Here is a 57,671-nt window from a genome sequence, read left to right as displayed (position 1 = left end):
GTTCCTCTCTTTAACAAACAAAGTCCTTTAGAAGATGGAAAACTTAAACTTGCTATAGAGGCTTATGCCAAAAAAGTAGGTTTTACGCTAAACAATATTTTTGTTATTGACGGTTCTAAACGCTCTACAAAAGCAAATGCCTATTTTTCTGGTTTTGGTAATCAAAAAAGAATTACGTTATATGATACCTTAATAAATGATTTAGAAACTGACGAAATTGTTGCCGTTTTAGCTCATGAAGTTGGACACTATAAAAAAAAGCATATTATTTTTAACCTAATCAGTTCTATCTTATTAACTGGTTTTACTCTTTTTATTTTGTCTCTATTTGTAAATTCTCCTTTACTATCACAAGCTTTAGGGGTATCTACACAAAGTTTTCATATTGGTTTAATTGCTTTTGGTATTTTATACTCACCCATATCAGAAGTTACAGGGTTGTTTATGAATTATATGTCTAGAAAGTTTGAATATGAAGCAGATGATTATGCAAAAAACACCTTTAAGAGTGCCGCATTAATAACATCATTAAAAAAATTATCTAAAAATAGTTTAAGTAACCTAACGCCACATCCTGCTTATGTTTTTGTAAACTATTCACACCCAACACTACTCAAAAGAATTAAGAATTTAGAATCTTAATTCTTTGTTTCTTCAAATACTTATGCTTACTTTCACTTTATAATTAAGATAATTTTCTTAGTATTTTATGAAGTACACTGCAACTGTAGAAGAGGAAAATAAAGAAATCGCAAATCGATACAAAGATTTATTAAAAGGAACCTATGAGGTATTGTCTAAAGAAGACAAAGAACTCATTAGAAAAGCTTTTGATATAGCTGTAGATGCGCATTCTACACAGAGAAGAAAAACGGGTGAACCTTATATTTTTCATCCAATTGCAGTTGCCAAAATCGTAGCCTATGAAATTGGTTTAGATGCAATCTCTATTGCTTCTGCCCTATTACATGATGTAGTTGAAGATACAGAGTACACCATAGAAGATATGGAACGTCTTTTTGGCGAAACCATTGCTAAAATTGTAAACGGATTAACTAAAATTTCTCGTTTAAACAAAGAACAAGACGCTTCTATACAAGCAGAGAATTTTAGAAAAATGTTGCTTACCCTACATGATGATGTTCGGGTAATACTCATAAAAATTGCAGACAGGTTGCACAACATGCAAACTATGGATGCAATGCCTGCACACAAACAATTAAAAATTGCTTCTGAAACCCTGTATATTTATGCACCATTGGCACATAGATTAGGACTGTATAATATAAAAACAGAATTAGAAGATTTAGGTTTAAAATATACGGAACCTGAAGCCTACAATGGTATTTTAAGTAAAATAAAAGAAAGTAAAGAAGAACAACAGAATTATTTAGAAGAATTTACAGCTACGTTAAAAGAAGGGCTTGATAAAGAAAATTTCGAATATTCTATAAAAGGACGATTCAAATCTATTTATTCTATTCGAAGAAAGATGATTAATCAAAATGTCACTTTCGAAGAGGTATATGATAAATATGCTATTAGAATTATTTACAAACCCAATTCTAAAGACGATAAGTTTGATGCTTGGAAAATATACACTATTGTTACAGATTATTTTAAGCCTAACCCTACACGATTAAGAGATTGGATTTCTCAGCCAAAATCTACAGGTTATGAGGCTCTTCACATTACCGTAGTTGGTCCTGATGCAAAATGGGTAGAGGTTCAAATACGTTCTGATAGAATGAATGAAATTGCAGAAAAAGGATATGCAGCTCATTTTAAATACAAACAAGGTGAAGATGGAGATTCTGGCTTAGAAAATTGGTTAAATAAATTAAAAGAAAGTTTAGAAACTCAAAACTTAAATGCTGTTGATTTTGTTGAGAATTTTAAGCTTAATCTATACGCCAAAGAAATTTATGTGTTTACCCCTAAAGGAGATTTAAAGTCTTTACCAAAAGATGCTTCTGCCCTAGACTTTGCTTTTTCTATTCATACAGATGTTGGCTTAAAATGTAGAGGAGCAAAAGTTAACGGAAAATTAGTTCCGTTAAGTTATCAATTAAAAAGTGGTGATCAAATAGAAGTTATTACCAGTGCAACAAACAAACCCAATTCTAGATGGTTAGATTTTGTAATAACTGCTAGAGCTAAAGCAAAAATTAGAGCAGCCTTAAAAGAAGAAGAAAAACTAATTGCAGAAGAAGGAAAAGCCATTTTAATGCGTAAAATGCGTCATTTAAAAATACCTTTTAATGAAAAAACAGTAAATGAACTTGTTAATTATTTTAAACTCAGAACAAGTTTTGATCTTTTTTATAGAATAGGAAACGGAGCAATAGACAACACCCAACTTAAAGCTTTTGTTGCACAAAGAAACAGTAAAATATTAAATTTCTTTAAAAATAGACTTCGAAAAAATCAAACAAGTAAACAAACAGCAGAAATAGAAGATGAAATTACTAGTAAATTTGATGCACTTGTTTTTGGTAAAGAAGAAGAAAAATTAGATTATAAATTATCTAAATGTTGTAACCCTATTCCTGGGGACAAAGTCTTTGGTTTTATAACGATTAATGACGGTATTAAAGTGCATAAAATGAATTGTCCTAACGCAATTTCATTACAATCTAACTATGCATATAGAATCATGCAAGCAAAATGGATAGATTCTACAAAACAAGATTTTAAAGCTATTTTAAATATTGGTGGTGTTGATAACCAAGGTTTAGCAAACGAGGTAACACGAATTATTTCTAACAACATGGGGGTATTTATCAACAGTATTAACATCAAAGGAGATAACGGTGTTTTTGAAGGAAAACTCTCTATCACCGTAAAAAATAGCTCTCAATTAGATAAACTTATTAAAAAACTATTAAAAGTAGAAGGTATTAAAAACGTAGATCGTGTTAATAGTTTGTAAATAACAAGTCATTAAAATGCTATTTAATTCAGAAATAACTGTAAATTTGCCTTTTAGTAAAATTATCAATAAATGAGTAATTCTCTTGAAAATCAAGAAATCGTAAAAAAAGTCTTTACCTCATATTTAGAAGACAATAAGCATAGAAAAACTCCAGAACGCTATGCTATACTTCAAGAAATTTATGATGCAGACGAACATTTTGATATAGAATCGCTCTACATAAAAATGAAGAATAAAAACTATAGAGTTAGTAGAGCTACACTGTACAACACTATTGATTTACTTTTAGATTGTGGTTTGGTTAGAAAGCATCAGTTTGATGGACAATCTATGGCTCGTTATGAAAAGAGCTATTTTGATAAAAATCATGATCACGTTATTTTTACAGATTCTGGTGATGTTAAAGAATTCTGTGATCCAAGAATACAAATCATCAAAAAAACCATAGAAGAAGTTTTTGATATAGACATTCACAATCATTCGCTTTATTTTTACGGAACAAAAAAGAACAAATCTTAACTTTAATACAAACAAAACAAACAACTAATTACACACTAATGGCTGTAGATTTATTACTGGGATTGCAATGGGGAGATGAAGGAAAAGGTAAAATCGTAGACGTTTTAACAAGAAACTACGATATCATTGCAAGATTTCAAGGAGGTCCTAATGCAGGACATACTCTAATTTTTGATGGAAAAAAGCACGTTTTACATACTATTCCTTCAGGTATATTTCATAAATCTGCATTAAATGTTGTGGGTAATGGTGTTGTTATAGATCCTGTTATTTTTAAAAAGGAGTTAGAAAATTTAGATAAACATGACATAGATTATACTTCTAAGTTGTTAATTTCTAGAAAAGCACACTTAATTTTACCTACACATAGATTGCTAGATGCTGCTTCAGAAACCTCTAAAGGAAAAGCAAAAATTGGTTCTACTTTAAAAGGGATTGGCCCTACTTATATGGACAAAACCGGTAGAAACGGTATGCGTGTTGGAGATTTAGAATTGGAAAACTGGAAAGAAAAATACGATGCTTTAACAGAAAAGCATATTAAAATGCTAGAATTCTTTGATGTTCAAATAGAATATGATTTAAAAGAACTAGAAGCAGAATTTTGTAAAGGTATAGATAAATTAAAATCTTTACAGTTTATAGATAGCGAAGAATTTTTAAATCAAGCCATTAAAGACAAAAAAACTATTTTAGCAGAAGGGGCTCAAGGCTCTCTTTTAGATATAGATTTTGGGACCTACCCTTTTGTAACATCATCAAACACAACAGCTGCTGGTGCTTGTACAGGTTTAGGAGTTGCTCCAAACAGGATTGGTGAAGTTTTCGGAATTTTTAAAGCCTATACAACTAGAGTTGGTTCTGGTCCTTTTCCTACAGAATTATTTGATGAAGACGGAGCAAATATGGCAAGAGTTGGTCATGAATTTGGAGCTACAACAGGACGTCCAAGACGCTGTGGTTGGTTAGATTTGGTGGCGCTAAAATATGCTGTAGATGTTAACGGTGTTACACAATTAATGATGATGAAAGGTGATGTACTATCTGGTTTTGATACCTTAAAAGTATGTACTTCTTACAATTATAAAGGAGAAGAAATTGCTCATTTACCTTATAATATTGAACCTGAAAATGTTTCTGTAAACTACACGGAATTTTCTGGTTGGGAAGATGATCTGACAAAAATGACTTCAGAAGAACAATTGCCAAAAAATTTAATGGACTATGTTGCTTTTATTGAAAAAGAAACTGGTGTACCTGTTAAAATTGTTTCTGTAGGTCCTGATAGAAAACAAACTATTTTAAGATAGAAAACAATATATATAATACACAAAAGCACTATTTTTTAATAGTGCTTTTTTTATTTTAAACAACGTGATTTCGGTATAAAAAACATTGTTTATCAGGTAATTACTATTTTTATTATTAAAAACGAATGTCATTTATACTAAAATGGAGAAATCTTACTATAAATATGAGGTTTCTCAACTACACTTTTACTTCGTAAGCTACTTTCAATTTAAATACATTTAAATTTCAGCAATGTTCGAAATGGCAATCATTTAATTTTCAGTTAAATAACATTTGTATAATAGAAAATTTATATAGAACTTACGTTAAATACTAAAGTTAATTATGAATATACCACATAAAAAAATAATCTTTGTATAATTTCACTTTTCTTTAATAGCTAGACTTATAGTTTTGATTATTTTTGCTTAAAATCATTCATCTTGAAAAGAATATTTTATTTTGTTTTTCTCATACAATCTATTTTTGTTTTTTCACAAACTAAAAAAATAGTTATTGAAAATTCTGAAATTCAATTTGTAAATGAAGAAAAATATCCAGGAGCAACTATACTCCTTGGGGATGTGCAAATTTCTCATGATGGTATTCGTTTAAAATGTAAAAAAGCATTTTTTTTTAAAGAGAAGAATTTTTTTAAAGCTATTGGCAATGTATTGATAAAACAAGGAGATACTATAACTCAGACTAGTGATTATGCAGATTATGATGCCAATACAAAACAAGCACTTTCTTTTGGCAATGTGGTTTTAAAAGATCCAACAATGACGTTAACTACAGATACACTTCATTTTGATCGCTTAAATCAAAAATTGTATTACACAAGTTTTGCTAGTATAAAAGATCAAACCAACACACTTAAAAGTAAAAACGGAAAATACTATTTAGAAAGTAATAAATTTACGGCAACCACAAAAGTTACTGTTGTTAATCCTGAACATAATTTAGAATCTAATCATTTAGATTACTATACAGACTCTGGATTAACATATTTGTATGGTCCATCAACTATAACCAACACAGAAAATAAAAATAGAATTTATTGTGAAAAAGGTTTTTACAATACAAAAACTGACGTCTCTCACTTTGTAAAAAATGCAAAACTTTATCTAAAAGAACGGACTATAGAAGGAGATAGTTTGTATTATGATAAAAATAACGGATTTGCTTCTGCAACAAATAACATTCAAGTAATAGACACTGTACAAAACTTTGTAACTAGAGGAAATTATGCTGAAATTTTTGAGCTTAAAGATTCTTTATTTGTTGTAAAAAGAGCAGTTGCTATTTCTATTATAGATAAAGATTCTATGTTTGTTCATGGTGATACGTTGTTGGTAACTGGTAAATCAGAAAAGAGAATTGTTAGAACATATAATAATGTAAAAATTTTTAAATCTGACTTACAAGGAAAATGTGATTCTATACATACAAATCAAGAAAATGGTTTAACAAGAATGTTTAGAAAACCTGTGCTTTGGTCTGATGGAAATCAAATTACAGGAGATACAATTCATTTGTTATCTAACGTACAAACTGAAAAATTAGATTCATTAAAAGTTTTAAATAATGCGTTTATTGTTTCTCAAGACACTGTTTCTTTAGAAGACTTTAACCAAATAAAAGGTAGAAACATGTTTGGTAAGTTTGAGAATAATAAAATTAGATTATTATTGGTAAAAGGTAATGCAGAATCAGTTTATTTTAACAGAAATGAAGATACTCAAGAACTAGAAACTATAACTAAAGAAATTTCTAGTAATATAGAGTTTACCATGTTAAACGGTCAAATAGAAACTATAAAATATCTAAAGAAATCTGATGGAAAATCATATCCGCCTTCATTACTACCTGATGAAGTAAAACGTTTAAAAGGTTTTATTTGGCGGGAAAATGAACAACCAAAAACTAAAGAAGATATTTTTAAAAAAGGAAACTCTAAGGATACTCCTGGAGAAGACACTCTAGAAAATAAAAAAAATGTTGCTATTCTAGATAAAAAGAAATTGTCTCAAAAGAAATTATAATCTTGAAAAAAGATTTTTTTAAATATCAAGCTCAAACCTCTCCTCACCCACTTGCATTAGAAATATCTCATGCAAAAGGTTCTTATATTTTTGACATTGATGGTAAAGAGTATTTAGATTTTGTTGCAGGGGTTTCTGCAAATAGTGTGGGTCATACACATCCAAAAGTAAATAAAGCTATACAAATTCAGTTAGAAAAATATACACATGTAATGGTTTATGGTGAGTTTGTTCAGCAATCTCAGGTAGATTTATGCAAACTATTAGTACAGCATTCTCCTCAAAACTTAAATTCTGTTTACATAACCAATTCAGGTACTGAAGCTACAGAAGGGGCTTTAAAGTTAGCTAAAAGAGTAACCAATAGGTTCCAAATTATTGCCGCTAAAAATTCTTATCATGGCAATACCATGGGAGCCATGAGTGTTTCTGGTGTAGAAAGACAAAATTCTGCTTTTCGTCCTTTAATTCCTGGAACAAAATTTATCACTTTTAATTGTGAATATTGCTTACAAAAAATTACTACTAAAACAGCTGCTGTTATTTTAGAAACCATACAAGGTGGTGCCGGTTTTATAGAGCCCAAGAATGATTACCTAAAAAAAGTAAAAAAAAGATGCGATGAAGTTGGGGCACTCTTAATTTTAGATGAAATTCAAACAGGAATTGGAAGAACAGGTACTTTTTGGGGTTTTGAAAATTACAACATATCTCCAGATATAGTAATTACAGGAAAAGGATTAGCAGGAGGCATGCCTATAGGAGCATTTATTGCAGAATCTAAAATAATGAGTTTGTTAAAAGAGAATCCAAAATTAGGGCATATTTCTACTTTTGCTGGACATCCTATTATGGCAGCTGCTGCAATTGCAACAGTAGATATTATTACAAATAGCAATTTACTTTATGAAAGTATAAGAAAAGAACAATTGATTAGAAAACACTTACATCACCCAAAAATTAAAGAAATTAGAGGCAAAGGGTTAATGTTGGCCGCTATTGTTGAAACACCTGAAATAGCTGCTAAAATTGTTCATGATTGTTTAAATAATGGATTGATTTTGTTTTTTTTGTTGTTTGAAGGAAGAGCTTTAAGAATTACACCTCCACTTACTATTTCTGATGAAGAGATCAAAAAAGGATGTGATATCATTTTACAATCTTTAGAACGTACAACTTAATTATTAATTCTTACCAACCTTTTTTTCGTTAATTATTTATTAAATAGTTAAACCACTTGTAACTATTACCAGAAAATGGTGTCTTTAAGATATAGTAACAACTGGTTGGTTAGTTGGTTGCCCAATATTTGTATTTAATTACTGTATTGGGCATTTTATATAAACAGAAAAGGATAATCTAAATAAATAGATTACCCTTTGGTTTAATCAACCATTAACATAAATAGTAGATTTTTTATTTTCTGTTATCTTGTTACTGTTCCTGTTGGAAGTGTAGATAAGTTAAGTCCTAAATCATGCGTTGCTGGAGCAGTTTCTTGACCAATAGCTCCTAACAATGGTTTAATTGCAAATGGTGCTGGAGAATCGTCTGGAGAAGGCTCTATACTTATAACTGCTGTACGACCTCTAACATCTAGAGGAAATGTAAATCCTGTTGGTGCATTTAAGAAAAAATCTTCTCCTGGAATTGGAGGTCCTGCGTTAAACTCTGCTCCACTAAAAATATTAGAATCATCTCTACCTGCAGCAGTTGTAAATGTACCTGTAGATATTGGCCCAGAACCTTCTACAACTACCCAACCTTCATAAACCCATCCTGGAGCTAATTCTGGTAATACTAAACTTGGTGTTGGTGGTGCTCCTGGATTACCAAACCAAATACCATACATATCATTACCGTTGTTACCAGACCCCATAACTTCATCTGTAGGTGTTCTTAAAAAGAAGTTACCTTCAATTCCTGTAAAGTCGTTAGCATCTAAAGTAACTGGTGCTACCCAAACATTTGCTAATCCTCCATCAAAATCTCCTGCCAAAACTTTTGTTGCTGCAGGTGCAGGATCTGGATCTACTAAAGGTTCTATAGATAAAACAAACCTTGTAGCTCCTTGTAGAGTAGTCTGATCTACATCAAAAGTTTGAGGAAATTCTACACTTGTAAACGTACCTGTGCTTATTGGTGTTCCGCCAACTATAATCCATCCTTCATAAACAAAATCTGCACCTAACTGTTCTAAACCAGATAAGTTTAAAGTCAAAGTACCGACTCTTGCTTCTGTTTCTTCGTCATTTTCATTACAAGCTACAAACATAATTGCTATGGCAAATGCAGCTGCAAAATTCAAAATTTTTTTCATCTTATTAAATTTATATGTTAATGTTGATTACAAAATTATAGGTTACCAAATGAGAAAAGTGTTAGCTAGCTAACATTTGAATGACTTATTGAAAAATTCTTAGTTCTTTTCTATTAAAAGCTATTAAATTTTCTTCCTTTAATTCATTCATTAACACATTTAAATTAGATCTAGACGTACCAATAAGTGAAGCAATATCTTTTTGTGTATAAGGGTGAACAACTATTTTGTCTCCTGTTTTTTCACAATCATATCCATATTCTTCACACAATTCTTTCATAAATTCTAAAAATCTAGTTTTCGTATCTTTAAATAAAATTAATTGAAGCCTACGTTCTAGTTTTTTAAAACGCATTCCTAAAAATTTATAAATTCTTAAACTAAACGTTTTATTATCACGCATTAAATCATGCATTGCATCTACTCCTATTGGGCAAATAGAGGTTTTAGCATCTATAGATTGGGCAAATTCATTTCGTTTTTCTTCACCTAGTATTGCTTTTTCACCAAACAATTCACCTTTGGTAAGTATAGCCTTTACCACTTCATCTCCTTCTTCTGTATAATATCCAATTTTTACTTTTCCTTTTTCAATCAAGTAAATTTTATTAGCAGAGTCTTCTTGAAAATATATATAATCACTTTTTTTGTACTGATCAAAGTTGTGACATTTTCTGTACTCTTTAAACTTATGTGGGCAAAGAGTATTGAATAAATTTACATTTTCAAAAAACCATAAATTTTTCATAGAGACAAGTTTTATATTTAGTTAATATTAATACAGTCTATAAAACTTAATAGTACTTACAAATTTAGCTTTAACTTTTTTTTAAGAAATTATTTTTGAGAGATACATTTTACTTTTAAAAAAAAACTCTCGAATTTCTTCGAGAGCTTTTTTTATAAAAGTAATAATTAAGCGTTTTGTTTCTTAATTAAATTTAAGGCAGAACCTTCATGATACCACTTAATTTGTGCGTTATTATAAGTATGATTTAACTTTATAGTGTCTTTAGTTCCGTCTTTGTGAACAATTTCTAGTGTCAATTGTTTGTCTGGAGCAAATTCATGTAAATCTAAGAAGTTAAAGGTATCATCTTCTTGAATTAAATCATAATCATTTTCATTATCAAAGGTTAAACCTAGCATACCTTGCTTTTTTAGGTTTGTTTCATGAATTCTTGCAAAAGATTTTACAATAACAGCAGCAACACCTAAATGTCTAGGTTGCATTGCAGCATGTTCTCTAGAAGAACCTTCTCCATAATTATGATCTCCAACAACAATAGTTTTAATACCTTCTTTTTTGTATTCTCTTTGCGTAGCTGGTACAGCATTATACACTTCTGTAATTTGGCTTTTTACAAAATTTGTTTTTTTGTTAAAGGCATTTACAGCGCCAATTAAAGTATTGTTAGCAATATTATCTAAATGTCCTCTAAAGCGTAACCAAGGACCAGCCATAGAAATATGATCTGTAGTACATTTGCCAAAGGCTTTAATTAATAATTTTGCGCCGGTAATAGTATCACCCAAAGGTTCAAAAGGCGTTAATAATTGCAAACGCTCAGAATCTGATGCAACTTTAACTTCTATTCCGCTACCATCTTCCATAGGCGCTAAATAACCGTTATCTTTAACCTCAAAACCTTTAGGAGGTAACTCCCATCCTGTTGGTTCATCTAACATTACTTCTTCTCCATTTTCATTAATTAAAGTGTCTTTTAGAGGATTAAAATCTAAACGACCTGCAATGGCTATTGCTGCAGTTAATTCTGGAGAAGCTACAAACGCATGTGTATTTGGATTACCATCTGCGCGTTTCGCAAAATTTCTATTAAAAGAATGTACAATACTGTTTTTTGGTGCATTTTTAGGGTCAGAATATCTTGCCCATTGTCCAATACATGGACCACATGCATTTGTGAAAATTTTGGCATCTAATTTTTCAAAAATACCCAAAATACCATCTCTTTCTGCAGTATAACGTACTTGTTCTGAACCTGGATTGATACCAAATTCAGCTTTTGTTTTTAGACCTTTATCTAAAGCTTGTTGTGCAATTGAGGAAGCTCTTGATAAATCTTCATACGATGAGTTTGTACAAGAACCAATTAATCCCCACTCAACAGTAATTGGCCAATCATTAGCTTTTGCCTTTTCTGTCATATCTATACCTACTTCTGTAGATAAATCTGGAGTAAAAGGACCGTTTAATAATGGCCCTAATTCAGATAAATTTATCTCTATAACTTGGTCAAAATATTGTTCTGGGTTTTCGTAAACTTCTGTATCTGCTGTTAAATATTCTTTTACGGTATTGGCTGCATCAGCTACATCTTCTCTATCTGTGGCGCGCAAATAACGCTCCATAGAATCATCATACCCAAAGGTAGAAGTTGTTGCTCCTATTTCTGCACCCATGTTACAAATAGTTCCTTTTCCTGTACAAGACATTGCAGTTGCTCCTGGCCCAAAATATTCAACAATTGCTCCTGTTCCTCCTTTAACTGTTAAGATTTCTGCAACTTTAAGAATAACATCTTTTGGTGCTGTCCAACCTGAAAGTTTTCCTGTTAATTTTACACCGATTAGTTTCGGGAATTTTAACTCCCAAGCCATACCAGCCATTACATCTACTGCATCTGCACCACCAACTCCAATAGCTACCATACCCAATCCTCCTGCATTTACGGTATGTGAATCTGTACCAATCATCATTCCTCCTGGAAACGCATAGTTCTCTAAAACTACTTGATGAATTATTCCTGCTCCGGGTTTCCAAAAACCAATTCCATATTTATTAGAAACAGATTCTAAAAAATCAAAAACTTCACTACTTACATTGTTTGCATGTTTTAAATCTTTAGCGGCGCCTTCTTTAGCTTGTATTAAATGATCACAATGCACAGTTGTAGGTACAGCTACTTTAGGTTTACCAGCTTGCATAAATTGCAACAAAGCCATTTGCGCAGTTGCATCTTGACAAGCAATTCTATCTGGCGCAAAATCTACATAATCCTTACCTCTTACAAATGCTTTATCGGCTACTCCATCCCATAAATGAGAGTATAAAATTTTCTCTGCTAAAGTTAACGGTTTGCCTGTAATTTCTCTTGCTGCATCTACGCGCTCTTTCATGTTTGCATAAACACTTTTTATCATTTCAATATCAAAAGCCATACGTTTTGTGTTTTTAGTTATTGTTAAGACCACTAAATTATAGAAAAATTTAATGTTTTTAACAATTAACTTCTCCGTTTTAACTCACTTTTATGATTTATTGAAAAAGAGAGCAAAAAAAAGCCCGAATTTCAAATTCGAGCTTTTGTAATACTGTTTATAATACTAATTATATAACCAATTGCTTTTGAGAAGGCTTAAATTTTGTTAATACAATACCTTCTACTGCTTTTTCATATTCTTCCATTGTTGGAGTTCTACCTAACACTGTAGATAATACTACAACTGGTGTTGATGATAATAAAGACTCTCCTTTTTTCTCACCAGCATCTTTTACAACTCTTCCTTGAAACAAACGTGTAGATGTTGCCATAACAGTATCTCCAGGTTCAGCTTTTTCTTGATTTCCCATACATAAATTACATCCAGGGCGTTCTAAATATAATAAATTCTCATATTTAGTTCTTGCTAATCCTTTTGGTGCATTATCATCAAATTCGAAACCAGAGTATTTTTGTAGTACTTCCCAATCTCCTTCAGCCTTTAATTCATCAACAATATTATAAGTAGGAGGCGCTACTACCAAAGGAGCTTTAAATTCTACTTTACCTTGTTGCGCTTCTATATTTTTTAGCATTTGTGCTAATATTTTCATATCACCTTTATGAACCATACAAGATCCTACAAATCCTAAATCTACTTTTTTAGTTCCTCCGTAAAAAGATAAAGGTCTAATAGTGTCGTGTGTATAACGCTTAGAAACATCATCGTTGTTAACATCAGGATCAGCTATCATAGGTTCTGCAATTTCATCTAAATCGATAACTACTTCTGCATAATATTTAGCATCTGCATCTGGTCTTAAGGCTGGTTTAATTCCTGTTTTAACTTCTGTAATTCTTTCATTGGCTTTATCTACAAGACCTTGTAACATTTGTTTTTTGTTATCCATACCTTTTTCAATCATGATTTGGATACGGTCTCTTGCAATTTCTAAAGATTCAACTAATGTTTCGTCTTCTGAAATACAGATTGAAGCTTTTGCTTTCATCTCTGCTGTCCAGTCTGTAAATGTAAAGGCTTGATCTGATGTTAATGTACCTATATGTACTTCTATAATCCTACCTTGAAATACATTTTCTCCTCCATATTGCTTCAACATTTGTTGTTGCGTTGCATGTACAACATCTCTAAAGTCCATAAAACTTCTCATTTCACCTTTAAAGGTTACTTTTACAGATTGAGGTATAGGCATTGTTGCTTCACCAGTTGCTAATGCTAAAGCTACAGTTCCAGAATCTGCTCCGAAAGCAACTCCTTTAGACATACGAGTATGAGAATCTCCACCAATAATTATTGCCCAATCATCAATAGTAATGTCATTTAAAACTTTATGAATTACATCTGTCATTGCATGATACCCTCCTTTAGGATCACGTGCTGTGATTAATCCAAAGTCATTCATAAACTGCATTAGTCTTGGTATATTAGCTTTAGACTTATCGTCCCAAACCGAAGCCGTATGGCATCCAGATTGATAACCTGCATCTACTATTGGAGAAACCACCGTTGCTGCCATCATTTCTAATTCTTGAGAAGTCATTAACCCTGTGGTATCTTGAGAACCTACAATATTAACTTCTACGCGAACGTCTGAACCTGCGTGTAATGTTTTACCTGGTGTTGTGCCAACTGCATTTTTATTGAATATTTTTTCTACAGCCGTTAATCCTTGACCTTCAATAGAAATTTCTTTTGATGGAGCATAGACTTGAGGTACATCAATCCCTAAAATCTTACATGCAGATGTTTGTAATTTTTTTCCAAAAACTACGGCATAAGAACCTCCTGCTTTGATAAACTCCATTTTTTGAGGAGTTAATGCTGTAGAAATATCTTTCAACTCAACATTTCCACTGTATAATTTCTTTTCTTTTGTATTTATCGTTAAAACAGTTCCTGTAGCAACTGAATACATTTGTTTTAAAATTGGCTCTCCTTCTTCATCAACAATTGTATTTCCTTCTTCATCTTTTTGTTTTACCCAATTTTGTAAATCTATACCAATACCACCTGTTACTCCAACAGTGGTTAAGAATATTGGAGAAATACCATTTGTACCAGCAATTACAGGTGCTATGTTTATAAATGGAACATATGGACTAGAGGAAATACCTGTCCATAATGCAACATTATTTACACCTGACATTCTAGAAGAACCTACTCCCATAGTTCCTTTTTCTGCTACTAACATTACTCGTTTGTCTGGGTGTTTTTCTTTTAAAGCTAAAAGCTCTTGTTGCATTTCCTTATTATGCTCAAAAATACATTGCCCGTGTAATTCTCTATCTGATCTTGAATGCGCATCTGCTCCTGGAGATAATAAATCTGTTGAAATATCTCCAACCCCAGCAATAAAAGTAACGATATCTATTTTTTCGTCAACTTCTGGTAGCTTCGTAAAAAATTCTGCTTGCGCATAGCTTTCTAATAATTCTTTAGCAATTGCATTTCCGTTATTTAAACCGTTTTCTAAACGCTCTATGTCTGCCTCATATAAAAACACTTGTGTTTTTAATACTTTAGCAGCCTGTTCTGCTATTGCAGCATCTTCTCCTAACGCTAAATCTAATAAAACTTCTATAGAAGATCCACCTTTCATATGCGACAACAACTCGAAAGCAAAATCTACAGTGATTTCTTTTACTTTTTCTTGACCTAAAATAATTTCTTTCAAGAATTTAGATTTTACGCTGGCAGCACTTGTTGTACCTGGTAAAACATTGTATATAAAAAAATTAAGAGAATCTTCTCTATATTCATTATTTACATCTTTTATTTGCGATATAATATCACTTAATAATTCTTTGCCATCTATAGGCTTTGGATGAAGACCTTGTGCTTTACGCTCTTCTATTTCTATAAGGTAATCTTTGTACGTATACATGAAAGAAATCTTTTGTTTCATTGAATCTTAATACCTACATTTTAGATGAAGTATAAAGGTTCTGGTTGATGTTTATTTTAGTGAAGCAAACATACATTTTTTATATTAATTTTAAAGTATAATTAATAAAATGCAACAATTAATGAATAAAAAAAGGATATTTAAACAAACACTGAATTTAATCTATAAAAACGAGTCTTTTTATAGGTTTATTTGATAAATCTTTAAATGTTAAATAAAAAAGCAGACTAATAAGCCGAATTCTGTATCCTTAAAAAGGTTCTTATCATTTATCTAGCCTTAAAATTACTTTTAAGGTCAATCTGCCTACCCTTTAGAATCGAGCGAGTAGCTCTCAAGCTCTAATATACATGGCATTGCACCGCATAGAGTTTACCTGGTTTCACTACAGCCTAACTGTACGTACTTTCTGTTGCACTTGTCCTCAACTTACGTTGGACGGATGTTATCCGCTATGCTTACTCTTTGGTGTCCGGACTTTCCTTCTCAAAACTAGTTTGAGACGATAAGATAAGTCTGCTAATTATTTATATTTTACTAATTATCTTCATAAAAAAACCCACTCAAAATTGAGTGGGAAAATTGCTATGAAAAAGAAAAAGTGTTATTGATTTCTCAATAACGTGACAAATATATATTATTTTTTGTTACAAAAAAATATTTTGAAAAAATATATACATATTTTTAAGAATTTCATATTTGTTATGAAAACATATCTTTTACTTTTTCGAAAAATGATTTATCTGATTTGTTAGGACTTGGCGTGAAGTTCTCATTGTCAGACATTTTTTCAAAAAACTGTCTTTGTTCTTTATTAAGTTCTTGAGGCGTCCAGACATTTATATGAATTAAGAAATCACCTGTACCATAACGTTCTATACTTGGTAATCCTTTACCCTTTAATCTTAGTATTTTGCCTGACTGTGTACCAGCTTCTATCTTAATTTTTACTTTTCCTGTTACTGTTTCTACTTCTTTACTAGTTCCTAAAACTGCTTCAGAAAAATTTACATACATGTCATAATGTATATTTGTACCTTCTCTTTTAAGTGTTTCATGCGGAATTTCTTCTATTAAAACCAATAAGTCTCCTGATATTGAGTTTTTTCCTGGGGCCTCATTACCCTTACCTCCTACTTTTAATTGAACTCCTTCTGTAACACCAGCTGGGATATTTATAGACACAGTTTCCTCTTCTACTATTAAACCTTGTGCATCTGCTCCGTTAGGTTTTTTGTCTAAAATTTCTCCTGCACCAGAACAAGTACCACAAGTTGTTGCTGTTTGCATTCTACCTAAAATAGTATTTGTAACTCGCATTTGTTGACCTGAACCATTACAAGTTGTACATGTTTTGTATGTAACATCACTTGCTTGTATTTTTCTTCTAACTTTTACTTTCTTTTCTACACCTTTGGCAATTTCTTCTAAAGTTAACTTTACGCGAATACGCATATTACTTCCTTTAACTCTGGCTTGCTGTTGACCTCCGCCACCAAAACCGCCAAAACCGCCGCCAAAACCTCCGCCACCAAAAATATCTCCAAATTGGCTAAATATATCGTCCATATTCATACCTCCGCCACCGAAGCCACCTCCTCCTTGAGGGCCGTCAAAAGCTGCGTGACCGTATTGATCGTAACGAGCCTTCTTGTTCTCATCACTCAAAACTTCATAAGCTTCTGCTGCTTTTTTAAAGTTTTCTTCGGCAGTTGTATCTCCTGGGTTTTTATCTGGGTGATATTTGATTGCCATTTTTCTGTAGGCTTTTTTTATTTCTGCTTGAGAAGCTGATTTTGAAATGCCTAAAATTTCGTAAAAGTCTTGTTTTGCCATCTTTAATCAATTAGCAATTAGCAATTAGCAATTGGCGATTTACCAAATTTGTAATTGATAATTGTACATTGTTATTTGTATTATTGTCCTATAACTACTTTGGGGTAACGTATAATTTTGTCTCCTAATTTGTACCCTTTTTCTACACAATCTATTACTTTACTTTTTAAATCTTCTGACGGTGCTGGTATTTGAGTAATTGCTTCATGAATTTCTGCATCAAAAGTATCGCCAGCATTAACTTCTATTGCTGTTAATCCTTTTTGGGTAAGCGTGTTTTTTAACTTATCGCTTATCAATTGCATACCTTTTAACAGTTCTTTGTCTTTGGCTTTTTTTATTTCTGCCAAACCTCTGTCAAAATCATCCATAATTGGCAGTAAAGCCGTCATTAATTCTTGACCTGCTGTTTTAAAGAGCTCTATTCTTTCTCTAGAAGTTCTTTTTTTGTAGTTTTCAAACTCTGCAAACAAGCGTAAGAATTTATCTTTTTCTACTTGAATTAATTCTTCTGCTGTAGGTTCTTCTGTAGCAACCTCTTCTTCAACGGTTTGATTTTCTTCTACTTGTGCAGTTTCTTGTTCTTTTTTTATTTCTTCTTCTTGTATATTTTCTTTCTGACTCATTTGTATGTAATCGTTAAATTGTACACAATTTATGGGCAAAAATGTTGCCAATAAAAAAATAGTGTCAAGTTGACACTATTTTTGTTTCATTCTCTTTAAGCTAGCAAATAGGTTTAGCCCCGATTGCAATGGCATCCTTTTTTGAGGTACGAGAAAAAGATATAATGGAAAGCGGGAAATAGCTTCTCAAAAACTAATCTTCTATCCTTTCTATTTTAGCACCAATAGATTTTAAACGGGCTTCTATGTTTTCATAACCTCTGTCTATTTGCTCTATATTGTTGATTATGCTTGTACCGTTTGCAGAAAGTGCTGCAATTAATAACGAAATACCTGCTCTAATGTCTGGTGAAGTCATTTTTGTTGCTTTTAATTGCGATTGAAAATCGTGCCCAATTACGGTTGCTCTATGAGGGTCACACAGAATTACTTTTGCGCCCATATCTATTAGCTTGTCTACAAAAAACAATCTACTTTCAAACATTTTTTGATGTATTAAAACAGTACCTTTTGCTTGTGTTGCAATTACCAAAACAATACTTAACAAGTCTGGTGTAAACCCCGGCCAAGGTGCGTCTGCTACGGTTAAAACAGAACCATCTATGTAATTTTGTATTTGATATGATTCTTGTGCCGGAATGTAAATGTCGTCTCCTTGTTTTTCTAATTGAATTCCTAATTTTCTAAAGACATTGGGTATTTGCCCAAGGTTGTCCCAACTTACATTTTTAATGGTGAGTTCTGATTTAGTCATTACCGCAACACCAATCCAAGATCCTATTTCTATCATGTCTGGTAACACAGTATGTGTACAACCGATGAGACTGTTGACACCTGTAATTTTAAGTAAATTAGAGCCTACACCTTCTATTTTTGCGCCCATAGCATTCAACATTTTACACAATTGTTGAATATAGGGCTCGCATGCTGCATTGTAGATGGTTGTTGTTCCTGTTGCAAAAACGGCTGCCATGATTATGTTGGCTGTTCCTGTAACTGAGGCCTCATCTAACAACATGTCTGTACCAAAAAGTTCTTCTGCTTCTACTCCATAAAACTTTTCTTCTTTATTGTATCTAAATTTTGCACCTAATCTAATGAATCCTTCAAAATGGGTATCTAATCTTCTTCTTCCAATTTTGTCTCCTCCTGGTCTTGGAATGTAACCTTTACCAAAACGCGCTAGCAAAGGACCAACAATCATTATAGAACCTCTTAAGGAGCTTCCATCTCTTTTAAAATTATCTGATTCTAAATAAGGTAAATCAATTTCATCTGCTTGAAAAGCATAAGAATTAGTGCCTAATCTTTCTACCTTAACCCCTAATTCTCCTAAAATAAAAATAAGTTTATTTACATCAATAATATCAGGAACATTGTGTACAAAAACTCTTTCTGGAGTTAATAAAACCGCACAAAGAATTTGTAAAACTTCATTTTTTGCTCCCTGTGGTGTGATGGTTCCGTTTAATTTATGACCACCTTCTATTTTAAATGATGCCATTTAGTTTTATCTTTTTCTATTTTTATTATTGTGATGTTTCTTATTGTTATTTTTAGAATGGTTTTGACCTTGTGTGTTTCTTTTTCTTAACAAGTTTTTGCTGTCTGTTAAATCTTCTTCTGTATTTCTTAGATCTATCTTACCATCAGACAAATCATACAAGTGTTTAAAAATAACAGCATCATCAACGGTGTCTTTATTCCAATTTAAGTAGCATTTTTTCATATGATTTGCTATGGTAAATACCAAAGCTTCTTTCATATCTCCATCTTCCCAACTTAAAGCAACGTCTATCATGGTTTGAATATTTTTACCATAATAACGGTATTTTGAAGCTGCTTTTGGGTATGCCAAAGGTTCTGGCTTTTCTTGCAACTCTTCTTTAGATGGTTCTGGATAAGGTGAATCTACATCTAAATTAAAATCTGCCATGATGAAAAGCTGATCCCACAATTTATGTTTAAAATCTGGTACGTCACGTAGATGTGGTTGTAAATTACCCATTACATCTACTATAGCTTGTGCCATTTTATTACGCTCTTCTTTGGTTTCTAAAGCAATGCAATGGTTGACTAATTTTTGTATATGTCTTCCATATTCTGGAATTATCATTAGGGTTCTCTCTGAGTTGTATTCTAAATCGAATGTCATTTATTTATTTTTGAAGTGTGTTCTCGATACATTTTCTTTTTCATTTCAATCAAAAGAAAACACTAGAACTGACAATTTATACTTTGTAGTTATTTATATCGCAAAATAGCAATTTATTTTTAGTTATGGGATGATTTTTATCCAATGACTTTCAATTTTGCAAACTGGAGTAATAATTTCTTTTTACCAACAGTACCAAATTGAATTTCTGCTTTTTTATTTGGGCCTTTACCTTCTAAAGAAAGTACTTTTCCTGTACCAAATCTATTATGCTCTACAACATTACCGACAACTACATCTGTATCAAACAAATTTGTTTTGGTGTTTACTTGTGTAACTTTTTTTAGATTTTTTGGAATTACAATATCTTTTTTCTTGAGTATTTCTCTTTCTTTTTTCTTGCGTTGAATGGGTTTTTGAAAACGTATTCCTTTTGGCGCATCATCAAACAAACTAGCATCTACAAACCTATTTATAGAGGGCTCTGGTACTTTTGGCGTAATGTAATGCAAAAACTGATCATCAATCTCTTCTAAAAAACGACTTGGTTCTGCATCTACCAATTTACCCCACCTATACCGTGTTTGGGCATAAGATAAATAGGCTACTTTTTCTGCTCTGGTTAATGCCACATAAAATAGCCTACGTTCTTCTTCTAATTCGCTTCTAGTATTCATACTCATGGCAGAAGGAAACAAATTTTCTTCTAAACCTACAATATAAACATATTGGTATTCTAAACCTTTAGATTGATGAATAGTCATTAAAGAAACGGTTGGTTTTTCATCATCTTTCTTACTGTCAAAATCTGTTGCTAGAGCTACATCTTCTAAAAATGATGTTAATGATGCGTCTTCTCCTTGTTCTATTTTATCTGTAATAAAATCTTTAATTCCGTTTAACAATTCTTGAACATTTTCTACCTTACTAACTGCTTCTGGTGTTCCGTCTTTTTCTAAATCTTTTATTAAACGTATTTGTTTTACAACTTCTTCTGCAATTTGAAAAGCGTTTTTTGTTTGCGATTCAATTTGAAAACGCAAAATCATATTCATAAAATTCTGTAGCTTGTTTTTAGTTCCAGAATTGATATTAATATCAATCTTATCTATATATTTTATGATATCAAAAATTGATTTCTTATAATGATTTGCAGCAATGGTTAATCTATCTATGGTTGTTGCTCCGATTCCACGAGCAGGGTAATTAATTATTCTTTTTAAGGCTTCTTCATCATTTGGGTTGATAAGAATTCTTAAATAAGATAAAATATCTTTAATTTCTTTTCTTTGGTAGAATGAAATTCCGCCATATATTTTATAATCAATATTCTTTTTTCTTAGTGCATCTTCAATAGCTCTAGATTGCGAATTTGTTCTATACAATACGCAAAAATCATCTGGTTTTAATTGATGATTCATCATATTTTCCCAAATAGATTGCGCTACAAAACGCCCTTCTTCTCCATCAGAAATTGTACGCATTACGTTTATAGAATCTCCAGGGTCATTGCTTGTCCAAACCTCTTTATCTAACTTTGTTTTGTTTCTAGAAATTACAGAATTTGCTGCGTTTACAATGTTTTTGGTTGATCTATAATTTTGCTCTAGCTTAAATGTTTTAACATCTGGATAGTCTTTTTGAAAATTTAAAATATTTTGAATATTTGCTCCTCTAAAACTATAGATACTCTGAGAGTCGTCTCCTACCACACAAATATTACCAAATTTATCTGCTAAAGCACGTACAATAATGTATTGAGAATGATTGGTATCTTGATACTCATCTACCATTATATATCTAAATCTATCTTGATACTTTGCCAAAACATCAGGAAAACGCGCTAACAATTCGTTGGTTCTCAGCAATAAATCATCAAAATCCATTGCTCCTGCTTTAAAACATCTATCTACGTATTCTTTGTAAATATCACCCACTTTTGGCCTACTAGCGTGCATATCTGCTTCTTGCAAGTCTGGATTGTTAAAATAAGCTCTAACTGTAACCAAACTGTTTTTAAAAGACGATATTCTTCCTAAGATTTGTTTCGGTTTGTAACGTTCTTTGTCTAAGTTTAATTCTTTAATAATAGCCGTAATTAAACGAACTGAATCTTGTGTATCATAAATTGTGAAGTTAGAAGGAAACCCTAGTTTATCTGCTTCAGAACGTAAAATTCTTGCAAAAACCGAGTGAAATGTTCCCATCCACAAATTTTTGGCTTCACTTACCCCAACAACTGTAGCAATTCTTTCTTTCATTTCTCTTGCCGCTTTATTTGTAAATGTGAGCGATAAAATGTTAAATGAATCTACACCTTGTTGCATTAAATGTGCTATTCTGTAAGTTAATACACGTGTTTTACCAGAACCCGCACCAGCAATTATAATCATTGGACCGTCTTTTTGTAAAACAGCCTGTTTTTGCGCCTCGTTTAAAGAATCTAAATAATTACTCAATCGTTAATTTTATAGAATTTGAAAATGTGAAGTTAGCTAAACTATTCGTTTTTATAAAAGAAGATTTCTAGTTTTTATTCACAAGTTATTCCATATTAAATTCATTTTAAAACTTGAATAAGTCAAAGTTTAGTTCATGTCCCAAATTATTTTTAGAATACCTATAAGGATTATAACTCTAAAATAAAATAGGTACTCTTTTATATTGTAAGGACTTTAGAACTAGTTTATGTTTAACGTGAATTCGGAATAAAAAATATATTTTATTAGGTGATTATTATTTTTATTGCTCAAAACGTATTTTATCTCTACTGAAATGGAAAAATCTTACGATAGATATAAGATTTCTCAACTACACTTTTACCTCGTAAGTTACTTTCAATTTAAATACATTTAAATTTCAGCAATGTTCGAAATGATAATCATCTAAATGAAAAAAACAAAAGAAATATATTTAAATTGGTACTTTACAAAGTTTTGAGGTAGCGTTAACATTCGAAATTTTATATTTGTATTGCTTAAATCATTTATAGTTTTATGGAAGATAAATTTTTAGAAAGTATAGCATATATTTTACCTGCCATGGTAACAGGTTTTGTAGCTTATTATATGTTTAGTAGTTTTATAAATCAACAAAATGCTGAAAAAAAAATGGAGCTACTTTATAACAGAAAAAAAGATGCCTTACCCATAAAATTACAAGCTTATGAGCGTATGTTGTTATTTTGTGAGCGAATTAATCCTGCAAAAATTGTAGTTAGGATAAAACCTATTTCAGAAACTACTGATGATTATTTACAGCTTTTAATCAATAATATAGAACAAGAATTTGAGCATAATCTGGTACAACAAATTTACATTTCTAGTAGTACCTGGACTGCTATTTTAGGAGCTAAAAATGCTACGCTAAATAAATTAAAACAAGTAGCAGAAACATCAAATTCTGCCAATGATTTTAGAGAAAATATTTTAATTGATTACTCCAAAATACTACCCCCTACTGATGTTGCCGTAGATTTTATTAAAAGCGAGGTAAAAAATTTATTATAAACAAAAGCCTTCTAAATTTAGAAGGCTTTTTATATGTATAGAATTTGAAGTTTTAATTAAAATATATTTTTCCCGGAATAAGACCAACCGTAAATTCTTGTAATTGGGTATTTGTAGCCCCGTCAAAAACAGTTAGCGTTCCATTGTTTGAAAAATCTGATGCGTTAGTAACATAAATCTTATCATCTTTAACAGAAACAGCAGACGCTATAGTAGCTATTATTGTTGATGAAGGAATTTCTGTAGCATTTTCAGACATTTTATATACACCTGCAGAAGACCCAAAATAAATAGATTGGTTATCAATTGTCATTGCTCCTGGGTGAAATCCTGAAGCATAATTAATTGTAGAAATAACTTCATTTGTTGTGGTGTTAATTTTAACCAAACTTCCTAAAACCTCTGTAGGATTCCAAGGTGTTTCTGCTTTACCTTCACAAGAAACTAATACGTTACCGCTATTGTCTATAGCCATTTCATCTGGGATATCTCCAACTTGTAAGTTTGTAATTACAGAATTGTTAACAGCATTAATGACTGTTACAGAGTTTCCAGAACCAAAACCTCCTTTATGAGAAATGTATAACGTATTTCCGTTTGCAATAATTTGCTCAGGACCTTCAATTACAGGTATTTTAGACTCTACAAGATTAGTTGTTAAATTAATAACCGCTACATAATCATCTTCAACATCTGTACCATCACCCCAATTGGTTACATAACCTTTACCATTAGCAAATGCAATATATCTTGGGTTACTTAAATCTGCTGTAATTTCTGTCGATTTTTCCATAGTAAATCTATTTGCTACAGAAATTTTATTTCCAACATTTGCAATTAAAAAAATGTTATCTCCATTAAAACCTGCAGATTGCAATATCGTTCCAATATTTTCTCCATTAACTTTATTAAACACTTTTTCTACTTGAACAGAAAAATCATTAGAAATAAAATTGACTGTTCCTGTACCTCCACTAAACGCTCCTTCATTAGTTACTAATATTCCATTTTCATAATCTCCTAAAGCCAATTCTGGTTCATTGGTGTTATTACAAGAAAACAAAACTCCAATTAAGGCACTTAATACTACTACTTTTCTAATATTCATCTTTTAAAAATTTATGTTTGTTGTTATTTGAAAATTGATTCCAGGCATTGGCCTGTTTAAGGTGTTTTGATAATACGTATTGTAAATATTATTTATTTTAAAACCAACTGTAGGCTGATTTTTTAAAGATTGTATTTGATAATTTATACCAATATTTGCAACAGTAAAATAAGGAATGGTATCTACCAAAAACGAAACTTCATCATTAAATAATTGCTGATAGAAAACTGTGATTTTTTTGTAGTTATAATCTATCAAAAAGTTTGCTCTGTGCTTTGGTACTAAAAACAATTGTTTGTTGGTCTCTAAATTTTTGGCAATTGTATAAGAGTAATTGATATTGAATTGAAACAAGTGTAAACCATAATTAAATTTATGATTGTAAGATACCTCTAGTCCGTAATTTTCAGTTTCATTAACGTTTATAGGACTCCAAATTCCGCTATCATTGGGTAACCATTGAATTAAATTTGAAGTTTTAATATAAAAAGTATTGAATTGAAAGCTTTTATTTTTAAAATGAAGTTTGTTTCCTAATTCAAATTGATAAGCATTCTCTGACTCTAAATCAGGATTACCTCCAGGTGTCCAATACAGGTCATTAAATGTGGGGATTCTAAAATTCTTGGAGGTATTTACGGAAAGCGTATAGGTTGAATTGAATTTATACTCTAGACCTAAAGAATATAAAAATGGAGAATTAAAATCCTTTATATAGTCTTTTCTAAATTGTGCTCCGTAACTTAACTTTTTAAACAACTGATGATTCAAAGATAAAATTGTAGTAAAAATAGTTCTATTTTGCCTTTGAAAAGTACTGCCTATTGCCGCTGTATTTTCAAACTCTAAGACTCCATTTAATTGAATTTTTTTAGAAATAAAATTATTGTAATCTATTTTTGATAACGTTCTTTTGGTATTTCCTCTAGAAAATAATGCTCTATTATTATTGTTATCAAAAAAAGTAAACTGGTCAAAAAGATAAGCTAACTTTGTAGATAATAATTCTTTAGTACTCAATTTATAGTTCCATTCCAATAAATTTCTCAAAGTAAAATCTTCATAACTATCATTAGAAGGCGCATTTAATGTTCTAGAAAGATTTCTGTCTGCAGCAAAAGCATTTGCAAATAATTTTATATTGCTTTTTGTACTAAATTGATATCCAAAATTAACATCAGCGTTAAAATTTGAGAAACTTCCATTTTCATTAAATAAATTAGATTTTAAGTATTTATAATCATTTTCTGAAGCATTATATCCTAAACCAATATTTATATGTGTTTTGTCAGTTGCTTTTTTAAATTGATAACTGATGTGTTTTGTATTAAAACTACCATAATTCCCTATAAAATTGTGTTTGGTTTGTGTTGTAAAATCTATCGTATTATCTAAATGTACTGTCCCTCCAATAGCTCCACTACCAAAAAGTACACTACCCCCGCCACTTCTAACAGTTATATCATCATAAGAATTTGACGATAATGCATTAAAATCTACTTGACCTAATAATTGAGAATTAATATTTATACCATTCCAAAGCACAGCGGTTTGACTAGAATTGGTTCCTCTAAAAGAAGGTGATGATACCATACCCAAACCTTCTTCTTTAAAGTAAATAAAAGAATTAAATCGCAAAATATTTGTTAACGATTTAATATCTCTCACTACCAGAGTATCCGAAATGCTAGACACGCTATATCCTTTAGAAAAATCTTTAACCTTAGAAATAGCCAAATGAATTTCTGAAAATTTAACCTCTATACTATCTTTCTGAGAAAACACATTAGTAATGCAACAGAAAAAAAAGCAGGTAAAAATTGCTTGTTTTAATATCATAATTTAAAGAAATCTTTTTCCCGAAGATTTATTTTAATTAAGATTATTGGCAGGTCTCCTGACTTGTTTTTTACGTTATTTACCTTCCCAACAAAAACGTCAGTGGTATAAAGAATAATAACATCCTCTTTATAGAGGTACTAACTATTAAATTTACTTTTGTAGAAATCTTCTACGTTACGTATTCAAATTGTTAGCATAAACTTACAGTTGCGGGAACAGTTCTGGATTTACACCAGATTCCCTTTTAATTCGAAATAAATATGTTTACTTCAAAACCAAAATCTTTACAAAAGTAGATACATTCTTACTAAGAATCTAATAAAATCGTATCCAAATTTTATACCTTTAGATCTTAAATGTTTTTTATAGATGAGAATTGAAAATGATATTAAATTAGGTTTTAAAGATGTAATGATAAGACCCAAAAGGTCTACACTAAAATCTAGGTCTGAAGTTTCTTTACAAAGAGATTTTTCTTTTTTACACAGCGATATTAAATGGAGTGGTATACCAATAATAGCTGCAAATATGGATACTGTAGGTACTTTTGAAATGGCAAAATCATTGGCAGAACATAACTTATTTACGGCAATTCATAAACACTACTCTATAGATGATTGGCAAAATTTTGCTAAAAATGCATCAAAAAAAACATTAGAAAATATTGCAATAAGCACAGGTACAGCTAATGAAGATGCCAATAAAGTAAAACAAATTTTAGATCAATTTTCTGCTATTAATTTTATTTGTATTGATGTAGCTAACGGATATTCTGAACATTTTGTAGAATTTGTTCAAAAAATGAGAAATAAACATCCTAATAAAGTAATTATTGCGGGTAATGTAGTTACGGGCGAAATGGTAGAAGAATTACTGTTAGCAGGTGCAGATATTATTAAGGTAGGCATAGGTCCTGGCTCTGTATGCACAACTCGCGTAAAAACCGGTGTTGGGTATCCACAATTGTCTGCTATTATAGAATGTGCAGATGCTGCTCATGGCATGGGTGGTCATATTATTTCTGATGGAGGATGTAAAATACCTGGAGACTTAGCTAAAGCTTTTGGAGGAAGTGCTGATTTTGTGATGTTGGGCGGAATGTTAGCTGGACATACTGAAAGTGGTGGAGATTTAATTAACAGAGATGGAAAACAGTACAAAGCTTTTTACGGAATGAGTTCTGAAACAGCTATGAATAAACATGCTGGAGGCGTTGCAAATTATAGAGCCTCAGAAGGTAAAACTGTTGCTGTGCCTTTTAGAGGTGATGTTAAAAATACTGTTGTTGATATTTTAGGCGGTATTAGATCTACTTGTACATACGTAGGTGCCAAAAGGCTAAAAGAATTGACCAAAAGAACTACCTTTATTAGAGTTCAAGAACAAGAAAATCAGGTATATTCATAATGAAAAACAATAAACTACTTCTTATTTTTTTTTTAGCAAATCTATTTTATTCTTGTAAGAAAGATATTGTAAATCAAAAATCTACGCCTAATTATAAAAGTACTATTAAATATGCTAAAGGTTTTGATATTTTACATCATAATGGAGGAAAGAAATTGGTTATTAAATTGGCTTATCAAAACGCGAAAGAAACTTTTGAATATAACATTAAGCACAAAATTAATCAAAAGGCAAATACAAAAAACACAATTAACGTTCCTATAAAGAGAGTTGTAGTTACCTCTACTACTCATATACCAATGTTAGAGTTATTGGATGAAGAAAACGCTATTGTAGGATTTCCTTATGCTAAATATATTTCTTCTAAAAAAACAAGACAATTAATTGATGCAGGCAAAATTAAAGAAGTTGGAAAAGAGAATTCATTAAACACAGAAATTTTATTGGATTTAAATCCAGAATTGGTGGTTGGGTATAGTGTTTCTAATGCAGATAAATCTCTAACCACTCTTCAAAAATCAGGAATTAATGTAATTTATAATGGTGATTGGTTAGAAGAGACTCCATTAGGAAGAGCAGAATGGATTAAATTTTTTGGTGTTTTATTTGATAAAGAAAAACAGGCAGACAGTATTTTTAATGTAATTGAAAGCAATTATATTAAAGCAAAACAAATTGCTGCTAATATTACAGTAAAATCCACTGTGTTGTCTGGCGCTATTATGAGTAAGGACATATGGAGCTTGCCTGCAGGAGAAAGTTTTGTAGCCCAATTATTACAAGATGCTAATTTAAATTACTTATGGAAAAACATCAAAGGTAAAGGAAGTTTATCTCTTAGTTTTGAAAGTGTTTTTGATAAAGGTATTCATGCAGATTATTGGATAGCTCCTGGATATTTTTCATCTAAAGAAGAGATGATAAACAATAACAAGTTATATGGAAAATTTAAGGCATTTAAAAATAACAATATATATACCTCTTCTTCAAAAAAAGGAGAAACAGGTGGTGTTATCTATTATGAGTTAGCACCAACAAGACCAGATTTGGTGCTTAAAGATTTGATTAAAATAGCATACCCAAATTTAATACCTAAATATGAATTTACATTTTTTGAGAGAATGCAATAAATATAATTAACTAGAGTTCTGTTTAAAATACAATGTCAAAAAACTGGCTAATTAATTGGTTTTAGAGGTAAAACGAATAAAATCATATCAAAATTAAGCTTTTGTATAAAAACATATTTGTCTTCAATACGATTTTCTATCAAAAATTAATCTGACTGACATAATTTTTTATGCTAAACTCAAGTTAATTGGATTTAAGAATAAGTGACATAAATAAAAAACTCTAGATAATACATTATACTAGAGTTTTTTGTGAATAAAGATTTGGGGGGGATATAATTTTTTACTAATACAAACTTAATCATAAAACTTAATTACTCTAATAAAAAAAGGGGTAGTTTACGGGTAGTTTAAAGGTGGTACCTTAGATTTATGGAGTAAAATTTATATTTTCTGTAAAGACAAGGCTTCCTTTCTACTTCTTATACTTAATTTCTCATAAATATTTTTTACATGAAATTTAACTGTATTTATAGATACATTTAAAATTGTTGCTATCTCCTTATTCGATTTTAACTGAACAATTAAATCAAAAATCTGTCTTTCTCTTAAACTTAATTGGTCTATTCTACTAAAGGTTCTATCTTCATTCTCTATTTTCAATTGAGAAAGTTCTTCAGAATACTCTACTATTTCTTTTCTCATTACGTCGTTTTCATCTCTTAATGTTTTCATTCGATACAAAACGGCAATAGAGAGAATAATCATTTCTGAAAATGCACCAATCTTAATATTTGTGGAATTTATATTGATTAAAGAAATTCCTAAAAACTTGAGTACAAAAAAATCAATAGCAGAAAATAATATGATAATGTAGGCGATGGCTAAAATTTTTGTATACATATTCTTTCTAAAAAGTAGTACAGAACAAAGCCAATAGATAAAAAGAAGTAGAAAAACCAATAAATTTAAAATAAGTAAATAATAATAGTTATCAATAACCAAGTACAAAACCCCAGAAATAACAATACAGATACCTAACACATAACTAAGTCTTTTAATTTTTGGGTAGTACAACTCTAAAAACAAATAGTTATTAGTAAATTTAGACGAAAAAAACGCAAGAAAAATGTAATTTAAAATCATTAAGACGTCATTAACTGTATGATTTAAATTGAAAAAGTTTAGCATTCCATCCATTGTAAAAACACCAAAACTCATACTTGTTAAAAACAGCGCATAATACAGAAAAGCATCATCTTTAAATATAAAATAATAAAAAAGATTATATATAACAACTAGAAAAGCAAAGCCGTAATAAAACCCATTTAATAAAACATGTTTATTTTCTTTTATGTTAGCTTCTGCTGCAGAATTTAAAGTTACCGGAATATAAGCGTGTAACTTTGGAGCTACTTTGATATAAACATCTGCTTTTCTTGAAAACTGATAACTTAAAAATCGTTGGTTAGAGAGTTCTTTTATTTTATGTGAAGCCTGATAAGCATCAGCTTTTCGAATTCTTTCGTATAAAATTCTAAAAACAGACTCAGGTTTACTCTTATCTTTAGGTATTTTAAACCAGTAAACACTGTTAGAATGAGGTTCTAAAATTTGTTTTTCTAGAAGTTGAAAAGGTTTTTTCTGTACCTCTTTGTAAGATAAATTTCCAAGTGTATCTTTATAGAAAAGTATTTCTGATTGCGCGAATACACTACTGATAATAAAGAGCGTTAATACGAATATTTTAGCTTTCATTTATTTGCTTTTCTAATGTCTTTGCTCTAAGATACAAAAACAAAGGAAAGGTAAACGCAATAGCAATAAAAAAAGTTAACGGTATTAAAACCCACCAATACTTAATTTTTAATCGTAACGATTCAGGAATCATAAATGCAAAAAAAGTAAAACATACTACAGTTAAATCTGCACCAAAAGATTTACCAGCAAAATTAATTTGAGTATCTGTTATAAAACTGGAAAAAGAAGGGTTTACTGCTTGTTGGTACCATAAAATATTATAATACCATGTATAACAAATACCTAAGATAGCTAAGCCTAAATAAAGATGTTTTAATTTCATTTGTATGGATATTAACGAATGGAATAAAAGAAGTAGCATTAAAAATTAGTTACTACTTTTTAGATTGATAAATACCAAATTTTGACAAAACCAAGGCAACTAGCTCTGGTAAAGATTTCCGCAATTACTCATATCGCTTTTGACATCGTATTTTTTCGCGCTTTATTTTATTTTCTGTTTTTCTTTAGCTAAAAAGTCAATTATATTTCTAATTTGTTTGTCAACGTCTTTTAGCCTTACAAAATTATATATTAGGCTTCTTTTTTTTCCGTCTGTTAGCTTATCAAAAACTGCTTTTGAGTCTACATCTTGTTCAAGAAGAACAGTCAAAACTTCTGGCATTTCAACACCTAATTGGTCTGGGTCTTCATCAATTTTGTAATCAACTACATCACCGATATCTTTATTTAGCTCTTTAAGATATTTTCCAGCAACAATAACGTAAAAATTTCCATCTCCCAAATGATTCAGGCCACAGCGATAAGAAATTTTGTCATCAATGGTGCAAATTATTCTTGTAGCTCTTTTTTTACTGAACTGATTGACTATTTCTGAATCGAGTTTTAAATAATAATATCCACCTTTTCTCTTTTCAAGCTGTTTTATTGTCTGTACTCCTTGATGCATTTTCACTATATACCTATATCTTATTCAGTAAATTAACTCCTATTATTTTTACGTATTTCTTTTGAATAAGTTTATTTAAATTCTGTCTAATTTATACGTAAAAAACATTTGAAATCATAAAAACACCAATTATGAAGCAAGTATAAATTTTAATTAAAATAATGTTTGCTGTGTGTCATCATCTGTATTTTCTTTTTTCTTTTGAATAGCTTTCTTTAAAAGCGCTTGTTTTTTATCCTCTTTTTCGGATGTTTCTAATACATTTGGTTTATCTACTACAGGCACATCAATTGGTAATTTATCTTCTATGACATCTTCTTCTTTGTCCTCATCTGCAGTCATATTTTCTTCTTCATACTCTTTGTATGGCAACGGTTCTAACAAGTTTACTTGCTTAATTTTCTCGGTAGTTAGTTGATTGCCCAAAGCTTTAATACCCTTTACAGCTATAAATTCTTCTAAATTTACAGTTTCATTTTCTAAACTTCGTTTAGAATATACAACTTCAGCCACGGGTTTATAATCTGTTGCTACTATTTCTAATTGACTTTTAGGGTGTTCAGAAATAAAGACTTCTTCTTTTTCTGATGTTTCAATTAAAAATCGTTTGATGTAATAGCGTGCTTTTTCTCCATCAAAATAAATTGCAGAAATAGGTTTGTTAGATTTCCATTTTTCTAAGACAATCATATCATCTTCAAAATGCATTGCCAAATCTGGCTTTACAGCCTTTGCTTTTCCACTTTGAGTGATAATGAGCAATTTGTCTTCTGCTCTAAACTCTCCCAATAACTCACCTCTTTCATCAACATTTAATCGCTGAACAGCATCGTCAAACCAAATTTTTCTTGGTTTTAATGTTGAAACTCCTGCCGATTTAAAATCAACACTTTTAATAGCGAATTTTGTTATGGTATTACCTCTAACACCACGACCTTTAACTCCTAGTTCTGCAAAATCAATATCCCATTTTAATTTTTTTACACTTCCAACAGCACGTAAATTAACAGTAACTACTTCTGCTTCTCCATTTGGGTTGGCAGTAAAGTAAAGTATTTTAGACCCTTTACTACCATTTGTTAAATCGTATTCTTTATCACGCGTTACAGAAGTTACATTAAAACGTTTCATATAACTAGGTCCTTTAGTACCGTCTTTGTACATCATATTGTATACAGTACGTTTGTCTTTCTTTTTAAAGACCGCAACGTGTATAATATCTTTACCAACAAAAGTTTTAGCATCTATTTTGGTAACCATCATTTTACCATCTCTTCTAAAGATAATAATATCATCAATATCAGAACAATCGCAAACAAATTCATCTCTTCGTAAGGAAGTACCTATAAAACCTTCTGCTCTATTTACATAAAGTTTGGCATTATTCATAGCTACTTTTGAAGCTACAATATCATCAAAAGTTCTAATTTCTGTTTTACGTTCTTTTCCTTTGCCGTATTTGTCTTTTAAATTTTTAAAATAGTCTATGGCATATTCAATTAAGTTTGCTAAGTGATGTTTAACTCCCTCAATTTTATCTTCTAAACTTTCTATATGCTGTTTTGCTTTGTCTATATCAAACTTAGAAATCTTCTTAATTCTAATTTCTGTTAAGCGGGTGATATCTTCTTCTGTAACGGCTCTTTTTAAATGTTTAATATGAGGTTGTAAACCCTCATCAATAGCGCTAATAACACCTTTCCAAGTTTCTTCTTCTTCTATATCTCTATATATTCTATTTTCTATAAAAATACGTTCTAAAGAAGCAAAATGCCATTGTTCTTCTAATCCATTTAATTGAATTTCTAATTCTCTTTTTAGCAATTGAACTGTGTTGTCTGTAGAGTGTTTTAGCATTTCTGAAACCCCAACAAATAATGGCTTATTATCTTCTATAATACAACATAAAGGCGAAATAGAATTTTCACAATTTGTAAATGCATATAAAGCGTCTATGGTTTTATCTGGAGATACATTTGGTGGTAAATGCACTAAAATTTCTACGTTTGCAGCAGTATTGTCTTCTATTCTTTTTATTCTGATTTTTCCTTTGTCATTCGCTTTTAAGATACTGTCAATTAAAGATTGTGTTGTAGTAGCAAAGGGAATTTCTGTAATGACCAACGTCTTTTTATCTAATTGAGATATTTTAGCACGCACTCTAACTTTACCGCCACGTTTTCCATCATTATAATTGGTAAAATCTGCTATTCCACCTGTTAAAAAATCTGGGAGAATTTTAAAACTACGCCCTTTCAAATACTTTATAGAAGCCTCTATAAGTTCAAGAAAATTATGAGGCAAAATTTTAGTAGACAAACCTACTGCAATACCTTCTGCTCCTTGAGCTAGTAATAGTGGAAATTTTACAGGAAGGTTTACAGGCTCTTTCTTTCGCCCATCATAAGACGCTTGCCATTTTGTAGTTTTTGGGTTAAAAACAACCTCCAAAGCAAACTTAGACAAACGCGCTTCTATGTAACGTGATGCTGCTGCTCTATCTCCTGTTAAAATGTTACCCCAGTTTCCTTGCATATCAATCAGCAATTCTTTCTGACCAATTTGTACCATAGCATCTGCTATAGAAGCATCTCCGTGCGGGTGATATTGCATGGTATGCCCCACAATGTTGGCTACTTTGTTATAACGTCCATCATCTAAATCTTTCATAGAATGCATAATTCTACGCTGCACAGGTTTTAAACCGTCCATTAATGCTGGTACTGCCCTTTCTAAAATTACATACGAAGCGTAGTCTAAAAACCACTCTTTGTACATTCCTGTAATTTTAGTAATGGTTTCTTCTTGAGGCAAATCTCCTTGATATTCTATATCTTCAGAATTTTGATTAAGGTGCTCTAAATTCTCTTCGTTTTCGTTTATTTCTTCACTCATATTCTAAACTTCCTCAACAATATCTAATTCTACTTTTAAATTTTCTATGATAAACTTTTGTCTATCAGGAGTGTTTTTGCCCATGTAAAATTGTAGCATTTGCTCTATAGACATCTCTTTATCTAACATTACAGGGTCTAAACGAATGTCATCTCCTATAAAATGAACAAATTCATTAGGCGAAATTTCCCCCAATCCTTTAAATCGCGTTATTTCTGGTTTTCCTCTTAACTTATCCATTGCCGCTTGCTTCTCTTCTTCAGAATAACAATAAATAGTCTCTTTTTTATCTCTAACTCTAAATAACGGTGTTTCTAAAATATACAAATGCCCTTCTTTAATAAGTTCTGGAAAAAATTGCAGAAAGAATGTAATTAATAATAATCTAATATGCATGCCATCTACATCGGCATCTGTAGCAATAACAATATTATTATAGCGCAAATCTTCTAAACCATCTTCAATATTTAAAGCAGCTTGTAAGAGGTTAAACTCTTCGTTTTCATATACTATTTTCTTGCTTAATCCATAAGAATTTAAAGGTTTTCCTTTTAAACTAAATACTGCTTGTGTATTTACATTTCTAGATTTTGTTATTGATCCAGAAGCAGAATCTCCCTCTGTAATAAATAATGTAGTTTCTAAATGTGCTTCTTTTTTAGTATCTCCTAAATGTATTCTACAATCTCGTAATTTTTTGTTGTGCAAACTGGCTTTTTTAGCTCTATCTCTTGCTAATTTTCGAATTCCAGAAAGCTCTTTTCGTTCTTTTTCTGCTTGTAAAATCTTTTTCTGTAACTTGTCTGCAACCTCTGTATTTTTATGTAAATAGTTATCTAAATGTGTCTTTACAAAATCGTTTATATACGTTCTTACGGTAGGCAAATCTCCTCCCATTTCTGTAGAACCTAATTTGGTTTTGGTTTGACTTTCAAAAACAGGCTCCATCACTTTTATAGCAACTGCAGAAATAATGGATTTACGAACGTCTGATGCTTCAAAATTTTTACCAAAAAAATCACGAATGGTTTTTACAATCGCTTCTCTAAATGCAGATTGATGCGTACCTCCTTGTGTTGTATGTTGTCCGTTAACAAAAGAGTGGTATTCTTCTGAATATTGAGTTTTACTATGTGTTATGGCTACTTCTATATCATCACCTTTTAGGTGGATGATTGGATACAACATATCATCTTGATTGTTATTGTCTTCTAGTAAATCTTTCAATCCATTTTCTGAAAAGTATTTTTCGCCATTAAAAATAATAGTTAACCCAGGATTTAGATACACATAATTCTTTAACATTTTAGCTACATATTCATTTCTGAATTTGTAGTTTTTAAAGATAGTTTCATCAGGAATAAAAGAAACCTTTGTTCCTTTTCTACGAGAGGTTTCTTCTAAAAATTCTTGATTTTCTAAATTTCCTTGAGAAAACTCAGCAGATGCAGACTTTCCTTCTCTGGTTGACTCTACCCTAAAGTACGTAGAAAGTGCATTTACGGCCTTTGTACCAACGCCGTTTAATCCAACAGATTTTTTAAACGCTTTTGAGTCGTATTTACCACCAGTATTCATTTTAGAAACAACATCTACCACTTTACCTAAAGGAATTCCTCGTCCATAATCACGAACAGTAACTTTGCTGCCCTGTATAGAAATTTCTATAGTTTTACCAGAACCCATTACATACTCATCAATAGAGTTGTCTAAAACCTCTTTTACTAAAATGTAAATTCCGTCATCGGCTGAAGAGCCATCACCCAATTTACCAATATACATTCCAGGGCGCATTCTAATATGTTCCTTCCAGTCTAATGATCTAATATTATCTTCTGTATATTTGGTTTCTTGGCTCATAAAAATTCCTTACTATGATTAGGTTTGAAGTACTTGCTAATATAGTATTAACCCTATAAAAAAGAAATGACATCGGTAATTAGTTATTAACAGGATTTCAACGATGAAAAGTTCGCAATCTTACTCTTAAAAAAAACAAAAAAAAACAATATGTTGTATTTTAAAACAAACTGTAAAACAACTCAACATTTTGATTATTTTTGATGTCACAATTAAAATATATACTCGTGGAAAGAACACAGCTTTTAGAATTGGCAAATAAATACGGAAGTCCTTTATATGTCTACGATACAGATAAAATAGAATCTCAATACAATAGATTAACAAATGCTTTTAGTAGTGTTAAAAACTTAAAGTTAAACTATGCTGTAAAGGCTTTGTCTAATATCAATATTTTAAAGTTCTTTAAAAATTTAGGTTCAGGTTTAGATACAGTATCTATACAAGAGGTGCAACTTTGTTTAACTACAGGTATCAATCCTCAAGATATTATTTTTACACCTAACGGAGTTTCTTTATATGAAATCGAAGAAGTTGCTAAAATGGGAGTTCAAATTAATATTGATAACCTTTCTATTTTAGAGCAATTTGGTCAAAAACACCCAGAAATTCCTGTTTGTGTGCGAATCAATCCACATATTATGGCAGGAGGTAATTCTAAAATATCAGTAGGTCATATTGATTCTAAATTCGGAATTTCAATTCACCAAGTACCACATATAAAACGTGTTGTAGAAAATACAGGAATGAATATTAACGGAATTCACATGCATACAGGGTCTGATATTTTAGATATTGATACTTTTTTACGTGCCTCTGATATTCTTTTTGATGTAGCTAGACAATTTGATAATATTGATTTTATCGATTTTGGAAGTGGTTTTAAAGTGCCTTACAAAGAAGGTGATATTTCTACTGATATTGAGCAATTAGGTATTCAACTTTCTGCAAGATTTAATCAGTTTTGTGAAGAATACGGAAAAGATGTTACTTTAATGTTTGAACCAGGTAAATTTTTAGTATCAGAAGCTGGAGTTTTCTTAGCTAAAGTAAATGTCGTAAAACAAACTACTTCTACTGTTTTTGCACATGTTGATTCAGGGTTTAATCACTTAGTTAGACCAATGATGTATGATTCTTATCATCATATCACAAATATTTCTAATCCAGAAGGTAGAGATCGTTATTACTCTGTAGTAGGATATATTTGCGAAACTGATACTTTTGGCTCTAACAGAAGAATATCTGAGATATCTGAAGAAGACATATTGTGTTTCCATAATGCTGGTGCTTACTGTTATTCTATGGCTTCTAATTATAATTCTCGTTTTTTACCAGCAGAAGTTATGGTTGTAAATGGTCAAGATTATTTAATTAGAAAAAGACAGACTATGCAAGATATTTTACACAATCAAGAAGTAGTAGAATTGCCTGTCACATCAAGTAAAAAAGAAAAAGCTACTGTTTAAAAAACATACTATAATTATAGGTATCCACTAGAGAATTTAATTTTTTAGTGGATATTTTTTTACATTTACATTACAAAAACTAAATCATGAAAATTTTAGGAATCGGTAAAAATTACGTTATTAATTTAGATGATATTAAAGCTAATAAAGAAAACCCAAAACTTATTTTCTCTAAACCAGAATCTAGTTTGTCTGTAAATAGAGATATTGATTACCCTAGTATTACCAACCAACTTGTTTATGAGGTAGAACTAGTCATTAAAATAGGTAAAGAAGGTAAAAACATACCTGTTGCAGAAGCAAATTCTTATATTTCTGAAATTGCCGTAGGTATTGATTATACTGCAAAAGACGTCTTAAACGAGGCTAGATCTCATAAACATGCTTGGGATCTTGCTAAAGGTTTTGACGGTGCTGCACCAATTTCTACATTTAAATCCATAAATGATTTTACAGATTTATCTAATATCAACTTTAGTTTAAAAATAAATAATCAGCAGGTTCAAGCGGGTAATACCGGTCACATGATTCATAATTTTGCAGAAATTATTAACTATGTATCTGCATACATGACTTTGCAACCTGGAGATTTAATTTTTACAGGAACACCACCAGAAGGTATAGGAGAAAACAAAAAAGGCGACCACTTGCAATGTTTTGTTGAAGAAGAGCTTTGGTTAGATTTTAAAATCAACTAAAATGCAAATTAGACGTTCTTCTTTACATGATCTATCTAGAATTATGGAAATTATTGATGATGCGAAAGTTTTATTAAAATCTTTGCATATAGATCAATGGCAAAATGGATATCCTAATGCAGAACAGGTAAAAAACGATATTAAAAACGAGGAAAGTTATGTTATTATTGATGATAAAAACACTATAGTAGCAACTACTATGTTTACAACAAGACCAGAACCTACCTACAAAAAACTAATTGACGGTAATTGGATGCATGACGAGGCTTTACCTTATGGTGTTATTCATAGGCTAGCTGTTGCAAAAGAATATAGAGCTTTAGGGGTCGCAAAGTTTGTCTTTACTCAAATGCATCAAACACTAAAATTGCAAAACATTAAAAGTTTGAAGATTGACACCCATGAAGAAAATTTGGGTATGCAAACTTTAATAAAAAAAATAGGCTATCAATACCGCGGTATTATTTACACAAGTTACGGTGCAAAACGGTTGGCTTTTGAAAAAGTGATTTCTTAACATGATGCCACGAATTCAATTACTAAAAACAACTCGATACAATTCCGAAAAGTGACAAAATCCTTTGATGTGACAGCCTCTGAATAATTCTATGCAATCGTAAAAACATACTGTCAATTTGAGTGCTTTTAATTTTTTCATTAAAATTGAAGCAAGAAATTTTATTTTATTAACTCCTAAAATTTATACCTACGTAAAATTAGAAAATAATGCAATTACTCCAATATATAATTCAGCAAACCCAACTCACAGAAAAAGCTGTAAAAAACACCATTTTATTATTAAACGAAGACGCAACAATTCCTTTTATAAGTAGATATAGAAAGGAAATGACGGGTAATTTAAACGAATTACAGATTGGAGAAATTGTAAAGTTTAAAGAAACTTTTGAAGCATTAGAAAAACGTAAAAAAGCAATTCTGAAAGCTTTGGAAGAACAAAAAGTTTTATCTGATGAACTCACTCGAAAAGTAAATAATGCTAAAGACCTAATTGCTTTAGAAGATTTGTACCTACCTTTTAAAAAGAAACGCAAAACCAAAGCGGAAACTGCACGTTTACAAGGGTTAGAACCTTTGGCTAAAATGATTATTAGTCAACGTGTAAATGATTTGGAATATACCGCTTCAAAATATACAAATAATGAAGTTGATACTATTGAAAAAGCATTAGAAGGCGCACGCTTTATTATTGCAGAATGGATTAATGAAAGAACAGATATAAGAAATAATATTCGATATCAAATAGAACGATTTGCACAAATTTCATCCAAAGTAATAAAAGTAAAAAAAGAAGAAGAGAAAGCACAAAAATTTAAAGATTATTTTGATTGGAATGAATCTTTAAACAGAATTCCATCACACAGATTATTGGCCATTTTACGAGCTGAACAAGAAGGTTTTTTGCGTGTAAAACTAGAAATTGACACAGAAAGAACACTTCAAAAAATGGAAGATAGAATTATTCGTTCTAATAACGAATGTGTTCAACAAATTCAGCTGGCTATACAAGATGCATTTAAACGATTGTTATTTCCTTCTCTCTCCAATGAAGCATTAACCAATGCCAAAGAAAAAGCAGATGATGCAGCCATAACTGTATTTGCTAAAAACTTAAAGCAATTGTTATTAGGTGCACCATTAGGTGAAAAAAGAGTTTTAGCAATTGACCCTGGTTTTAGATCAGGCTGTAAGGTAGTATGTTTGAATGAGCAAGGAGATTTACTACACAATGAAACTATTTTTCCTCACGCGCCACAAAATCAATCTTTTGGTGCCATTAAAAAAATCAGTTCTTTGGCAGAAGCCTATCAAATTGAAGCCATTGCTATTGGAAATGGAACAGCTTCTAGAGAAACGGAACAACTCATTAAAAAAGTACATTTTAAAAATTCTATTGATGTTTTTGTAGTGAGTGAAGCTGGTGCTTCTATTTATTCTGCCTCTAAAATTGCAAGAGATGAATTTCCCAATTATGATGTTACAGTTCGTGGCTCTGTTTCTATTGGTAGACGACTGCAAGATCCTTTAGCTGAATTGGTTAAAATTGATGCAAAATCGATTGGAGTTGGGCAATACCAGCATGACGTAGATCAAACCAAACTAAAAAAATCTTTGGATACTACAGTAGAAAGTTGTGTGAATACTGTGGGTGTAAATATAAATACTGCCAGTGAATCTTTATTGAGTTATGTTTCTGGAATTGGACCAAAATTGGCAGAAAATATTGTGCAATATAGAAACGAAAATGGCTCTTTCTCTTCAAGAAATGAAATTAAAAAAGTACCAAGATTGGGTGGAAAAGCATATGAACAAGCAGCAGGCTTTTTACGAATTAAAAATGCTAAAAATTGTTTAGATGATTCTGGAGTGCATCCTGAAAGTTATGCTGTTGTTGATAAAATGGCAAAAGGTTTAAAAATAAAAATTGATGATTTAATTGACAATAAAGACATCTTACAAAAAATAGATCTTCAAAACTATATTTCAGAAAACGTAGGTTTACCTACCCTAAAAGATATCATTAAAGAATTAGAAAAACCAGGCGTTGACCCAAGAGAAAAGGCTAAAGTGTTTGCTTTTGATGCCAACATTAAAACCATTAACGATTTAAGAATAGGGCAAATCTTACCCGGAATTGTAAATAATATTACCAATTTTGGTTGTTTTGTAGATGTTGGTATCAAAGAAAGTGGTTTAATTCACGTTTCTAATTTATCGGATACTTTTGTAAAAGATGTAAATTCTATTGTGTCTTTACAACAGCAAATTGTGGTGAAAGTTTTAGAAGTTGATGTGGTTAGGAAGAGAATTCAATTGACTTTGGTGAAGTAATTTATGAATCAAAAAAAATAAACGAAAAAGAAAAATTGAACCTTTAAGTCTTAAAGATAAAAAACCTTTCTTTTTATTCCCTTTTAGATTTGGTTCAAATTTATTTCCCGTAAAAGATTTTAATGATTCAGAACTAGAATGATTTATAAAATATGGTTTTGAGAAAAAATACAATAATACCATGAAATCTAAAAAAATGGGAATCATTTTTTATTTCATACTACCTATAATTTTACTACTTTTCAATTCTTAAATTCTATAAAACTTGAAAGTCTGTATAGCCGAAAAACCCAGTGTAGCAAGAGAGATTGCTAACATTCTTGGAGCCAAAACAAAACGTGATGGTTTCTACGAAGGCAATGGTTATGCAATAACCTACACCTTCGGGCATTTATGTACTCTTTTAGAACCCAAAGATTACAAACCGCATTGGAAAAGTTGGGATTTGAACAACCTACCTATGTTACCAGAACGCTTTGATACAAAAGTTACAGGAGATTCTGGTATCAAAAAACAATTCAATATTGTAAAATCTTTATTTGAAAAAGCAGAAGTGGTTATCAATTGTGGGGATGCAGGAACAGAAGGAGAATTGATTCAGCGTTGGGTAATCAACCAATGCAATTACAAAGGAAAAGTACAACGTTTATGGATTTCATCGCTAACAGAAGAGGCGATTAAAGAAGGTTTTGAGAACTTAGAATCTTCCGATAAATATGATAACTTGTATTATGCAGGCTATTCCAGAGCCATTGGAGATTGGTTGTTGGGTTTAAACGCTACTCGTTTATATACCGTAAAATTCGGGGGTTATAAACAAGTGTTATCTGTTGGTAGGGTACAAACTCCTACTCTAGCAATGCTAGTAAATCGCTATTTTGAAATTCAAAATTTTAAGCCTCAACCATATTGGGAACTGCAAACTACATACAGAAATACGCTTTTTAATTATGAGGATGGTCGTTTTCTAAAAAAGGAAGACGGACAAGTTTTAGCTGATAAAGTTGTACAATCTGAGTTTGAAATTGTTTCTGTTACTAAAAAGAAAGGAAAAGAATACGCTCCAAAATTGTTTGATTTAACAGGTTTACAAGTGTATTGTAACAATAAATTTGGATTTTCTGCAGATGAAACCTTAAAAATGGTTCAGAAATTGTATGAGATGAAAGTAGTTACCTATCCAAGGGTAGATACTACTTTTTTACCGAATGATTTGTACCCGAAAGTACACGGAATTTTATCGAAACTCACCAATTACTCAGAATTGACGCAACCTCTATTAGGCAAAAAAATAAAGAAAACCAAACGTGTTTTTGATGATAAAAAAGTTACAGACCATCATGCCATAATTCCCACAGGAATTCAAGGTAATTTGCAGTACAATCAACAACAGGTTTACGATATTATTACCAAACGTTTTATTGCTGTTTTTTATCCAGATTCCGATGTTTCCAACACTTCTGTGATAGGTAAAGCTGCTGAAGTTCCTTTTAAAACTTCAGGTAAAGAAATTATAAATAAAGGTTGGCGAGTCGTTTTTGAGAAAAACAACGATGAGACCCTGAAACAAGTTCAGGGTGACAAAAGTTTGCCAACTTTTGTCAAAGGTGAAAAAGGAAAACATGAGCCCTCTTTTTTAGAAAAAGAAACCAAACCCCCAAGAAACTATACAGAAGCTTCGCTTTTAAGAGCTATGGAAACTGCTGGTAAACAGGTTGATGATGATGAAATGCGCGAGTTGATGAAAGAAAACGGAATTGGTAGACCATCTACAAGAGCAAGTATTATTGAAACCTTATTCAGACGAAAATATATAGAACGTAAAAAGAAACTAGTTTTACCTACACAAACAGGAATTGATTTAATCAACATTATTGACAACGAATTATTAAAGTCGGCTGAATTAACTGGTAGATGGGAAAAGCGTTTGAAAGAAATTGAAAGAGGTGAATTTAATGCTGGAACGTTCATCAACAACATGAAAAAAATGGTAGATGAATTGGTGTATGAAGTGCGTTCTAATAAAATTAAAAAAAGAATCTCATCTAACAATAATCTCAGTTCGATCGCAGTCGAGAACTCAACAAAATCAAAAGCAAAAAAAACTACAAAATCTAAAACAGTAGCAGGTAAAACCTGTCCTAAATGTAAAACTGGAAAACTTTTAAAAGGTTCTTCTGCTTATGGTTGCTCTGAATATAAAAACAATTGCGATTTAAAAATTCCGTTTGTAATTTATGGTAAAAAAGTTTCTGAAAATCAAATAATTCGTTTGATTGACAAAGGATGTACTACCAATTTAAAAGGATTTAAAATTGATGAAAAATCAAAAGAAGGATTAATTCGTTTTGAAAATAATTTTAGATTAAAGTTTGAGCAAAAAAAGAAAATTGAAATTCAGAAAAAAGATACTGAAACAAGTTCAGCATTAAAAAACCCTTGTCCAAAATGTAAAAAAGGAACGATTTTAAAAGGTAAAACTGCTTATGGATGTTCTGAATACAAAGCTGGTTGTAATTTTATTTTCACTTTTGAAAACATTAAAAAAATTGCCAATGGAAAACCATTGACTAAAAAATTAGTTTTGGAGATTATTAGAAATAAATCTTTATAAGATTGTCATTTCAAAACGAGCTTTTTAACGATTAAGAAATCTCAAATAATTTATAAATTCTACGAGATATCTTCTCATTCTTAGCTAGAAATGACACTTAGAACTCAATTAACTTTCTAGTTTTTTTTATAAATTGGCAAACAAGTTTAGCCCAGATTGAAACGACATCCTTTTTTTGTTTTTCTCAAAAAAAGATACAGTGGAAAGCTGGAAATAGCTTCAAAAAACTAATCAATCATATTTTTTAAGTAAAATTTTTCTACTTTTTCTCTTGCCCAAGGTGTAGTTCGTAAAAATTTTAAACTCGATTTGTAAGTTGGATTGTTTTTAAATGCATTTATGTTTAAACTATAACCTAATTCTTCCCAACCATATTCTAAATACAATTCTTCTAAAATTGTGGCTAATTTAATGCCATGTAATGGATTGTTGGGTTGTTCTTTGCTCATTATTAGTCTAAATTAGGTAACACAAATTGGTTTAAAATAGATGTTTTAGCCATCATTTTTTCTATTTCTGTTGACGTTCTTGGAGATTCTTTAGACAAGTTAACAGGACCATTTTCTGTTACTAGAATATCATCTTCTATACGAACTGCTATACCCCACCATTTTTTATCGCAAGGGCTACCTTCTGGAATGTAAATTCCGGGTTCCATGGTAACTACCATGTTTTTTTCGAAATTGCCATAATTTCCTGGATCATGCACATCTAAACCAATGTGATGTGAAGTACCATGCGGAAAATAATTGTGCCTTTCCTCTACAGATTTAAGAATGCCTAAATTAAACAGTCCTTGGTTGATAATTTTTCTAGCTGCTTGGTTTGGTGACTGCATACTTGTACCCACGGTGTACAGTGCAATACCTGCCTCTTGGGCTTTGTATACCAAATCATAAATAATTTTTTGCTCTGGGGTAAATTTTCCACTAGCTGGTATTGTTCTAGTTACGTCTGCAGTGTAGCCTCTATATTCTGCACCTAAATCCATTAAAACCAAATCGTTTCCTACTTTGGTTCTATTGTTCTCTATGTAGTGTAAAATACACCCATTATTACCAGAACCCACAATGGAAGGGTATCCTTCATATTCTGCACCATATTTTTTATACACAAATTCATGAATACCTTGTAATTCTGTTTCAGACATATGAGGTTTCATCGCTTTCATAACCTCATTTTGACCTATTGCAGAAATACGAATTGCCTTAGTTAAGAGCTTTAATTCTTCTTCTGTTTTAATTTCTCGCATTGTTGCCAAATTAGCTTGCAAAAACGTTAAATCTATATTTGTTTTAGGTTGTAGTGCCAAAGTTATTTTTTGTTGATATTCTTTTTTAAGTTTATCTGTATCTGCAGATTTGTATTTGTTTAACAATTCATCATTTTTAATTTCTAATGAACGACTAGCAAGTCTATCTATAATATTGATAACGTTTGCATGACTTTCAATAGGCGTTTGCGCAACATTATTGTACACATATTCTTTTATGTTAGATAAAAATAAATTAGAATTATAGCCAGCACTTGTTTTAAAATGTTTTACCAAATCAAAAACATCTACGCCTGTTACGTCTCTATAATCATCTTTAAACTTTCCATCGATATAAACCTTGTTAAAAGATTTGTAATGTAAGTTATAGGTTAAAAAATCTTCACCATTATATACCTTGGCAAATCCTAATACTGTTTTTGCCCCCTCTATTCCTAATCTTTTCCCATTCCATTGTTCTGCATTAGGGTCTTTTTTTTGTACGAATAGTACCTCATTATAGGTTTCTCCTTTATGGTCTACTTGAGAATTAGAAAAAAGAAGTAAAGCCGCATTAGGTTCTCTATAACCTGTTAAGTAGTAAAAGTTTGGATCTTGATGAAAAACATAATCTACATCATTGGCTCTATTTCTTAACGAATTAGAAAACACTATAGCAACAGAATTTTGTGGCATTTTAGCTCGTAAAATGTCTCTACGTTTTTTATGGAATTCTTTTGATAAAAAATCTGTAGGTGTTTGTGCAAATCCTAAAAAATAGACAAGCATAAATAGAAAACATAAAATTCTTGACAATTTCATAAATATCATTTTTGGTAAGTTTATCAAATGTAATATTTATTCTTTTTTTAGATATAAACATTAACAAAATATTAGTGGTTGGTTATTGTGATATTTTCAATAATTTTGCTGTAAACATGTAATACATTAATACCATGAAAAATACTGCTTTGTCTCATATACACGAATCTTTAGGTGCAAAAATGGTTCCTTTTGCAGGTTTTAACATGCCTGTGCAATATGAGGGGGTTACCAAAGAACACAATACTGTTAGAGAAAGCGTTGGTGTTTTTGATGTAAGCCATATGGGTGAGTTTTTAGTTGAAGGAGAAACTGCTTTGGCACTGCTTCAAAAAGTAACTTCTAATGATGTTTCAAAACTAGAAATTGGTGATGCACAATACAGTTGTTTCCCTAATGAAAATAACGGAATTGTTGATGACTTAATCTGCTATAGAATTAAAGAAAATACTTATTTGTTAGTTGTTAATGCTTCTAATATAGAAAAAGATTGGAATTGGATTAACTACCATAATTCAGCGTTTGGTGCTACTCTTAAAAACTTATCTGACGATTATTCTTTACTGGCTATACAAGGCCCCAAGGCTGTTGAAGCTATGCAATCTCTATCTTCATTAGATTTGGCTAAAATTCCGTTTTACAAATTTAAAATTGGTGATTTTGCAGGTATAGAACATGTTATTATTTCTGCTACAGGATATACAGGTTCTGGCGGATTTGAAATTTATTGTAAAAATACAGAAGTAGTACAAATTTGGAATAAAGTACTTGAAGCTGGTTCAAAATTTGGAATAAAACCTATAGGTTTGGCAGCAAGAGATACCTTACGTTTAGAAATGGGGTATTGTTTATATGGCAATGATATTGACGATACAACTTCCCCTATACAAGCTGGTTTAGGATGGATTACAAAGTTTACCAAAGATTTTGTAAATCATGAAGCTTTGGCAAAAGAAAAAGCTGAAAAACCATTAAAAAGATTGATAGCGTTTCAAATTAATGACAAAGGAATTCCTAGACAAGGGTATGATATAGTGGATAAAGATGGAAATACCATAGGAAACGTTACTTCTGGTACTATGAGCCCTAGTCTAGGTAAAGGTATTGGCTTAGGCTATGTACAAAGTAGCTTTGCAAAACTTGGTACTGAAATTTACATTCAGGTTCGTAAAAAAGCAATTCTTGCCACTGTTGTAAAATTACCTTTTTATAAGAATTGATGTTTTTTTAAAACAATTTAAAAAAGTTGTAAGGAATATCAAATCATTTCGATTACTATAGCTACAGACTGTTAATTTAAAATAAAAAAAATGAAAAATCTAACTACTTTAATTTTTGCAACATTTTTAATACTCTTAGGATGTCAGCAAAAAAAAGCAACACCCAAAGTAAAAGAAGAAAAGGTTATTGAAAAGACGTTAGCTCAAAAAATAGAAACAGCTCATCAAAAAGAAAGTTTTCTAAAACACGAGGCAATCAGTTTTGATGCAGCAATTTCGTTTGGCGGATCAGAAGTTTTTAATGCGAACATAACCATAACTACTTCTTCAGATTTAGCTAAAATAACATACCAAAACGGAGATGAAATTTATGTAAATCAACAAGATATTTTTGTTTCTCCTAGTTTAAAAGATAATCCTGGAGTTCGTTTTCATGCCTATACTTGGACTTATTTTTTCCTTTTTCCATATAAATTAAACGATAATGGAACAAAATGGGATTACAATTTTAAGACAAGTGAAACTTCAAGTACATATACTACTGCAAAATTAAGTTTTGAAGCAAACACTGGTGATGCTCCTGATGATTGGTATATTTCATATACAGATGTAAAAACAAATGTTTTAAACCATGTTGCATACATTGTTACTGCTGGAAAAACAAAAGAAGCTGCAGAAGCAGACCCTCATGCTATAAAATATGATTCTTACCAAACAGTAGATGGTGTACCATTTTCTAGTGAATGGGGTTTTTATGAATGGAATTTGACAGATGGATTAACCAATAAAATTGGAGCAGGAAAAATTACCAATATCAAGTTTGTTGATAATTTTAGAGATACGTTTTCTATTCCTAAAGACTATATCAAAAAATAATTTTACTTACATACTATAAAAACCTCACAAATATGTGGGGTTTTTTAGTTTATTAGAGTAATTTCACCATTCCAAATATCAATTTGAGATTACAGTTTATGAATTGTTTACTAACGGGAGGTACAGGAATAGTTGGGAGTCATATTATTTTTGAATGGATTCAAAAAGCATTGATAGAAAAGACTGTTAATCATCTCTATGTAATTATTAGAGATAATGAAAAAAACGCAGAACAGCGTTTGCTTACTATTTTAAATGCTACTTCTCGCCCAGATTTTTTAAATAACTTTACTATTAAAGAATGTTTGGCTAAAATTACTGTAATTGCAGCCGATTTATCTACCATAACAAAAGAAGTTCTTGAAGATTATAACTTTGACACCGTAATTCATTGTGCTGGGTCTACCAATTTGCTAAGCACCAAAGATTCTAAACAAAAAGTACATTCGCAAAACTTTATAGCAACCGCTAAACTTTTACGTGTATTACCTTTAAACGTAAATCGTTTTTTATATATAAGTACAGCCTATTCTTTTGGCATTCAAGATGAAAAAGTATCTGATACTATTGCAAATTATGACGTTACTGATTTTAGAAATCCATATGAAAAATCAAAATATGAAAGTGAACGTTTTGTAAAAGAAACTTGTGCTAGTATGAACATACAAGCACAAATTTTAAGACCCAGTATAATTTGTGGTCGTTTATTAGATGCTCCTTTTTACGAGACACCTAAATTTGATGTCTTTTACTCATGGGCTATATTTTTAGACAAATACGCAAAGAAAGCAAAAGATACTTTTAGAATTTGGGTTGATAAAAAAAGTGGCTTAAATATCGTTCCTGTAGATTTTGTTTCTAAAGCAATTCTTCATGCCCTGTTAACTCCAAGTATTTCAGAGCTAAATATTGTGAACCCAAAACAAATTTTACATGAGAGCTACGTTGGTGACGTATTAGAATCTTTTAATATAAACACTTATGAATATGTTACTCAAAAACCAGAAAATTTAAATGCTTTTGAACAACTCTACTACAAGAGTATTGGAAATCTTTTTGAAAAATACGTTTCTATTCCTGATTTACAATTTAAATCTGAGCAAATCTTAAAGTTAATAGATAAACTACAATTAGACATTACGCTAGGAGTTCATGAAAATTTCATGAATTTAATTGATTTTTCTGTTCAAAAAAAGTTTAAAAAGAGTTATTAATTCTATTTCATTTTTTGAGTTAAAATCTCATTTATTTGAGATAAACTAGACGCTTCAATCACCTTTTCTTTGTAAAAAAAGAAATCATGAAGTATTTAAAGACACTATTATTTATTGTATTAACGAGTCAATTTTTAAACGCTCAAAGTGAATCTCCATACGAATGGAAATGGAAAAAGGATGGTATTTGGACAGGTACAGCTATTGCTGGAAACGCTTTAGGGGTCTCTATAATTGCTAACAAAGAACCTTTTAGTATTGAGGAAATAAATCAAAAAATAGCCAATAGAGACAATATTAATTTTTTAGACAGATGGGTTGCCGGAAACTATTCTAAAAACGCTAGTGATGCAAGTGATATTCCATTTGCCTTGTCTTTTGCCGCTCCATTTGCCTTACTTCTAGATGATAAAGCTAACGATCATTCTTTTCAATTATTTGGTTTATATTTTGAAAGTTTGGCAACAACCTCAGCCTTATTTACCATAACTGCAGGTTTAACAAGAAGAGCAAGACCATACGTATACAACACTACCGAAAAATCACTACAAAGTAAGCAGAAAGTAACTGCTACACGATCTTTTTATTCTGGCCATGTTGCAGCAACAGCAACGGCTACTTTTTTTGGAGCAAAGGTCTTTCAAGATTTTCATCCAGATTCACCAATAGTACCTTATGTTTGGGCGGGTGCTGCAGCGTTACCAGCAGCTGTAGGTTATTTAAGAATGGAAGCAGGTCAGCATTTTTTGACAGATGTATTAATTGGATATGCAATGGGTGCAGTAGTGGGTTACTGGGTACCAGAATTACACAAAAAGAAAAGCTCTGAATTTTCTTTAATACCTACCATGGATCAAAATTTTTATGGTGAAAATTATCAAGCAATTAGCTTACGCTATCAATTTTAGATAAATCTTGAAAAGAAAGTTTTTTAAATCTTTTATATCTCCTGTATATTTAGCATAAATATACTGTAAAATCATATTGATTTATTACAGGATAAATTTTAAAAATTTGATTTGTAATCAAATCTGTATAAACTACTTGACCAGTAATTTTTGCAATTATAAGTTGTATAACTAATACTGTTCGCATAGAGTATATATAAATTCCTTTCTTTTCTATTTTGTAACACTCAAAAAGGAAAATAAAACTTATACATTAAATCTAAAATGCATCACATCTCCATCTTTTACAATGTACTCCTTACCTTCTACTCGCATTTTTCCTGCTTCTTTAACTTTCGCTTCAGAACCATAAGTAACATAATCTTCATAAGAAATAGTTTCAGCTCTAATAAAGCCTTTTTCAAAATCGGTATGAATTACACCTGCTGCTTGGGGTGCAGTTGAGCCAATAGGAATAGTCCACGCTCTAACTTCTTTTACACCAGCAGTAAAATAGGTTTGAAGATTTAATAATTTATATGCAGAACGAATTAAACGAGAAACACCAGCTTCTTCTAAACCTATATCTTCTAAAAAAAGTTGACGCTCTTCGTAATCTTCTAACTCAGTAATATCTGCTTCTGTACCAACAGCCAATACAATTACCTCTGCATTTTCGTCAGCAACAGCTTGTTTTACTTTATCTACATAAGCATTACCAGATACTGCTGAAGACTCATCTACATTACATACATACAATACCGGTTTTGAAGTAATGAACTGTAATGGAGTAACAAATTCTACTTCTTTTTCTGAAAAACTTAAAGAACGTACTGATTTACCTTCTAACAAAGTAGACTCTACATTTAATAATACTGCCAATTCAGCTTGTGCCTCTTTGTTTCCTGTTTTCGCAGTTCTTTTAACGCGTTCTAATCTTTTTTGAACAGTCTCTAAATCTTTTAACTGCAATTCTATATCAATCGTTTCTTTATCTCTAACTGGATCTATAGAGCTGTCAACATGGATAATATTATCATTATCAAAACAACGCAACACATGCAAAATGGCATCTGTTTCTCTAATATTTGCTAAAAATTGATTTCCTAACCCTTCTCCTTTACTTGCTCCTTTTACTAAACCAGCAATATCTACAATTTCTACTGTAGCAGGAATTACTTTTTCAGGCACTACTAATTCTTCTAACTTTTCTAATCTTGTGTCAGGTACATTTACAACACCTAAATTTGGTTCTATTGTACAAAAAGGAAAGTTTGCACTTTGCGCTTTAGCATTAGATAAACAATTAAATAAAGTTGATTTTCCTACGTTCGGTAATCCTACTATTCCTGCTTTCATTTTATTAAATTTTGCGAGTGCAAATATAGAAGATATTTGCTTTAATAATACCTTATTTTTTTAAGATAGTTGCACTATATAAAAAATCCCAAACAATAACGTTTGGGATTTATGTATTTGATATTTTACAATTATTCGTTATGCATAAAACGTTGTTTTGCTAGCAACTCTTCTTCGGTTTCTACAATATCCTCATCAGGCACACAACAATCTACAGGACATACAGCCGCACATTGAGGCTCTTCATGAAATCCCATACATTCTGTACACTTATCTGGAGCTATGTAATACACTTCATCAGAAATTGGCTCTTGGTCTTCATCAGCATTTACAGCTTTTCCATTAGGCAAAACTACATCTCCGCTTAAATCTGTACCATCAGCGTATTTCCAATCGTCTGCACCTTCGTAAATTGCAGTGTTTGGACATTCTGGTTCACATGCCCCACAATTTATACATTCATCTGTTATTATAATAGCCATAATTTATTTTCTGTTTTTGTACATTTGCAGTTGCAAAAATAACCCCAAAATTATTTACATCCAAAATAAATGAATGGTATTCAGAGTAGAATTAACGCTTTTGTAAAATTAGGTACTTTTTTAGGTCAGTTTTCTGTCAATAATTTAAAAAAAATAGAAGGTATTGCGTATAATGACTTATTTTTTGATGGTTTTTTGCATCAACTAAAATTGGCACAAGAAAACAACACCTGGTTTACAAAAAATAACATTTTATCTAGTTTAGAAGAATGGAGTAATAAATTATCTATCAAAAGCTTAGAGGAGTATGCTAAAAGTATCTCTTTAGCCAATAACACATCAAAAAAAGTAGCCATTATTATGGCAGGGAATATTCCTTTAGTTGGCTTTCATGATTTCTTATCTGTCCTATTATCAGGGCATTCTGTAATAGTAAAACAATCATCTAACGACAAACACTTATTGCCTTTTATGGCAAAGTATTTAGAGTATATTGAACAAGATTTGAAAGGAAAAATAACTTTTACAGAAGAAAAATTATCCGATTTTGATGCTGTTATAGCTACAGGTAGCGATAATACTGCTCGTTATTTTGAGTATTATTTTAAAAACAAACCCAACATCATTAGAAAAAGCAGAAATTCTGTAGCGGTAATTACAGGTAAGGAAACTGAACAGGATTTTATAAAACTTTCTGATGATATTTTTCAGTATTTTGGACTAGGATGCAGAAGTGTTTCTAAATTGTATGTTCCCAAAGATTATCAATTTGATCTTTTTTTTAATGGAATGTACACAAAGAAAGATATTATCAACAATACAAAATATGCCAATAATTATGATTACAATAAAGCGGTATATTTAATGAGCGAGTTTGATTTGTTAGAAAATGGTTTTTTAATGATTAAAGAAGACGAAAGTTACTCCTCTCCTATTGCCACTGTTTTCTATGAATATTATGACAACGAAATAGATTTAAAAATAAAATTACATCAAGATAGAGATAAAATTCAATGTATTGTTTCTAAGGACTTTATAGAAAATGAGGTTGCATTCGGTCAAACCCAATGTCCTAAATTGACAGACTATGCAGATGGTGTAAATACCTTAGAATTTTTATCAAACATATAAATTTGGTTTTTAAGTTGGTAGTTTTTAGTTCATGGTAAAAATCTGAAACTTTAAAACTTTGAAACTTTGAAACTTTGAAAATCAAAAATAAAATGAAAAAACATAATTTTAGTGCAGGTCCTTGTATTTTACCTGAAGAAGTCTTAAAAAAAGCTTCTGAAGCCATCATTAACTTTAACAATGATGATTTATCTTTAATTGAAATATCTCATAGAAGTAAGCCTTTTGTATCGGTTATAGAAAAAGCACGTTCATTGGCTTTAGAATTGTTAGGCTTAGAAAATAAGGGGTATACAGCATTATTTTTACAAGGTGGGGCTAGTTTAGAGTTTTTAATGGTTGCATACAATTTACTCAATAAAAAGGCAGCTTACCTAAATACAGGGACTTGGTCTGATAAAGCAATTAAAGAAGCAAAAGCATTTGGAGAAATGGTGGAAGTAGCTTCTTCTAAAGACAAGGGGTATTCATATATTCCAAAGGGATATATCATTCCTGATGATGCAGATTATTTCCATTTTACGAGTAACAATACTGTTGCGGGGTCACAAATAAAAGAAATTCCTGATACCAAGGTTCCTTTGGTGTGTGATATGAGTTCAGATATTTTTTCTCGTCAATTAGATTTTGAAAAATTTGATTTAATTTACGCTGGGGCTCAAAAAAACATGGGACCTGCAGGGGCTACTTTGGTTATTATCAAAGATGGTATTTTAGGAAAAGTAGAAAGACATATACCTTCTATGTTAAATTATCAAGTTCATATTGACAAAGATAGTATGTTTAATACACCTTCTGTATTTGCTATTTATGTTTCTATGCTAACATTACAATGGTTAAAAGATTTAGGAGGAATTTCTTTCATTGAAAAAGTTAATCTTAAAAAAGCAGCATTTTTATATGATGAAATTGATAGGAATCCTTTATTTAAAGGAATTGTAGCTAAAGAAGATAGAAGTACAATGAATGCAACCTTTGCTTTGGTAGACGAATCTCATAAAGAAATGTTTGACACAATGTGGAAAGAAGCCAACATAAATGGTTTAAACGGACACAGAAGCGTGGGCGGTTATAGAGCAAGTATGTACAATGCATTGCCATTATATAGTGTACAAGCTTTGGTTGATGTGATGCAACAATTTGAAAATAAGATAACTAAGTAAAAGTATAAATGTTGTAACTGCTATTTTTTAACAGTTTTACAACCATTACACTTTTAAACTTTAAAAATATAGAATGAAAATATTAGCAAATGACGGAATTTCCAAAAGCGGAATAGAGGCTTTAGAAAAAGGAGGATTTAAAGTAATTACCGTAAAAGTTGCTCAAAATCAGCTAGAAAATTATATCAATGAACATTCAATTGATGCAATTTTAGTAAGAAGCGCCACTCAAGTAAGACAAGAATTGATAGAAGCTTGCCCAAGTTTAAAGCTTATAGGTCGTGGTGGCGTTGGTATGGACAATATTGATGTAGATTACGCCATAGATAACGGTTTACACGTTATAAACACACCAGCAGCCTCTTCTAGTGCTGTTGCAGAGTTGGTATTTGCTCATCTTTTAGGTATGGTTCGTTTTTTGCATTCATCAAACAGAGAAATGCCTCTAGAAGGAGATTCTCGCTTTAAAGATTTAAAAAAAGCCTATGCCCAAGGAATAGAGTTAAAAGGAAAAACTATTGGTATTATAGGTTTTGGAAAGATTGGCCAAGAAGTGGCTAAAATAGCCATTGGCCTGGGTATGCATGTGTTAGCTACAGATGAGCAGATTGATTTTGAAAGCATTACACTAGATTTTTTTAATGGTCAAAAAATAACATTTAATATAGATACTGTACCTTTAGACCAATTGCTAAAAGAAGCAGATTTTATTACCCTTCATACTCCTGCGCAAGAAGACTATATCATTACTGCATCAGAAATAGAAAAAATGAAAGATGGTGTTGGCATTATTAATACTGCTAGAGGTGGTGTTTTAAATGAGGTTGATTTAATTGCTGGTATAGAAAGCGGAAAAGTTCAGTTTGCAGCTTTAGATGTTTTTGAAAATGAGCCCAATCCAGAAATTCAGTTGTTAATGAATCCAGATTTGTCTTTAAGCCCTCATATTGGTGCTGCAACCATAGAAGCACAAGAACGAATTGGGTTAGAGTTGGCAAAACAAATCTTAGAATTATTAAGGTAAGGCTAAATTTAAAAGAATGATTACAGAAAATTTACAGAAAATAAAAGACGCTATTCCAGACCATGTTACCTTAGTTGCTGTCTCTAAAACAAAACCTATAGCAGATTTACAAGAAGCCTATGATGCAGGTCAACGAATTTTTGGTGAAAACAAAATCCAAGAAATGGTTGATAAATATGATATATTACCTAAAGACATCAAGTGGCATATGATAGGACACTTACAAAGTAACAAAGTAAAGTATATGGCACATTTTGTAGATTTAATTCATGGAGTAGATAAATTTAAAACGCTTAAGGAAATTAACAAACAAGCCAAAAAACACGATAGAATTATCAACTGTTTGTTACAAGCTAAAATAGCTGAAGAAGACACTAAATTTGGATTGTCTTTTGAAGATATTGAAGCAATTCTTGTTTCAGAAGAATTTGCTTCTTTAAAAAATATAAAAGTTGTAGGTTTTATGGGTATGGCTACCTTTACAGACAACAATTCACAACTTGAAAAAGAATTTGCATCTTTAAAACACTTTTTTGATAAACAGAGTGCAAAAAATCCAGCATTAGAAATTTTATCTATGGGAATGAGTGGTGATTATCCTTTGGCTATTAAAAAAGGAAGCACTATGGTTCGTGTTGGAAGTTCTATATTTGGTAGTAGAAATTATAATTAGTAATTTTCCCCGAAAGAAAAAGAATTTGTACGCAATATTAGACATCGAAACTACTGGAGGAAAATTTAATGAAGAAGGCATTACAGAAATTGCTATTTATAAATTTGACGGGCATAAAATAATAGATCAGTTTATAAGTTTAGTCAATCCAGAAAAACCCATTCAGGAGTTTGTGGTAAAACTTACGGGCATCAATAATAAAATGCTTAAAAATGCTCCTAAATTCTATGAAATTGCCAAACGAATTATAGAAATTACTTCAGATTGTGTTTTGGTTGCGCACAACACCGCTTTTGATTATAGAATTTTAAGTACCGAGTTTGACAGATTGGGGTACGATTTTAATAGAAATACTGTCTGTACAGTAGAATTAAGTCAAAAATTAATATTAGACCAACCTTCTTATAGTTTAGGAAAACTTACACGCTCATTGGGAATACCAATTACAGACAGACACAGAGCTTCTGGAGATGCTTTAGCAACAGTTCAATTGTTTAAACTATTGTTAGAAAAGGATCTTCAAAAAACAATTATTCAAAACTCTATAAAATATTTTGATAGAAGGCAGCAAAAACAAAAATTAAGAACACTTATTGATGAAATTCCGCCAGAACAAGGTTTATTTTATATTCATGATACTGAGGGGAAAGTAATTTTTTTGGGTAGAGGAAAAAATATAAAATCAGAAATAAATAGGTTGTTTTTAAAATCTACCAAACGTGCTATAAAAATTCAAGACAGAGCACATAGTATTACCTATGATAAAAGTGGAAACGAATTGTTTATGACTTTAAAGTATTACTTAGAACTCGAATCTTTATCACCAAAATTCAATTTCAGAAAAAAGAAAAAACTAAATTATTCTAATTTTAATAATGATGATTTTTTGATTATTGATAAAGGTAGAGAAGTTGAAGAAAATGCTGTAATTTTAGTAGAACAGAATGAAGTTTTTGGCTATGGCTATACAAATTTAGGATATCAAGAAGACAAGCTAGACATTCTTAAAGCTGTTCTTACTCCAATAGAACATAAAGATTTATCTAAATCTATCATTAAAAATTATCTTAATAGAAATAAAGTTCAAAAAATAGTTAGACTAGAGTCTTAAGAATAAAATTGTAGAAAAACCTTTTACCAAATGAAAAAATGTTTGCTTTTAATTTTACTGCTGCCTAATTTATTTTTAGCACAGAAAAACAAATCTACTACATTAGGTAAAACAACTTTAGAGGAATTAAAAATGAATTTTTATGCTAAAGATTCTTCTGCTGCAGCTGTTATTTTATATGAGCAAGTTAACAGATATCCAGATGAAAATAATAAGGAGATTCCTAAAATAGACTACTACTACAGGATTAAAATTTTTGATAAATCTGCATTTGACTTAGCAGATATAGTAAATTATTTGACAGAATTGAAGAACCAGTAATGAACAACAGTAACAATACACCACAGAGAATAGTTATTCATGAAGCTGGAGATGAAGGAGGTGATTTCATTTTTATAAAGAAAATATAATATTCATATTGTTTGTCATTTAAATTTGATACTTTAGCTCTAGATACATTTATGGATTTAGAGCTTTTAATTTTACAATTTCAGAAAAAGGACGTTAAAGCCTATGAAAAACTATACAATATGTATAGTAACAGTATT

45 protein-coding genes, 1 other RNA gene and 1 riboswitch (2 of these 47 cut by a window edge) are annotated in these 57,671 nt (G+C 30.8%); of the genes, 25 read left to right on the top strand and 21 right to left on the bottom strand.

The features are described 5' to 3' along the window. The 6 genes from DUT90_RS07065 to DUT90_RS07040 form a co-directional block, all read left to right on the top strand. Window positions 1–642, top strand: partial view of a M48 family metallopeptidase gene (locus DUT90_RS07065; protein ID WP_114426471.1) — the 3' portion only. Its footprint begins 591 nt before the window's first position; only the last 642 of its 1,233 coding nucleotides appear in the window; its start codon lies off the left edge, out of view; the stop codon is at window positions 640–642. A 67-nt stretch (window positions 643–709) separates the two neighbouring features. Further along, a complete protein-coding gene (locus tag DUT90_RS07060; RefSeq protein WP_114426470.1) occupies window positions 710–2,932 on the top strand; it encodes a bifunctional (p)ppGpp synthetase/guanosine-3',5'-bis(diphosphate) 3'-pyrophosphohydrolase in 2,223 nt (740 codons plus the stop codon). 72 nt (window positions 2,933–3,004) lie between these two features. After that, on the top strand, window positions 3,005–3,454 hold the full coding sequence (locus DUT90_RS07055) for a Fur family transcriptional regulator (protein WP_114426469.1): 450 nt from the start codon (window positions 3,005–3,007) through the stop codon (window positions 3,452–3,454). 38 nt (window positions 3,455–3,492) lie between these two features. After that, complete coding sequence (locus DUT90_RS07050; RefSeq protein WP_114426468.1) at window positions 3,493–4,764, top strand: adenylosuccinate synthase; 1,272 nt, start codon at window positions 3,493–3,495, stop codon at window positions 4,762–4,764. 423 nt (window positions 4,765–5,187) lie between these two features. Beyond that, on the top strand, window positions 5,188–6,789 hold the full coding sequence (locus DUT90_RS07045) for an OstA-like protein (protein ID WP_114426467.1): 1,602 nt from the start codon (window positions 5,188–5,190) through the stop codon (window positions 6,787–6,789). A gap of 2 nt (window positions 6,790–6,791) precedes the next feature. Continuing rightward, entirely contained in the window at window positions 6,792–7,970 is a 1,179-nt protein-coding gene (locus tag DUT90_RS07040; protein WP_114426466.1) for an aspartate aminotransferase family protein, read from the top strand. A gap of 245 nt (window positions 7,971–8,215) precedes the next feature. Here DUT90_RS07040 and DUT90_RS07035 read toward each other — a convergent pair whose 3' ends face one another. The 10 genes from DUT90_RS07035 to DUT90_RS06990 all read right to left on the bottom strand — a co-directional run bounded on the left by DUT90_RS07035 (window position 8,216) and on the right by DUT90_RS06990 (window position 22,336). Beyond that, a complete protein-coding gene (locus DUT90_RS07035; protein WP_114426465.1) occupies window positions 8,216–9,109 on the bottom strand; it encodes an anti-sigma factor in 894 nt (297 codons plus the stop codon). An 85-nt stretch (window positions 9,110–9,194) separates the two neighbouring features. Next, window positions 9,195–9,857: a Crp/Fnr family transcriptional regulator gene (locus DUT90_RS07030; protein ID WP_114426464.1), complete on the bottom strand. Its 663-nt coding sequence runs from the start codon at window positions 9,855–9,857 to the stop codon at window positions 9,195–9,197. A 167-nt stretch (window positions 9,858–10,024) separates the two neighbouring features. Further along, window positions 10,025–12,292, bottom strand: coding sequence for an aconitate hydratase (locus tag DUT90_RS07025; protein WP_114426463.1), 2,268 nt, complete (start codon window positions 12,290–12,292; stop codon window positions 10,025–10,027). 169 nt (window positions 12,293–12,461) lie between these two features. After that, window positions 12,462–15,239, bottom strand: a complete 2,778-nt coding sequence (locus DUT90_RS07020) for a bifunctional aconitate hydratase 2/2-methylisocitrate dehydratase (protein ID WP_114426857.1) — start codon at window positions 15,237–15,239, stop codon at window positions 12,462–12,464. A 236-nt stretch (window positions 15,240–15,475) separates the two neighbouring features. Then, window positions 15,476–15,783: RNase P RNA component class A (rnpB, locus tag DUT90_RS07015), an RNA gene on the bottom strand. A gap of 179 nt (window positions 15,784–15,962) precedes the next feature. After that, window positions 15,963–17,096 carry a molecular chaperone DnaJ gene (dnaJ, locus tag DUT90_RS07010; protein ID WP_114426462.1) on the bottom strand — a complete coding sequence of 378 codons (1,134 nt, stop codon included), beginning with the start codon at window positions 17,094–17,096 and terminating at the stop codon, window positions 15,963–15,965. Window positions 17,097–17,176: 80 nt separating this feature from the next. Continuing rightward, window positions 17,177–17,722 carry a nucleotide exchange factor GrpE gene (locus DUT90_RS07005; RefSeq protein WP_114426461.1) on the bottom strand — a complete coding sequence of 182 codons (546 nt, stop codon included), beginning with the start codon at window positions 17,720–17,722 and terminating at the stop codon, window positions 17,177–17,179. 193 nt (window positions 17,723–17,915) lie between these two features. Beyond that, window positions 17,916–19,226 (bottom strand): UDP-N-acetylglucosamine 1-carboxyvinyltransferase, encoded by a 1,311-nt coding sequence (gene murA / locus DUT90_RS07000; RefSeq protein ID WP_114426460.1) that lies wholly within the window; start codon window positions 19,224–19,226, stop codon window positions 17,916–17,918. A gap of 6 nt (window positions 19,227–19,232) precedes the next feature. Further along, on the bottom strand, window positions 19,233–19,877 hold the full coding sequence (locus DUT90_RS06995) for a DUF4290 domain-containing protein (protein WP_114426459.1): 645 nt from the start codon (window positions 19,875–19,877) through the stop codon (window positions 19,233–19,235). A gap of 137 nt (window positions 19,878–20,014) precedes the next feature. Next, on the bottom strand, window positions 20,015–22,336 hold the full coding sequence (locus DUT90_RS06990) for an ATP-dependent helicase (RefSeq protein WP_114426458.1): 2,322 nt from the start codon (window positions 22,334–22,336) through the stop codon (window positions 20,015–20,017). Between the two features lie 537 nt (window positions 22,337–22,873). Between DUT90_RS06990 and DUT90_RS06985 the strand changes: the two genes are divergently transcribed. After that, window positions 22,874–23,386, top strand: coding sequence for a hypothetical protein (locus tag DUT90_RS06985; RefSeq protein ID WP_114426457.1), 513 nt, complete (start codon window positions 22,874–22,876; stop codon window positions 23,384–23,386). A gap of 52 nt (window positions 23,387–23,438) precedes the next feature. On the opposite strand, the gene DUT90_RS06980 is transcribed toward DUT90_RS06985, so the two are convergent. Next, entirely contained in the window at window positions 23,439–24,494 is a 1,056-nt protein-coding gene (locus DUT90_RS06980) for a YncE family protein (protein ID WP_114426456.1), read from the bottom strand. Window positions 24,495–24,497: 3 nt separating this feature from the next. After that, window positions 24,498–26,333 (bottom strand): TonB-dependent siderophore receptor, encoded by a 1,836-nt coding sequence (locus tag DUT90_RS06975; RefSeq protein WP_114426455.1) that lies wholly within the window; start codon window positions 26,331–26,333, stop codon window positions 24,498–24,500. Between the two features lie 30 nt (window positions 26,334–26,363). Then, a riboswitch (cobalamin riboswitch) is annotated at window positions 26,364–26,631 on the bottom strand. A gap of 74 nt (window positions 26,632–26,705) precedes the next feature. On the opposite strand from DUT90_RS06975, the gene DUT90_RS06970 reads away from it, so the two are divergent. Both DUT90_RS06970 and DUT90_RS06965 read left to right on the top strand, forming a co-directional pair. Then, window positions 26,706–27,743, top strand: coding sequence for a GMP reductase (locus tag DUT90_RS06970; RefSeq protein ID WP_114426454.1), 1,038 nt, complete (start codon window positions 26,706–26,708; stop codon window positions 27,741–27,743). Further along, window positions 27,743–28,873: an ABC transporter substrate-binding protein gene (locus DUT90_RS06965; protein ID WP_114426453.1), complete on the top strand. Its 1,131-nt coding sequence runs from the start codon at window positions 27,743–27,745 to the stop codon at window positions 28,871–28,873. The genes DUT90_RS06970 and DUT90_RS06965 overlap by 1 nt, the downstream gene beginning before the upstream one ends. A 384-nt stretch (window positions 28,874–29,257) precedes the next feature. Here DUT90_RS06965 and DUT90_RS06960 read toward each other — a convergent pair whose 3' ends face one another. The 5 genes from DUT90_RS06960 to DUT90_RS06940 form a co-directional block, all read right to left on the bottom strand. After that, entirely contained in the window at window positions 29,258–30,571 is a 1,314-nt protein-coding gene (locus DUT90_RS06960; RefSeq protein ID WP_114426452.1) for a 7TM diverse intracellular signaling domain-containing protein, read from the bottom strand. Then, a complete protein-coding gene (locus DUT90_RS06955) occupies window positions 30,561–30,896 on the bottom strand; it encodes a DUF2834 domain-containing protein (RefSeq protein ID WP_114426451.1) in 336 nt (111 codons plus the stop codon). Before DUT90_RS06955 ends, DUT90_RS06960 begins: the two co-directional genes overlap by 11 nt. Before the next feature lie 162 nt (window positions 30,897–31,058). Next, the gene (locus DUT90_RS06950; RefSeq protein WP_114426450.1) at window positions 31,059–31,523 is read right to left on the bottom strand and encodes a DUF1905 domain-containing protein; all 465 of its coding nucleotides are present in this window, start codon (window positions 31,521–31,523) and stop codon (window positions 31,059–31,061) included. A 153-nt stretch (window positions 31,524–31,676) separates the two neighbouring features. After that, window positions 31,677–34,418, bottom strand: a complete 2,742-nt coding sequence (locus DUT90_RS06945) for a DNA gyrase/topoisomerase IV subunit A (protein ID WP_114426449.1) — start codon at window positions 34,416–34,418, stop codon at window positions 31,677–31,679. 3 nt (window positions 34,419–34,421) lie between these two features. Next, window positions 34,422–36,278 (bottom strand): DNA topoisomerase IV subunit B, encoded by a 1,857-nt coding sequence (locus DUT90_RS06940; protein ID WP_114426448.1) that lies wholly within the window; start codon window positions 36,276–36,278, stop codon window positions 34,422–34,424. Window positions 36,279–36,505: 227 nt separating this feature from the next. On the opposite strand from DUT90_RS06940, the gene lysA reads away from it, so the two are divergent. The 5 genes from lysA (at window position 36,506) to DUT90_RS06915 (ending at window position 43,909) form a co-directional block, all read left to right on the top strand. Continuing rightward, window positions 36,506–37,747 carry a diaminopimelate decarboxylase gene (lysA, locus tag DUT90_RS06935; protein ID WP_114426447.1) on the top strand — a complete coding sequence of 414 codons (1,242 nt, stop codon included), beginning with the start codon at window positions 36,506–36,508 and terminating at the stop codon, window positions 37,745–37,747. Window positions 37,748–37,833: 86 nt separating this feature from the next. After that, a complete protein-coding gene (locus tag DUT90_RS06930; RefSeq protein WP_114426446.1) occupies window positions 37,834–38,445 on the top strand; it encodes a fumarylacetoacetate hydrolase family protein in 612 nt (203 codons plus the stop codon). A gap of 1 nt (window position 38,446) precedes the next feature. Then, window positions 38,447–38,962: a GNAT family N-acetyltransferase gene (locus DUT90_RS06925; RefSeq protein ID WP_114426445.1), complete on the top strand. Its 516-nt coding sequence runs from the start codon at window positions 38,447–38,449 to the stop codon at window positions 38,960–38,962. 209 nt (window positions 38,963–39,171) lie between these two features. Next, a complete protein-coding gene (locus tag DUT90_RS06920; RefSeq protein WP_114426444.1) occupies window positions 39,172–41,295 on the top strand; it encodes a Tex family protein in 2,124 nt (707 codons plus the stop codon). Window positions 41,296–41,560: 265 nt separating this feature from the next. Continuing rightward, window positions 41,561–43,909: a type IA DNA topoisomerase gene (locus DUT90_RS06915; protein WP_114426443.1), complete on the top strand. Its 2,349-nt coding sequence runs from the start codon at window positions 41,561–41,563 to the stop codon at window positions 43,907–43,909. Between the two features lie 227 nt (window positions 43,910–44,136). Here the strand turns inward: DUT90_RS06915 and DUT90_RS06910 are convergent, their stop codons facing one another. Continuing rightward, a complete protein-coding gene (locus DUT90_RS06910) occupies window positions 44,137–44,358 on the bottom strand; it encodes a VF530 family DNA-binding protein (RefSeq protein ID WP_114426442.1) in 222 nt (73 codons plus the stop codon). A gap of 2 nt (window positions 44,359–44,360) precedes the next feature. Further along, on the bottom strand, window positions 44,361–45,983 hold the full coding sequence (locus DUT90_RS06905) for an aminopeptidase P N-terminal domain-containing protein (RefSeq protein WP_114426441.1): 1,623 nt from the start codon (window positions 45,981–45,983) through the stop codon (window positions 44,361–44,363). Between the two features lie 134 nt (window positions 45,984–46,117). On the opposite strand from DUT90_RS06905, the gene gcvT reads away from it, so the two are divergent. The 4 genes from gcvT (at window position 46,118) to DUT90_RS06885 (ending at window position 50,201) form a co-directional block, all read left to right on the top strand. Then, complete coding sequence (gene gcvT / locus DUT90_RS06900) at window positions 46,118–47,203, top strand: glycine cleavage system aminomethyltransferase GcvT (RefSeq protein ID WP_114426440.1); 1,086 nt, start codon at window positions 46,118–46,120, stop codon at window positions 47,201–47,203. A gap of 90 nt (window positions 47,204–47,293) precedes the next feature. After that, the gene (locus DUT90_RS06895; RefSeq protein WP_114426439.1) at window positions 47,294–48,079 is read left to right on the top strand and encodes a hypothetical protein; all 786 of its coding nucleotides are present in this window, start codon (window positions 47,294–47,296) and stop codon (window positions 48,077–48,079) included. Between the two features lie 98 nt (window positions 48,080–48,177). Then, window positions 48,178–49,293, top strand: coding sequence for an SDR family oxidoreductase (locus DUT90_RS06890; RefSeq protein ID WP_114426438.1), 1,116 nt, complete (start codon window positions 48,178–48,180; stop codon window positions 49,291–49,293). 86 nt (window positions 49,294–49,379) lie between these two features. Continuing rightward, window positions 49,380–50,201, top strand: coding sequence for a phosphatase PAP2 family protein (locus DUT90_RS06885; protein WP_114426437.1), 822 nt, complete (start codon window positions 49,380–49,382; stop codon window positions 50,199–50,201). Between the two features lie 246 nt (window positions 50,202–50,447). Here the strand turns inward: DUT90_RS06885 and ychF are convergent, their stop codons facing one another. Continuing rightward, window positions 50,448–51,539, bottom strand: a complete 1,092-nt coding sequence (ychF, locus tag DUT90_RS06880; protein ID WP_114426436.1) for a redox-regulated ATPase YchF — start codon at window positions 51,537–51,539, stop codon at window positions 50,448–50,450. Between the two features lie 131 nt (window positions 51,540–51,670). After that, a complete protein-coding gene (locus DUT90_RS06875; protein WP_114426435.1) occupies window positions 51,671–52,021 on the bottom strand; it encodes a 4Fe-4S dicluster domain-containing protein in 351 nt (116 codons plus the stop codon). A gap of 69 nt (window positions 52,022–52,090) precedes the next feature. Here DUT90_RS06875 and DUT90_RS06870 point away from each other — a divergent pair, with 69 nt between their 5' ends. From DUT90_RS06870 to DUT90_RS06840, 7 genes are all read left to right on the top strand, one after another. Beyond that, window positions 52,091–53,152, top strand: a complete 1,062-nt coding sequence (locus DUT90_RS06870; protein WP_114426434.1) for an acyl-CoA reductase — start codon at window positions 52,091–52,093, stop codon at window positions 53,150–53,152. Between the two features lie 92 nt (window positions 53,153–53,244). Next, window positions 53,245–54,315: a 3-phosphoserine/phosphohydroxythreonine transaminase gene (gene serC, locus DUT90_RS06865; protein ID WP_114426433.1), complete on the top strand. Its 1,071-nt coding sequence runs from the start codon at window positions 53,245–53,247 to the stop codon at window positions 54,313–54,315. A gap of 73 nt (window positions 54,316–54,388) precedes the next feature. Continuing rightward, the gene (locus DUT90_RS06860; protein WP_114426432.1) at window positions 54,389–55,339 is read left to right on the top strand and encodes a D-2-hydroxyacid dehydrogenase; all 951 of its coding nucleotides are present in this window, start codon (window positions 54,389–54,391) and stop codon (window positions 55,337–55,339) included. Window positions 55,340–55,355: 16 nt separating this feature from the next. After that, window positions 55,356–56,012, top strand: coding sequence for a YggS family pyridoxal phosphate-dependent enzyme (locus DUT90_RS06855; protein WP_114426431.1), 657 nt, complete (start codon window positions 55,356–55,358; stop codon window positions 56,010–56,012). Between the two features lie 25 nt (window positions 56,013–56,037). Beyond that, window positions 56,038–57,123: a PolC-type DNA polymerase III gene (locus DUT90_RS06850; RefSeq protein ID WP_114426856.1), complete on the top strand. Its 1,086-nt coding sequence runs from the start codon at window positions 56,038–56,040 to the stop codon at window positions 57,121–57,123. A 30-nt stretch (window positions 57,124–57,153) separates the two neighbouring features. Further along, window positions 57,154–57,444, top strand: a complete 291-nt coding sequence (locus DUT90_RS06845) for a hypothetical protein (RefSeq protein ID WP_114426430.1) — start codon at window positions 57,154–57,156, stop codon at window positions 57,442–57,444. Between the two features lie 140 nt (window positions 57,445–57,584). Further along, window positions 57,585–57,671, top strand: the 5' portion of a protein-coding gene (locus DUT90_RS06840; RefSeq protein ID WP_114426429.1) for an RNA polymerase sigma factor. The gene runs 444 nt beyond the window's last position; the window shows 87 of its 531 coding nt (coding positions 1–87); it begins with the start codon at window positions 57,585–57,587; the stop codon falls past the right edge of the window.

The organism is Polaribacter sp. WD7, assembly GCF_003335085.1.
Classification (GTDB): domain Bacteria; phylum Bacteroidota; class Bacteroidia; order Flavobacteriales; family Flavobacteriaceae; genus Polaribacter.
This window is presented reverse-complemented; position numbering and strand designations above follow the sequence as displayed.

Bases quoted from the DNA above. Each gene is read 5' to 3' on its own strand.
- DUT90_RS07060 (WP_114426470.1), top strand. From the start codon at position 710: ATGAAGTACACTGCAACTGTAGAAGAGGAAAATAAAGAAATCGCAAAT.
- DUT90_RS06885 (WP_114426437.1), top strand. From the start codon at position 49,380: ATGAAGTATTTAAAGACACTATTATTTATTGTATTAACGAGTCAATTT.
- DUT90_RS06985 (WP_114426457.1), top strand. From the start codon at position 22,874: ATGGAAGATAAATTTTTAGAAAGTATAGCATATATTTTACCTGCCATG.
- DUT90_RS06920 (WP_114426444.1), top strand. From the start codon at position 39,172: ATGCAATTACTCCAATATATAATTCAGCAAACCCAACTCACAGAAAAA.
- DUT90_RS06995 (WP_114426459.1), bottom strand. From the start codon at position 19,877: ATGACATTCGATTTAGAATACAACTCAGAGAGAACCCTAATGATAATT.
- DUT90_RS06870 (WP_114426434.1), top strand. From the start codon at position 52,091: ATGAATGGTATTCAGAGTAGAATTAACGCTTTTGTAAAATTAGGTACT.
- DUT90_RS07025 (WP_114426463.1), bottom strand. From the start codon at position 12,292: ATGGCTTTTGATATTGAAATGATAAAAAGTGTTTATGCAAACATGAAA.
- DUT90_RS06895 (WP_114426439.1), top strand. From the start codon at position 47,294: ATGAAAAATCTAACTACTTTAATTTTTGCAACATTTTTAATACTCTTA.
- DUT90_RS07050 (WP_114426468.1), top strand. From the start codon at position 3,493: ATGGCTGTAGATTTATTACTGGGATTGCAATGGGGAGATGAAGGAAAA.
- DUT90_RS06940 (WP_114426448.1), bottom strand. From the start codon at position 36,278: ATGAGCCAAGAAACCAAATATACAGAAGATAATATTAGATCATTAGAC.
- DUT90_RS06905 (WP_114426441.1), bottom strand. From the start codon at position 45,983: ATGAAATTGTCAAGAATTTTATGTTTTCTATTTATGCTTGTCTATTTT.
- dnaJ (WP_114426462.1), bottom strand. From the start codon at position 17,096: ATGGCAAAACAAGACTTTTACGAAATTTTAGGCATTTCAAAATCAGCT.
- DUT90_RS06950 (WP_114426450.1), bottom strand. From the start codon at position 31,523: ATGCATCAAGGAGTACAGACAATAAAACAGCTTGAAAAGAGAAAAGGT.
- DUT90_RS06855 (WP_114426431.1), top strand. From the start codon at position 55,356: ATGATTACAGAAAATTTACAGAAAATAAAAGACGCTATTCCAGACCAT.
- DUT90_RS06930 (WP_114426446.1), top strand. From the start codon at position 37,834: ATGAAAATTTTAGGAATCGGTAAAAATTACGTTATTAATTTAGATGAT.
- murA (WP_114426460.1), bottom strand. From the start codon at position 19,226: ATGGCATCATTTAAAATAGAAGGTGGTCATAAATTAAACGGAACCATC.
- ychF (WP_114426436.1), bottom strand. From the start codon at position 51,539: ATGAAAGCAGGAATAGTAGGATTACCGAACGTAGGAAAATCAACTTTA.
- DUT90_RS06980 (WP_114426456.1), bottom strand. From the start codon at position 24,494: ATGAATATTAGAAAAGTAGTAGTATTAAGTGCCTTAATTGGAGTTTTG.
- DUT90_RS06890 (WP_114426438.1), top strand. From the start codon at position 48,178: ATGAATTGTTTACTAACGGGAGGTACAGGAATAGTTGGGAGTCATATT.
- DUT90_RS07020 (WP_114426857.1), bottom strand. From the start codon at position 15,239: ATGTATACGTACAAAGATTACCTTATAGAAATAGAAGAGCGTAAAGCA.
- DUT90_RS06975 (WP_114426455.1), bottom strand. From the start codon at position 26,333: ATGATATTAAAACAAGCAATTTTTACCTGCTTTTTTTTCTGTTGCATT.
- DUT90_RS07055 (WP_114426469.1), top strand. From the start codon at position 3,005: ATGAGTAATTCTCTTGAAAATCAAGAAATCGTAAAAAAAGTCTTTACC.
- DUT90_RS07035 (WP_114426465.1), bottom strand. From the start codon at position 9,109: ATGAAAAAAATTTTGAATTTTGCAGCTGCATTTGCCATAGCAATTATG.
- DUT90_RS06910 (WP_114426442.1), bottom strand. From the start codon at position 44,358: ATGAGCAAAGAACAACCCAACAATCCATTACATGGCATTAAATTAGCC.
- DUT90_RS07005 (WP_114426461.1), bottom strand. From the start codon at position 17,722: ATGAGTCAGAAAGAAAATATACAAGAAGAAGAAATAAAAAAAGAACAA.
- DUT90_RS06845 (WP_114426430.1), top strand. From the start codon at position 57,154: ATGAAAAAATGTTTGCTTTTAATTTTACTGCTGCCTAATTTATTTTTA.
- DUT90_RS06970 (WP_114426454.1), top strand. From the start codon at position 26,706: ATGAGAATTGAAAATGATATTAAATTAGGTTTTAAAGATGTAATGATA.
- DUT90_RS06875 (WP_114426435.1), bottom strand. From the start codon at position 52,021: ATGGCTATTATAATAACAGATGAATGTATAAATTGTGGGGCATGTGAA.
- DUT90_RS07030 (WP_114426464.1), bottom strand. From the start codon at position 9,857: ATGAAAAATTTATGGTTTTTTGAAAATGTAAATTTATTCAATACTCTT.
- serC (WP_114426433.1), top strand. From the start codon at position 53,245: ATGAAAAAACATAATTTTAGTGCAGGTCCTTGTATTTTACCTGAAGAA.
- DUT90_RS06860 (WP_114426432.1), top strand. From the start codon at position 54,389: ATGAAAATATTAGCAAATGACGGAATTTCCAAAAGCGGAATAGAGGCT.
- DUT90_RS06955 (WP_114426451.1), bottom strand. From the start codon at position 30,896: ATGAAATTAAAACATCTTTATTTAGGCTTAGCTATCTTAGGTATTTGT.
- DUT90_RS06965 (WP_114426453.1), top strand. From the start codon at position 27,743: ATGAAAAACAATAAACTACTTCTTATTTTTTTTTTAGCAAATCTATTT.
- DUT90_RS06925 (WP_114426445.1), top strand. From the start codon at position 38,447: ATGCAAATTAGACGTTCTTCTTTACATGATCTATCTAGAATTATGGAA.
- DUT90_RS06960 (WP_114426452.1), bottom strand. From the start codon at position 30,571: ATGAAAGCTAAAATATTCGTATTAACGCTCTTTATTATCAGTAGTGTA.
- DUT90_RS06945 (WP_114426449.1), bottom strand. From the start codon at position 34,418: ATGAGTGAAGAAATAAACGAAAACGAAGAGAATTTAGAGCACCTTAAT.
- gcvT (WP_114426440.1), top strand. From the start codon at position 46,118: ATGAAAAATACTGCTTTGTCTCATATACACGAATCTTTAGGTGCAAAA.